This is a genomic window from Streptomyces sp. NPDC037083 (assembly GCF_055606485.1).
In genome coordinates this window covers 1-55779 of record NZ_JBVJSQ010000023.1, presented here as the reverse complement: position 1 = coordinate 55779, position 55779 = coordinate 1, and the positions used below count along the sequence as shown (strand labels likewise).

At 69.1% G+C, this 55779-nt stretch carries 43 protein-coding genes and 15 pseudogenes; 28 read left to right on the top strand and 30 right to left on the bottom strand.

All coding sequences use genetic code 11. The annotated features are described in order from the left end of the window. The coding region (locus tag ACZ7DE_RS38990) for a helix-turn-helix domain-containing protein (RefSeq protein ID WP_470769121.1) at positions 1–284 on the bottom strand (284 nt) is incomplete at its 3' end. A gap of 142 nt (positions 285–426) precedes the next feature. Beyond that, positions 427–2511 (bottom strand): hypothetical protein, encoded by a 2085-nt coding sequence (locus tag ACZ7DE_RS38985; protein ID WP_470769120.1) that lies wholly within the window; start codon positions 2509–2511, stop codon positions 427–429. 171 nt (positions 2512–2682) lie between these two features. On the opposite strand from ACZ7DE_RS38985, the pseudogene ACZ7DE_RS38980 reads away from it, so the two are divergent. Next, a pseudogene (locus tag ACZ7DE_RS38980) lies at positions 2683–3053 on the top strand (transposase family protein); the annotation flags it as partial. 33 nt (positions 3054–3086) lie between these two features. Here ACZ7DE_RS38980 and ACZ7DE_RS38975 read toward each other — a convergent pair. The 11 genes and pseudogenes from ACZ7DE_RS38975 to ACZ7DE_RS38925 form a co-directional block, all read right to left on the bottom strand. Next, positions 3087–3544: pseudogene (locus ACZ7DE_RS38975) on the bottom strand (transposase); the annotation flags it as partial. 8 nt (positions 3545–3552) lie between these two features. Beyond that, complete coding sequence (locus ACZ7DE_RS38970) at positions 3553–4302, bottom strand: transposase (RefSeq protein ID WP_470769119.1); 750 nt, start codon at positions 4300–4302, stop codon at positions 3553–3555. 105 nt (positions 4303–4407) lie between these two features. Continuing rightward, positions 4408–4635, bottom strand: a pseudogene (locus ACZ7DE_RS38965) (IS110 family transposase); the annotation flags it as partial. A gap of 788 nt (positions 4636–5423) precedes the next feature. Beyond that, positions 5424–5945, bottom strand: a pseudogene (locus ACZ7DE_RS38960) (transposase); the annotation flags it as partial. Positions 5946–6465: 520 nt separating this feature from the next. Then, positions 6466–6705, bottom strand: coding sequence for a hypothetical protein (locus ACZ7DE_RS38955; RefSeq protein ID WP_470769118.1), 240 nt, complete (start codon positions 6703–6705; stop codon positions 6466–6468). Between the two features lie 90 nt (positions 6706–6795). After that, positions 6796–7143: a hypothetical protein gene (locus ACZ7DE_RS38950; RefSeq protein ID WP_470769117.1), complete on the bottom strand. Its 348-nt coding sequence runs from the start codon at positions 7141–7143 to the stop codon at positions 6796–6798. A gap of 6 nt (positions 7144–7149) precedes the next feature. Further along, a complete protein-coding gene (locus tag ACZ7DE_RS38945; protein WP_470769116.1) occupies positions 7150–7377 on the bottom strand; it encodes a hypothetical protein in 228 nt (75 codons plus the stop codon). 8 nt (positions 7378–7385) lie between these two features. Then, positions 7386–7949, bottom strand: coding sequence for an ATP-binding protein (locus tag ACZ7DE_RS38940; RefSeq protein ID WP_470769115.1), 564 nt, complete (start codon positions 7947–7949; stop codon positions 7386–7388). Positions 7950–8135: 186 nt separating this feature from the next. Continuing rightward, complete coding sequence (locus ACZ7DE_RS38935; protein WP_470769114.1) at positions 8136–8540, bottom strand: DUF779 domain-containing protein; 405 nt, start codon at positions 8538–8540, stop codon at positions 8136–8138. Next, positions 8540–10057: an acetaldehyde dehydrogenase ExaC gene (gene exaC / locus ACZ7DE_RS38930; RefSeq protein ID WP_470769113.1), complete on the bottom strand. Its 1518-nt coding sequence runs from the start codon at positions 10055–10057 to the stop codon at positions 8540–8542. Before exaC ends, ACZ7DE_RS38935 begins: the two co-directional genes overlap by 1 nt. A 127-nt stretch (positions 10058–10184) precedes the next feature. Next, positions 10185–11420 carry a transcriptional regulator gene (locus ACZ7DE_RS38925; protein ID WP_470769112.1) on the bottom strand — a complete coding sequence of 412 codons (1236 nt, stop codon included), beginning with the start codon at positions 11418–11420 and terminating at the stop codon, positions 10185–10187. Between the two features lie 224 nt (positions 11421–11644). Here ACZ7DE_RS38925 and ACZ7DE_RS38920 point away from each other — a divergent pair, with 224 nt between their 5' ends. The 10 genes and pseudogenes from ACZ7DE_RS38920 to ACZ7DE_RS38875 all read left to right on the top strand — a co-directional run bounded on the left by ACZ7DE_RS38920 (position 11645) and on the right by ACZ7DE_RS38875 (position 19124). Continuing rightward, positions 11645–11968 carry an iron-containing alcohol dehydrogenase gene (locus ACZ7DE_RS38920; protein ID WP_470769111.1) on the top strand — a complete coding sequence of 108 codons (324 nt, stop codon included), beginning with the start codon at positions 11645–11647 and terminating at the stop codon, positions 11966–11968. A 43-nt stretch (positions 11969–12011) separates the two neighbouring features. Beyond that, on the top strand, positions 12012–12143 hold the full coding sequence (locus ACZ7DE_RS38915; protein WP_470769110.1) for an iron-containing alcohol dehydrogenase: 132 nt from the start codon (positions 12012–12014) through the stop codon (positions 12141–12143). Further along, positions 12143–12463: pseudogene (locus ACZ7DE_RS38910) on the top strand (iron-containing alcohol dehydrogenase); the annotation flags it as partial. The gene ACZ7DE_RS38915 and the pseudogene ACZ7DE_RS38910, both read left to right, overlap by 1 nt. Positions 12464–12533: 70 nt before the next feature. After that, a pseudogene (locus ACZ7DE_RS38905) lies at positions 12534–12695 on the top strand (iron-containing alcohol dehydrogenase); the annotation flags it as partial. A 252-nt stretch (positions 12696–12947) separates the two neighbouring features. After that, positions 12948–13136, top strand: coding sequence for a hypothetical protein (locus ACZ7DE_RS38900; protein WP_470769124.1), 189 nt, complete (start codon positions 12948–12950; stop codon positions 13134–13136). A 159-nt stretch (positions 13137–13295) separates the two neighbouring features. After that, positions 13296–15239: an acetate--CoA ligase gene (acs, locus tag ACZ7DE_RS38895; RefSeq protein ID WP_470769109.1), complete on the top strand. Its 1944-nt coding sequence runs from the start codon at positions 13296–13298 to the stop codon at positions 15237–15239. 548 nt (positions 15240–15787) lie between these two features. Then, the gene (locus ACZ7DE_RS38890; RefSeq protein WP_470769123.1) at positions 15788–16363 is read left to right on the top strand and encodes an adenylate kinase; all 576 of its coding nucleotides are present in this window, start codon (positions 15788–15790) and stop codon (positions 16361–16363) included. 613 nt (positions 16364–16976) lie between these two features. After that, entirely contained in the window at positions 16977–17774 is a 798-nt protein-coding gene (locus ACZ7DE_RS38885) for a hypothetical protein (RefSeq protein ID WP_470769108.1), read from the top strand. Positions 17775–17849: 75 nt separating this feature from the next. Further along, positions 17850–18383 (top strand): annotated as a pseudogene (locus ACZ7DE_RS38880) (FIST N-terminal domain-containing protein); the annotation flags it as partial. Next, positions 18384–19124, top strand: coding sequence for an FIST C-terminal domain-containing protein (locus ACZ7DE_RS38875; protein WP_470769122.1), 741 nt, complete (start codon positions 18384–18386; stop codon positions 19122–19124). A 329-nt stretch (positions 19125–19453) separates the two neighbouring features. On the opposite strand, the gene ACZ7DE_RS38870 is transcribed toward ACZ7DE_RS38875, so the two are convergent. Next, positions 19454–19924: a hypothetical protein gene (locus tag ACZ7DE_RS38870; protein ID WP_470769107.1), complete on the bottom strand. Its 471-nt coding sequence runs from the start codon at positions 19922–19924 to the stop codon at positions 19454–19456. Positions 19925–20024: 100 nt separating this feature from the next. Here ACZ7DE_RS38870 and ACZ7DE_RS38865 point away from each other — a divergent pair, with 100 nt between their 5' ends. From ACZ7DE_RS38865 to ACZ7DE_RS38850, 4 genes are all read left to right on the top strand, one after another. Next, positions 20025–20393 carry a hypothetical protein gene (locus ACZ7DE_RS38865; RefSeq protein ID WP_470769106.1) on the top strand — a complete coding sequence of 123 codons (369 nt, stop codon included), beginning with the start codon at positions 20025–20027 and terminating at the stop codon, positions 20391–20393. Between the two features lie 313 nt (positions 20394–20706). After that, a complete protein-coding gene (locus ACZ7DE_RS38860; RefSeq protein WP_470769105.1) occupies positions 20707–21153 on the top strand; it encodes a hypothetical protein in 447 nt (148 codons plus the stop codon). A gap of 196 nt (positions 21154–21349) precedes the next feature. Then, positions 21350–22105, top strand: coding sequence for a transposase family protein (locus tag ACZ7DE_RS38855; RefSeq protein ID WP_470769104.1), 756 nt, complete (start codon positions 21350–21352; stop codon positions 22103–22105). Between the two features lie 333 nt (positions 22106–22438). Continuing rightward, positions 22439–24367 (top strand): FAD/NAD(P)-binding protein, encoded by a 1929-nt coding sequence (locus tag ACZ7DE_RS38850; protein WP_470769103.1) that lies wholly within the window; start codon positions 22439–22441, stop codon positions 24365–24367. Positions 24368–24643: 276 nt separating this feature from the next. On the opposite strand, the gene ACZ7DE_RS38845 is transcribed toward ACZ7DE_RS38850, so the two are convergent. From ACZ7DE_RS38845 to ACZ7DE_RS38830, 4 genes are all read right to left on the bottom strand, one after another. Then, positions 24644–24880, bottom strand: coding sequence for a hypothetical protein (locus ACZ7DE_RS38845; protein ID WP_470769102.1), 237 nt, complete (start codon positions 24878–24880; stop codon positions 24644–24646). A gap of 311 nt (positions 24881–25191) precedes the next feature. Then, the gene (locus ACZ7DE_RS38840) at positions 25192–26253 is read right to left on the bottom strand and encodes a hypothetical protein (RefSeq protein WP_470769101.1); all 1062 of its coding nucleotides are present in this window, start codon (positions 26251–26253) and stop codon (positions 25192–25194) included. A 36-nt stretch (positions 26254–26289) separates the two neighbouring features. After that, the gene (locus ACZ7DE_RS38835) at positions 26290–26685 is read right to left on the bottom strand and encodes a hypothetical protein (protein WP_470769100.1); all 396 of its coding nucleotides are present in this window, start codon (positions 26683–26685) and stop codon (positions 26290–26292) included. Then, positions 26658–26930 (bottom strand): hypothetical protein, encoded by a 273-nt coding sequence (locus tag ACZ7DE_RS38830; RefSeq protein WP_470769099.1) that lies wholly within the window; start codon positions 26928–26930, stop codon positions 26658–26660. Before ACZ7DE_RS38830 ends, ACZ7DE_RS38835 begins: the two co-directional genes overlap by 28 nt. Positions 26931–27134: 204 nt before the next feature. On the opposite strand from ACZ7DE_RS38830, the gene ACZ7DE_RS38825 reads away from it, so the two are divergent. Then, a complete protein-coding gene (locus ACZ7DE_RS38825; protein ID WP_470769098.1) occupies positions 27135–27626 on the top strand; it encodes a hypothetical protein in 492 nt (163 codons plus the stop codon). A 24-nt stretch (positions 27627–27650) separates the two neighbouring features. On the opposite strand, the gene ACZ7DE_RS38820 is transcribed toward ACZ7DE_RS38825, so the two are convergent. From ACZ7DE_RS38820 to ACZ7DE_RS38805, 4 genes are all read right to left on the bottom strand, one after another. Continuing rightward, positions 27651–30119: a SpoIIE family protein phosphatase gene (locus tag ACZ7DE_RS38820; protein ID WP_470769097.1), complete on the bottom strand. Its 2469-nt coding sequence runs from the start codon at positions 30117–30119 to the stop codon at positions 27651–27653. A gap of 200 nt (positions 30120–30319) precedes the next feature. Further along, positions 30320–30985 carry a JmjC domain-containing protein gene (locus ACZ7DE_RS38815; protein WP_470769096.1) on the bottom strand — a complete coding sequence of 222 codons (666 nt, stop codon included), beginning with the start codon at positions 30983–30985 and terminating at the stop codon, positions 30320–30322. Positions 30986–31014: 29 nt separating this feature from the next. Beyond that, on the bottom strand, positions 31015–31275 hold the full coding sequence (locus tag ACZ7DE_RS38810; protein WP_470769095.1) for a hypothetical protein: 261 nt from the start codon (positions 31273–31275) through the stop codon (positions 31015–31017). A 486-nt stretch (positions 31276–31761) separates the two neighbouring features. Further along, a protein-coding gene (locus tag ACZ7DE_RS38805) for an IS630 family transposase (protein ID WP_470769094.1) occupies positions 31762–32846 on the bottom strand; the annotation gives its coding sequence in 2 pieces (ribosomal slippage) (positions 31762–32385 and positions 32388–32846; 1083 coding nt in all). 60 nt (positions 32847–32906) lie between these two features. Here ACZ7DE_RS38805 and ACZ7DE_RS38800 point away from each other — a divergent pair. Then, a pseudogene (locus ACZ7DE_RS38800) lies at positions 32907–33187 on the top strand (transposase); the annotation flags it as partial. A gap of 8 nt (positions 33188–33195) precedes the next feature. Here the strand turns inward: ACZ7DE_RS38800 and ACZ7DE_RS38795 are convergent. Next, positions 33196–33470, bottom strand: a pseudogene (locus ACZ7DE_RS38795) (transposase); the annotation flags it as partial. On the opposite strand from ACZ7DE_RS38795, the pseudogene ACZ7DE_RS38790 reads away from it, so the two are divergent. Further along, positions 33469–33756: pseudogene (locus ACZ7DE_RS38790) on the top strand (transposase); the annotation flags it as partial. The pseudogenes ACZ7DE_RS38795 and ACZ7DE_RS38790 sit on opposite strands and share 2 nt — an antisense overlap. A gap of 31 nt (positions 33757–33787) precedes the next feature. On the opposite strand, the pseudogene ACZ7DE_RS38785 reads toward ACZ7DE_RS38790, so the two are convergent. Then, positions 33788–34365, bottom strand: a pseudogene (locus tag ACZ7DE_RS38785) (ISAzo13-like element transposase-related protein); the annotation flags it as partial. Positions 34366–34595: 230 nt separating this feature from the next. Here ACZ7DE_RS38785 and ACZ7DE_RS38780 point away from each other — a divergent pair. From ACZ7DE_RS38780 to ACZ7DE_RS38755, 6 genes and pseudogenes are all read left to right on the top strand, one after another. Next, positions 34596–38003, top strand: a complete 3408-nt coding sequence (locus ACZ7DE_RS38780; protein WP_470769093.1) for a hypothetical protein — start codon at positions 34596–34598, stop codon at positions 38001–38003. 2 nt (positions 38004–38005) lie between these two features. Beyond that, positions 38006–41992, top strand: coding sequence for a hypothetical protein (locus ACZ7DE_RS38775; RefSeq protein WP_470769092.1), 3987 nt, complete (start codon positions 38006–38008; stop codon positions 41990–41992). Between the two features lie 90 nt (positions 41993–42082). Continuing rightward, a pseudogene (locus ACZ7DE_RS38770) lies at positions 42083–42589 on the top strand (transposase); the annotation flags it as partial. 214 nt (positions 42590–42803) lie between these two features. Further along, entirely contained in the window at positions 42804–43586 is a 783-nt protein-coding gene (locus tag ACZ7DE_RS38765; protein ID WP_470769091.1) for a transposase, read from the top strand. 105 nt (positions 43587–43691) lie between these two features. Then, positions 43692–43958: pseudogene (locus tag ACZ7DE_RS38760) on the top strand (helix-turn-helix domain-containing protein); the annotation flags it as partial. After that, entirely contained in the window at positions 43849–44625 is a 777-nt protein-coding gene (locus tag ACZ7DE_RS38755; RefSeq protein WP_470769090.1) for a transposase family protein, read from the top strand. The pseudogene ACZ7DE_RS38760 and the gene ACZ7DE_RS38755, both read left to right, overlap by 110 nt. 265 nt (positions 44626–44890) lie before the next feature. On the opposite strand, the gene ACZ7DE_RS38750 is transcribed toward ACZ7DE_RS38755, so the two are convergent. Together ACZ7DE_RS38750 and ACZ7DE_RS38745 are read right to left on the bottom strand one after the other, a co-directional pair. Continuing rightward, positions 44891–47374 carry an ABC transporter permease gene (locus tag ACZ7DE_RS38750; RefSeq protein ID WP_470769089.1) on the bottom strand — a complete coding sequence of 828 codons (2484 nt, stop codon included), beginning with the start codon at positions 47372–47374 and terminating at the stop codon, positions 44891–44893. 75 nt (positions 47375–47449) lie between these two features. Next, a complete protein-coding gene (locus ACZ7DE_RS38745) occupies positions 47450–48223 on the bottom strand; it encodes an ABC transporter ATP-binding protein (RefSeq protein WP_470769088.1) in 774 nt (257 codons plus the stop codon). 319 nt (positions 48224–48542) lie between these two features. Here ACZ7DE_RS38745 and ACZ7DE_RS38740 point away from each other — a divergent pair, with 319 nt between their 5' ends. Together ACZ7DE_RS38740 and ACZ7DE_RS38735 are read left to right on the top strand one after the other, a co-directional pair. Continuing rightward, positions 48543–49733, top strand: coding sequence for a sensor histidine kinase (locus ACZ7DE_RS38740; protein WP_470769087.1), 1191 nt, complete (start codon positions 48543–48545; stop codon positions 49731–49733). Then, positions 49730–50413, top strand: a complete 684-nt coding sequence (locus ACZ7DE_RS38735) for a response regulator transcription factor (protein WP_470769086.1) — start codon at positions 49730–49732, stop codon at positions 50411–50413. Before ACZ7DE_RS38740 ends, ACZ7DE_RS38735 begins: the two co-directional genes overlap by 4 nt. A gap of 83 nt (positions 50414–50496) precedes the next feature. Here ACZ7DE_RS38735 and ACZ7DE_RS38730 read toward each other — a convergent pair whose 3' ends face one another. Both ACZ7DE_RS38730 and ACZ7DE_RS38725 read right to left on the bottom strand, forming a co-directional pair. Further along, a complete protein-coding gene (locus tag ACZ7DE_RS38730; protein ID WP_470769085.1) occupies positions 50497–50871 on the bottom strand; it encodes a hypothetical protein in 375 nt (124 codons plus the stop codon). A gap of 824 nt (positions 50872–51695) precedes the next feature. Beyond that, positions 51696–51884, bottom strand: a pseudogene (locus tag ACZ7DE_RS38725) (IS3-like element ISMyma3 family transposase); the annotation flags it as partial. 24 nt (positions 51885–51908) lie between these two features. On the opposite strand from ACZ7DE_RS38725, the pseudogene ACZ7DE_RS38720 reads away from it, so the two are divergent. Continuing rightward, positions 51909–52067: pseudogene (locus ACZ7DE_RS38720) on the top strand (transposase); the annotation flags it as partial. Positions 52068–52097: 30 nt separating this feature from the next. Here ACZ7DE_RS38720 and ACZ7DE_RS38715 read toward each other — a convergent pair. Beyond that, on the bottom strand, positions 52098–52760 hold the full coding sequence (locus tag ACZ7DE_RS38715) for a response regulator (protein WP_470769084.1): 663 nt from the start codon (positions 52758–52760) through the stop codon (positions 52098–52100). A gap of 92 nt (positions 52761–52852) precedes the next feature. Beyond that, positions 52853–54628, bottom strand: a complete 1776-nt coding sequence (locus ACZ7DE_RS38710) for a sensor histidine kinase (protein ID WP_470769083.1) — start codon at positions 54626–54628, stop codon at positions 52853–52855. Between the two features lie 218 nt (positions 54629–54846). On the opposite strand from ACZ7DE_RS38710, the gene ACZ7DE_RS38705 reads away from it, so the two are divergent. Continuing rightward, positions 54847–55440 (top strand): LURP-one-related family protein, encoded by a 594-nt coding sequence (locus ACZ7DE_RS38705; protein ID WP_470769082.1) that lies wholly within the window; start codon positions 54847–54849, stop codon positions 55438–55440. Positions 55441–55779: the final 339 nt, after the last annotated feature.

Here is a 55779-nt window from a genome sequence, read left to right as displayed (position 1 = left end):
GCCAGCACCTCCAGGGCCTCGTCCACGTAGCGCCAGGCGGTGGCCTGCGATATCGCGAACCCGGCGCCGAGCTGGGCGAACGTCTCGTTCTTGCGTAGGTGGACCAGCGTGAGCAGTGCCTGGTCGAAGCAGCGGAGCTTCCGCCAGCGGGTGTTGCGTGCGCGGCGGTGCTCGTACAGCAGCCAGGCAACATGCTCAACGAGCTCATGCGGGACGTCGAGCGTGGCAGGATACGGAACCAACAGGGCCCCTTCGGTCGCCGGTGTGCTGAGTGGAATCACCACGCCAACGACGAGGGGCCCTGCCTCGTCACCACACCCACCGACCGCCCCATTTCACCCGCCAGCACAGGATGAAAGAGGCTCAGTAATCTCAACTACCGCAGTCATACCGCTCGTTTGACAGTCCCAAGCCCTGATAGATCGCCTACTCGAGTGCGGGGTGCCAGAGTCGGTCGGACTGGCGGATGAGCCGGATGCTGGAAGTGGTGTTGGCGGGGATGGTGTTGAGGGTGTTGGGTGCGTACTGGGTTCCTCCGTTGGCGTTCCAGTTGACTTTGATTGGGCTGGCTGTGGTGTTCTGCATTCTGTACGTGAGGGTCTCGCCGACGGCCTGGTTAGCGTTGTAGCCGATGTTGATGTGGCCAGTGGCGTTGATGTCGACGGTGGTCACTGATGCGGCGTCGAACACGTTGACGTACGAGGTGGAAGTCGCGGTGTACGTCTTGGTGAACGCGGCTGGGTAGACTCGCACGCCGGGGTCGGCTATGACACTGGCATTCGGCTCGTCGATTTGCACGCGGATTTTCGCTGAAGCGGCCGGGTTGGAGGTAAGAGTGATCCTGTTGGGGTTATAGGTGAAGCTGGAGTTGCGAATGTTCGGCGAGATATAGATTCCCTGGTTGACACCGCTGAGAGTGACACCGTCCAGAGTGTGGTTGCCGCCACTCCAGAATATGATTGCATTGGGAGACCCGACAACATCGGCATTGGTGATTGTGATGTTGCGCAGGGTATGCCGCTCGCCGTCGATCCAAATGCCCGCGGAGCTTCCCACGGCGGTGTTTCTAACGGTGAGATTGAGATTCTCGATTGTAATGTTGCTGCCCACCGAGTAGATCGGCCGCTGGTCCGGGTTGACCATATCGATGGTGAAGTCCGTGAAGGACAGGTTGCTTGCCGGGTCGCCTGCTACGCCAATACCCAGCGAGCCTTCTCCGTGGTGCGATACATCACGGGTGGACGTAAGCTGGGTGAAGGCCACGTCATGGGTGGATCCGACGGCCAGGAGGCCCACGCAGTCGGTGGCATTGCAATTGGTGACAGTTCCGCCGTGCACGGCGAAGAACTTGTATGCGGAGCCGTTGGACGTCCCCGGACTGAAATCCGTCGCTGAAGTGCCCGGGGGATCCACGCGAAATGCAGAGCAGTTCCGAACGCTGATGTCGTAGCTGAGGGTGTTCGGAACGGAATCGGTGCCCGACCAGTAGATTAGATGCGGCGGCGCACCGTAGTAGGAATTACTGTAACTGCCACGCAGGTTGTCGATGACAGGGCGGCGCTGTCCGATGGCCAGCAGACCGAAATCGACGTCGCGGACCTGCACGTCGGTCAGGGTGCAGTCTTCGCGGGGTGCGAGGTCGAAGTAAGGGGCCCCATTGTGGAGAAACACCCCGGAGATGAACCCGGTGATCACCAGGCGGCTCACCGTGGTCCGGTGGCCGTTGGAAATCACCCCGGCGTTGTAGGTGGGGAAACGCTGCTGCGCCCTGACCAGTGCTGTCGGTGCTTGCGATCGGTCGGCATTGACGCGCAGGCCCAGCTGGGTGATCGTGACGTCGTCGGCCTGCACGTCGAACACTGGGAGACCCCAGGTGGTGAGATTCAAGGTTGTGCGTGGGACGCCGCGCGTGTCCGACGAGCCCGTCACCGTCACGCTATCGGTGATGGTCACAGGCCTGGCCAAGAGGTATTCGCGATCGTCCCAGTCTTCCCCCTTGCTGCTCCACTGGGCGGGAAAGGTCACTGTGCAGCTAACGGGCTGCGCCCTCGCGGCCGCGAAGGCTGCCGCGACGGCGTCGTCGTCGGCAGTGACACCGTCCCCGCGAGCGCCGAAGTAAAGCACTGACATTTGGCTGACGGCAAAGTCGTCCTGCCGTATCCAGCGGCCCGCTAGCCGACTGGCGCGCAACGCATCGGGGACGATGATGATGCCGCCGTCGTCATCAGCGCGGGAGGTGAAGCTGTATGTGAAGTAGCCGCCACCCTGGTCACCTTCATTCCAGTAACCGGCCACGGCGGCTGTGATTTCCTGTCCGCGGATAGGAGTGGGGACGGGAAGGGCCCGCAGGCCAGCCATGGTTTTGACCGAGAGGAGGGCGGGTGCAGCCGAGGCGGTGGCGGCGGGCAGAGTGCCGGCCGCCAGCGCGCCGAGCATTACGGCGGTGAAACGGCGGCGGGGTACCGCCCCGGCAGCCGTCGGCCCGTCCGGATTCTTGGATGGAAGCACCATAATGGGGCATCCTTTCGAAGCTGGTAATGGTGTGGAATTACCGAAGCATTTGAAGGGCGGGCGGGCCGCCGATGTATTCGGCGGCCCGCCTCATGGTCTCTCATTACTGATGTGGCATGTTGTCCTAAGGGTGGTCCCGTAACTGCTGGTCACGGGTGAGATGATCTTGATGTGTCTGGTGTGATCACGGCGTCGGAGCCGTCCTGGATAGCCCCGTTCACCGGGCTGAGCCCGCGTCAGTTCGGGCAGATGATCACCGCGTTGCGGCGTGAGGGGGTGGATCCGGTCCGCAAGGGCCGACCCTGGAGCTTGCGGCTGGAGGACCGGGTCCTGCTGATCGCCGCGTACTGGCGCACCAACCTCACCCTGCGCCAGCTCGCCCCGTCGTTCGGGTGTCGAAGTCGGCAGCCGACCGCATCATCGACCACCTCGGCCCCGCGCTGGCCCTCCAGCAGCGCAAGCAGTTCGCGAAGGACACCGTGCTGATTGTGGACGGAACCCTCGTTCCCACCCGGGACCACGGCATCGCCGGGCAATCGAAGACATCTCATGGCGTTCAGAGGTCAAGTCCGTGCTCAGGCGGCGAGGGTCAAAGGGGCTGGGAAGGCTCGCTCGGGGGCGTATGTCGTTCGGTGCTGCAGGCAGTAGTAGAGGCAGAACAGGAGCTTGTTGAACAGGTTCCGCGGTGCGGCGGTGTGGCGTTCTCCGCTGGCTCGTCGTCTGTCGTAATGGGCGCGCGGAGCCTCAGTGCGGAGTGTGGCAAGGCCCACATGTAACCAACATTGGCGAGTCGTTGGTTCTTGACGGTCCGGGCCACGACGACGTGGCTGCGGCCCGAAGCGCGTGTCACGGGTGCCGCGCCGGCGTATGCCTTGACGGCCCTCGCGTCCGCGAACCGGGAGCGGTCGTCACCGATCTCGGCCAGCACTCGGGCCCCGGACAGCACGGAGAGCCCCGGGAAGCTGATGATGATGTCGGCGTCCGGGTGCGCGAGGAAGGCTTCCCCTGTCGCCCCCGCGAGGTCGGTGACACTGAGCGTTTTCAGCGTTGCCTCTCTAGGGTGAGGACGGCTTTGGTGATGACGCTCATGCGGTTGGGGCTGATTCGGGATCTGCGGAGGATCTGCCAGGACTTCAACCGTGCTATGCCGCGTTCGACCGGTGCCCTCGCCGCGGCCAGGGCCCGGTTGACGGTGCGTGGGGTGAGAGTGAGTTCACCGCCCGGTGGCCTTTTGAGTCCGGTGGTGACCCAGGGGCCGGCGCCCTGGTAGGCGCGGTCGGCGAGGATCGGGACGCCCTGACGCTCGCAGATCCGGATGATGCGGTAGGTGCGGGCCGCGGTCAGGTCGTGGGTGCGGCCCGGCAGCGCCGGCGAGATCCATAGAACCTCACCGGCGGGGTTGGTGACGACCTGAACGTTCACGCCGTGTCGACGGTGTTTGGCCGAGTAGTCGGCTCGGCTGTCGCCGACGCGGTCGCACTCGGCGAGCGTCCCGTCCAGGAGGACGAACTCCGGATCGTGCTCGCGCAGAGTCTTGAGCAGGCCCGGGGCCCGTTCGGCGAGCAGGCCGGTCACGGCGGTGATGTACGCGTGGGCGGTGCCGACGGATATCCCGAAGCCGGACGCGATCCGGGTGAGGGTGTGCTGGCGGCGTAGGTACACCAGAGCGACGAGCGCCCGCTGGTGCGGCGGGAGTTTGCACCGTCGGTCCCCCTCTCGGGTGACGATGAGCATCGTGACCCACTCGACCAGCCCGTGCGGGAGGTCAAGTGCGGCAGGATAGAGAACCAACAAGGCTCCTGTGCCGGTGGGTTGAGACTTCGAACACCTCCCCCAACGGCACGGGGGCCTTGTGCGTTGCGGCCCTCACCTCGACCTCGCCGCCGTCACCCGATCAGTGGCCACGCTGAAAACGCTCACTGCTGCACGCAGCAACATGGCGCGTTTGAGCTGCCGGTTTCCGCCTCGGGGGGCGTGCTCGCCATGGATCGAGGTCCCCGACGACTTCGTGGTCGGGGCGAGTCCGGCGTAGGAGGCCAGGTGGGCGGCGCTCGGGAAGCCGGTGCCGTCGCCGACGGTGACCAGCAGGACGGCGGCGCACAGCGGTTGAAAGGTGGGGACCGCCCGCGATTACATTGGGATCTCGACGATGTCGATGTCCCGGACACCACCCCAGCACCAGCCGGCAGTGGTAGAGGACCACGCCCCGGCCGGACCGTTGACGACGCTGCTCCAGGCGATGCTGCCGTCGGCGCAAGTCACCTTCGCCTGCCACTTGCTCCATGCCGCGTTGGCGGCAGGAGTCCAGCAGGACGGAGCACCTCGCGTGAATCCGACCGACGTTGTCGTCCACAGGTCACAAGTGATCCCGTAGTACGGCTTGTAGACGCGAGTTCCTGGAGCCGCTGCGGAAGCCGCCGGTGCGGTCGCGACCACAGCCCCGAGGGCAATGGCTGCCGTGGTTGCCGCGACGGCTGTTCTCTGAACAAACTTACGCATTCTTTCTCCTGTCGGTGACGGCCTTCGGCGAGCACCTGCTGCTCCCGCCGGCGAGCGCTGCTCCTTTGCCAGAGCCGAAACAAGCCTGCTTACCGCAGAACAGCGTCAACAGAGCAGCCGATACTCAGGATTGGAGCTGACAGATCGACGGTTACTCAAGCTGTGGTGAGGGCTCTTGCCGACGTTTGTCCGCCGGAGGTATGGCGGCGGACCCAAGAGTGCAGCAGGCGCCCACCCCCGTCGGCCAAGAACCGAATACGGGAGATCGCGTTCATGCCCCCGTCGGCGCACTGACTCAGCCTGAGAGACCCGAGCGGACGAGGATCGTGCCTCTTGCCGTGGTGTAGCCGATCAACGTGTGGGAGTGCGCGGACGTTCGCCCGGGGCGCACCCCTGATGGGGGTGGCCGCTTCCTACTGACGTTGTAGTCGTGGTGTCGTCGGTGTGAGCCCTGTTCCGGTGAGGCATCCGTCGATGATGTCGCTGCGATATTGGATCTGGCGGAGGCCGTGGCGGAGCCGGCGTATGAGGTGGCTCGGGTCGGTGAAGGCCGCGTTGGCCTGGGTGGTTCGGCGCAGGACCGACCAGATCCCTTCCACGGGGTTGAGGTCGGGTGCGTAAGACGGCAGGTGGTAGGCGGTGAGCCAGTCCTGCGCGTCGATGAAGGCCCGCATGCGGCGGTCTTTGTGGACGTTCAAGTTGTCCCAGATGAGGACGATGGGTGCGTCGAGCTGCTGGTGGGCGGCGACGAGGAGGTCGCGGTACTCGGTCCACGCGAAGCTCTTGCGGCCTCCGCTCTTGTGATCTGCATGTTGTCTGGGCCGGTAGACGAGGCGGGAGCGCTCGCCGGGTTTGTAGCAGCACAGGGCGGCGATGGAGAAGCGACGCTGGGAACGGCCGCGGACCCGGATGACCGGTGTGGTGCCGCGTCGGCTCGGCCCAATCACGCGCCCGTGCAAGGCCCGCAGCCCCGACCATGACAGGTCACACCCGGCTACCCGTCGCCGGCTGGTCCGGGCGGGACGGGAGCGGGCCGGGCGGGCCTTCCGGGTGGCGAGGGAGCGGTGGGCGCGATGAGGTCCGGCAGCGCGAGCTACGAAGGTCGACGCCGGCGCTCTGGGCGAGCTCGGCCTCGGCCTGCGCACCATCCATCCCCCGATCACACTGACCACCCGCCAGGCAGCGGATCTGAACTCACAAAACTGAGACAGCGTCGCACCTCAAGAGATAACACCGCCAGGACAGCGCCCCTCAACCCATCTCTCACGCCCAAGACAGTGACCCAGAGGCCACAAACACCCCCTGACCAGCATCAACATGTCAACAACCCACTGTCTCTCGCACCACTGTCACCAAAACGAGAGATCGCACAAGGCGCAGCAGGCCTTCCAGCGCGGCCTGACGGGTCTGTCGGGTTGCTGAGGCGTGGCGTGTCCTGAGGGGAGCCTGGATTCCTCAGCGGTTTGTGTTCTCCTCTCGGATCATCCGTCGGAGGCTGGTGCGTGCTGCGGCCAGGTCTGTTTCCAGGGTGCCCACGCGGGCGTGGAGCCGGTGGTTTGAATCGCTCCGGGTCTGATGGAGGCTGTCTTCGAGTCGTTGGTTGGTCCGGGTGAGTTCGTCGACGCGTTCGGTCAGGTGCCTGGTGTCGAGGGTGTCGAGTTGCTGTCCGAGCTGGTGCTGGATGGCCTGCCGCATCCGGTCTCTGTCTTCCCTCAGGGTCCGGATTCGCCCACCACCACAACAACCACGACGACAGCCAGCTCGTCGAGCGGACCTTCGGCACCATCAACGCCCGAGGCCGCGGCCGAAGCGTTCGGAGATGTCCGGCATCAGGCTCTCGCCGTCGGCTGGGCGGTCCAGGCCGAAGACGTAGCCGGGGAAATCCAGGTTCTTCTGCACCGCCCAGATCCTGTCGTGCTCCTCCGGCGGAAGGATGCGTACCGGGTCGCCGACGGCGACCCAGCCGATCGGCACCATCGAGTCGGCGGGTAGCACGGTGCGCAGATGCAGGATGCCGTTGATCCGCACCTCGGAGCGGGTCCCGATCCGTGCTCCGTTGAAGACGCGGCTGCCGGTGGCGAGGAAGACCTCGTCCTCGACCCGGCAGCCGGTCAGGTAGGAGGTGGGGCCCACCAGGACCTACCGTCCCAGAATCAGCGGATCCCGTCGGGTACCACGCAGGACCGCGTTCTCCATCACGATGCCGCCCTCGCCCAGCTCCACTGGCCCGCCCTCGGCGGTGAGCACTGCACCGAACAGCACCCGGCACCCTGCCCCCACGCGCACGTCCCTGCACAGCGTGGCGGTCGGAGCAACATAGGCCGTGGGGTGGACCGTCGGCGAACAACCCTCATGAGCGATCAGCATGGCCGCCATCATGCCGCGCCCTGGAGCGCTGGAGCACAAGGGGCAAGGGCCGTAGGAATGAGCACGCTGACCCGGCGGCCGAAGGGGCTCTGGCGGACGCGGACCTCACTGGTCAAGAGTTTGACGATGGTGAGACCCCGGCCGTGCTCATCGGGATCGTCGTCATGCGGGCGTCGTGACCGGGCCGGGCTGCCGGCGTCCGTCACGGAGATCCACAGGGCCCCGGCACCGAGAGACAGATGAATCGTCATGTCGCGGTGACCGTGCTCGGCGGCGTTGGCGGCGAGTTCACCGACGACGAGTTCGGCGGCTGCCAGGTCGGAGGGCGGCAGATGCCAGTGAGCCAGGGCCGCTGTGACGCTGCGACGTGCCACCGGGACCCAGCGGACCTCGGCGGGAAGCGCCAGGACCGCACGGCGGGCGGGGGCGGTCCGTGCGCCGCGGGGAGGGGCCGCCCCTGTCCGAGCGGAACTGATATCGGAGCAGGGGCCGGGACGTCCCGCCCCGGTCGGGGTGGGGTTGGCTCCTACGGTGCTTGGGTGTGTGGTGTCGGGAAGAGCTCTGGTGCTCATTGTCGGTCCCCGTGGCTGGCTTGTAGTGGACGCGGTGCTCGACGGCCCTCTCGTATGCCCTTCCGTCACGGGGTGCAGGGGCACCCCGTGACGGAAGGGCGGCCGGACACCCGCTGTCCGGCCCATCCTCGCCACCGCCTGCGTGGATGCGGTGGCGAGGATGGCCTGGCGCGTCGACGCGTCAGGTCATCCCGTCGTCTCCGCCCCGGTCGGCAGGGGCGGTTCCGCCTCCGCGCGCTCCCACTCCTCGTCGGTGAGCAACCGGGAGCGGAGCAGGAACCGCACGCCCTCGGGGGCCTCGAGGGAGAAGCCGCTGCCCCTGCCCGGGACCACGTCGACGGTGAGGTGGGTGTGGCGCCAGTACGCGTACTGGTCGGCGCTCATCCAGAACGGTGTGTCGCCGGTGACGCGGCCGAGCAGGACGTCCGCGGCGCCGACGCGGAACTCGCCGCGCGGATAGCACATCGGAGCGCTGCCGTCGCAGCATCCGCCGGACTGGTGCAACATCAGCGGTCCGTGACGTTCCGCCAGCTGCCGCACCAGCTCGGCTGCCGCGTCGGTCAGTTCGACACGCTGCACCCGGGTTCCCATCAGAAGAGGCCGAGCTTCTGCTCCGAGTAGCTGACCAGGAGGTTCTTCGTCTGCTGGTAGTGGTCGAGCATCATCTTGTGGGTCTCGCGGCCGATGCCGGACCCCTTGTAGCCTCCGAAGGCGGCGTGGGCCGGGTAGGCGTGGTAGCAGTTGGTCCACACCCGTCCGGCCTTGATCTCGCGGCCGAGCCGGTAGGCGTGGTTGCCGTTGCGGGACCAGACGCCTGCGCCCAGACCGTAAAGGGTGTCATTGGCGATCTTCAGGGCCTCTTCGGGGGAGTCGAAGGTGGTGACCGAGAGGACCGGGCCGAAGATCTCCTCCTGGAAGATCCGCATGTCGTTGGTGCCCTTGAAGACGGTCGGCTCGATGTAGTAGCCGCCCTCCAGGCCGAGGACCGTGCGGGGCCCGCCGCCGGTGAGCAGCTCGGCGCCTTCCTGCCGGCCGACGTCGATGTAGGACAGGATCTTCTCGAACTGGTCGTTGCTCGCCTGGGCACCGATCATGGTCTGCGGGTCGAGCGGGTTGCCGCCCTTGATGGCCTTGGTGCGCTCCAGGGCGCGGGCCATGAACTCGTCGTAGATCGAGGAGGCGATCAGGGCCCGGGACGGGCAGGTGCACACCTCGCCCTGGTTGACCGCGAACATCACGAAGCCCTCGATGGCCTTGTCCAGGTAGGCGTCATCGGCGTCCATGACGTCGGCCAGGAAGATGTTCGGGCTCTTGCCTCCCAGCTCCAGGGTGACCGGGATGATGTTCTCGCTGGCGTACTGCATGATCAGCCGGCCGGTCGTGGTCTCGCCGGTGAAGGCGATCTTGGCGATGCGGGGGCTGGAGGCGAGGGGCTTGCCGGCCTCGACGCCGAAGCCGTTGACGACGTTGAGCACGCCGGGCGGGAGCAGGTCGGCGATCAGGTCGATCACGTACAGCAGGCTGACCGGGGTCTGCTCGGCGGGCTTGATGATCACGCAGTTGCCCGCCGCCAGGGCCGGGGCGAGCTTCCACGCGGCCATCAGGATGGGGAAGTTCCACGGGATGATCTGGCCAACCACGCCCAGCGGCTCGTGGAAGTGGTAGGCGACGGTGTCCCCGTCGATCTCGCCCACCGTGCCTTCCTGGCTGCGCACCACGCCCGCGAAGTACCGGAAGTGGTCGACGGCGAGCGGGATGTCGACGTTCAGGGTCTCCCGGACCGGCTTGCCGTTCTCCCAGGTCTCGGCCACGGCGATCTTCTCGAGGTTTTCCTCGAGCCGGTCCGCGATCCGGTTCAGGAGGTTGGCCCGCTCGGTCACGGAGGCGCGGCCCCACCGGTCGGCCGCGGCGTGGGCGGCGTCCAGCGCCAGCTCGACGTCGGCGGCGGAGGAGCGGGCGACCTCGCAGAAGACCTTTCCGTTCAGCGGCGACAGGTTTTCGAAGTAGCGGCCCTCCACGGGGGCGACCCAGTCACCGCCGATGAAATTGTCGTATCGCGGGGCGAAGTTGACGATGCTGCCGTCCGTTCCCGGCTGCGCGTACACCATGGCGGCTCTCCTCGGTGGGCGATGGTGGATGCTGCGGTACGACGGCCCTCGCCGTCGTGGTGTGCATCACTGTGGGCCCGCGAGGTTGGCGCAAGGTTGGTGACGCCGGTACGCCGGTGCCGCCGGGTCAGCGCAGGGCGGTGGTGAGCCGGCCGGCCGCGATCGCCCGGCGGGCGTCGCCCGGACCTATCAGGCGCAGTGCGTGCTTGTGCACCTCCGCGTCGTACGGCGCCCGCTCGCCGTACCGCAGGGCATGCTCCGGGCGGACGCTCGCCAGGACCGCCTCCCGTACGGCCACCTCCAGCCGGGTGCGCCACTCCTCGATGCCGGGAGCCTCGGAGCGGGGGAGCAGCGGACCGCGGTACAGGTGCAGGGCGGTGTCCGTGTCACCGCGCTCCAGCGCCCGCAGCACGTCGACGGCGTCGCAGGAGACGGGTGCGGTGAGTGCGTAGCGGCGGGCCGCGATGCCGCCGCCCAGAGCCCGGCGCAGGTGGGAGACCTCCGCCTTGAACGTGGAGGCCGTCACGGGCCGTTCGCCGTACAGGGCGTCGCGCAGCCGCTCCGAGGAGAAGCTGTCCGGTTCCAGTGCGAGGAGGGTGAGGATCTCCAGTTGCCGGGGGCGCAGAGCGAGCAGCGCGCCCTCGCGTGTGGCTTTCTCCTCGCCCATGCAGGTCAGCCGCACCTGGGGCACGTCGTCCCGGGGCCCGGTCGGGGGCTCGGCGCGGAGCCCGGCCTCGATGGCGGATGCCAGACCGCGCACTGTAGACATGGCCAGAGGGTGTGAGCGGTCCCAGGTGGTGGACAGGTCCAGGACGCCGAGGATGCGCCCGTCGGGTCCGTGGATCGGCGCGCCGTAACAGACCCAGCCGTGCAGCGCGGCCACCAGGTGTTCGGCCGAGAAGACAGTGCTGGGGCGGCCGGTGCGCAGCGCCAGGGACAGGGCGTTGGTGCCCATGGCCTGCTCGTTCCAGCGGCCCCCCGGAGCAAAATTGACCCGCTCGGCTCGCCGGCGCATGTCCTGGCCGGCGCAGGTCCACATGATCGTTCCCGACTCGTCGGTGACCGCGGCGATGAAGCCGGCGTCGTCGGCGATGCTGAGCAGTTCGTCGGAGAGGGCGTCGACCGGCCGGCGCAGCAGCGAGTCGGTCCAGCGGTGCCGGACCGTGCCGTCGTCGGCGACCGGCGCGCTGTCCCGGGCCGGGTCCACGCTGCCCAGGGAGCGCACCCAGGAGTCGGCCACCTCATGGCGCAGCGCATCGTGGCCGCTGGGCGCCGAGCCCGTGGATTTCACCAGCGACACCGTCCGGGACCACTCGCCTTCGAGTGCGGCCCTGCGCTGCCGAAGGTTACTGCGCTGTGACATGTGCTTCCCTGTCATAAAAAAAGGGGGCGAATCACAATTGTTCGCCTCAATTATATAGAGCACACCTGCCCGATCAGGCAGGTTCCCTGTCCGGACGGGCGAGTGCCGCGTCCGGTTGCACGCCCCTAGCTTGGTCTGCGTCTGACGACAGTGTTATCGGCGAATGAAGCCGTGAAATCAAGGTTTCGCACAGGTTGCGGACTGCACGCCCTTGGAGCGGTCGCATGTCGCTCCCCTCCGGCGCCATGGTGACCAGCGGTATTGACCCGAGTGCCGACTGGAGCCGTGACGAGCACCACGGCGAACTCCGGGGGCCGCAGGGGACGGGCACCGAGGCTCTCCGGCAGTCCTCCAGGATGGCCAGGTTCCATGTGCCCGGGGTCCTCTTCGGGCCCGGCTCGCTGACCGAGCTCGGTCACTGCGCGCTCAGGCTCGGCGGCCGTCGGCCGTTCCTCGTCACCGACCCGGGGCTGATCGAGGCGGGCTGGGTGGACGAGGCGGTGGGCCATCTGCGTCGGGTCGGCCTGCGGCCCGTCCGAGGACCATGAGGTCGAGGCCGGCTTCCAGCGGTACGCGGCGAGCGGATGCGACGTGATCGTGGGGGTCGGTGGGGGTTCCGTCATCGACGCGGCCAAGGGCGTGGCGATCCTGTCCAGCAACGGCGGGCGCGTCCTCGACTATGAGGGCGTGGACGGGTCGGCCGGCCGATTCCGCCCACCGTGATGGTGCCCTCCACCTCGGGTACCGGGGCGGACGTGTCGCAGTTCGCCGTCATCACGGACACCGCCGAACACATCAAGATCACCATCGTGAGCCGCACTCTGGTGCCGGAGATCTCGGTCATCGACCCGCGTCTGCTGACCACCATGCCGGGCTGGCTCAACGCGGCGACCGGCCTGGACGCCCTCACCCACGCCATCGAGGCGTTCGTGTCCCGGGCGCACAACCCGCTGACGGACATCCGCGCACTCCACGCGGTGGAACTGATCACCCGGAATCTGGTGCGCACCCAGGTGCGGCCGAAGGATTTCGCGGCCCGGCTGGCCATGGCGCAGGCCGCGCTGGAGGCGGGAATGGCCTTCACGAACGCGATCCTCGGGGCGACGCCACGCGATGAGCCACCAGGTCGGCGGCCTGCTGGACGCCCCGCACGGCGTGGTCAACGGCGTGCTGCTGCCGCACGTCATCCGGTTCGACGCCGAGGCGCGGCGGCAGCGGTTCGTCGCGCTCGGGGCGGCGGCGGGCATCGCGACCGAGGGCGTACCGCCCCGCGAGGTGGCCGCGCGGCTCGCGGACCTCGTGCGTGCGCTGGCGGACGACGTCGGGGTCCCCAAGGGGGCCGGCTGGCCTCGGGGTCGCGGAGTCCGACGTGCCCGTGCTGGCCCGCACCACGCTGAAGGACGCCTGTATGGCGACCAACCCCAGGGATGTCGATGTGCGGGACGTCGAGGCACTTGCTGCGCTGCGCCACCCGGCACCACTGGCCCCTCGCGACGGCCGCCGCCGTGGCGAGCCGGCGCGCGGTACATGCTGATCGCCGCGGCCGTCGCCGAGGGGCTGGTGGGCCACCGCCGCTCCGGCACCTCGCTCGGCCACCTCCCGCACCTGGCGATCCGTCGCCTGGACGACCCCGCCTACGGCTGGGGGTCTGGCAGGGAGCCCTACGGCGCGGGACCACCGCACCCCTGCGGCCGCGCTTCGCCCTGCACCTGGTGAGCCGTTGGACCGCCGGAGGGCGGCCATAGCCGCGGCCCCGACCCGCCGCCAACCTCCCGCCAACCCTCACCCGCCACCGTGTCCACCTGGCGACGGCCGGCCGCGCCTTCGGACCGGCACCTGTGCCGTCAGCACCCGCACCCCACTGGAGGATCTTGAATGTCGCGCTCCATCCACCCCGACGTTCCCGAGAACCCGCGCACCACCCGGGGCGCCGACGTGTCCGGACTGCTGGAGCAAGCCACCGCCGACCACCTGGCCTTCTGGGGACGGCAGGCCGGACAGCTCCTTTGGGACACCGGATGGGAGCAGGTGCTGGACTGGACGGACGCGCCCTTCGCCCGCTGGTTCACCGGCGGAAAGCTGAACGTGGCGTACAACTGCGTCGACCGGCACGTCGAAGCCGGCCATGGTGACCAGGTCGCCGTCCACTGGGAGGGCGAGCCGGGCGACACCCGCACCATCACCTACGCGGAGCTGAGGCGCGAGGTCTGCCGGACGGCGAACGCCCTGCTCTGCCTCGGCCTGAGGCCGGGCGACCGGGTCGCCATCCAGCTGCCGATGATCCCCGAGGCGGTGTTCGCCATGCTGGCCTGCGCCCGCCTCGGCCTGCCGCACAGCGTCGTCTTCGGCGGCTTCTCCCCGGCCGCCCTGCAGTCGCGCATCGAGGACGCCGAGGCCAGGCTGCTGATCACCGCGGACGGACAGTACCGGCGGGGCAAAGCCGAGCCCATGAAGGCGAACACCGACGAGGCGATCAAGGACAGCGCGAACATCGAGCACGTCCTGGTGGTCCGACGCACCGGCACCGACGTGCCATGGACCGAGGGCCGAGACCTGTGGTGGCACGACCTGGTCGACGCCCAGCCCGACGAGCACGCACCCCAGTCCTTCGACGCCGAGCACCCGCTGTTCATCCTCTACACCTCCGGGACGACGGGCAGGCCGAAAGGCATCCTGCACACCTCCGGCGGCTACCTGACCCAGGCCGCCTACACCCACCGCACCGTCTTCGACCTCGACACCGAGACCGACGTCTACTGGTGCACCGCCGACATCGGTTGGATCACCGGGCACTCCTACATCGTGTACGGGCCGCTCGCCAACCGGGCGACATCGGTCATGTACGAGGGCACACCCAACACCCCGCACGAAGGGCGGCACTTCGAGATCATCGAGAAGTACGGCGTCACGGTCTACTACACTGCGCCCACCCTCATCCGCACCTTCATGAAGTGGGGCGAGCAGATCCCCGCCCGTTACGACCTCTCCTCGATCCGCGTGCTCGGCAGCGTCGGCGAACCGATCAACCCCGAGGCGTGGCGCTGGTTTCGCACGCACATCGGGGCCGGCAAGGCACCGGTCGTGGACACCTGGTGGCAGACCGAGACCGGCGCCGTCATGATCTCGCCGCTGCCTGACGAGTCCGGCGCGAAGCCCGGCTCGGCCCAGGCCCCACTGCCGGGTCTGTCCGCCAAAGTGGTCGACGACCAGGGCCGTCAGGTCGGCAAGGGTGAGAGCGGCTACCTGGTCCTCGACCAGCCCTGGCCATCCATGCTGCGCGGGATCTGGGGCGACGCCGAGCGGTACCGCGAGACGTACTGGTCCCGTTTCGCCGACCAGGGCTACTACTTCGCCGGCGACGGCGCGCGCTATGACGAGGACGGTGACATCTGGCTGCTGGGCCGTGTGGACGACGTCATGAACGTCTCCGGGCACCGGATCTCCACAGAGGAAGTCGAGTCGGCGCTCGTCTCGCACCCCGCGGTGGCCGAGGCCGCCGTGGTGGGCGCGTCGGACGCGACGACCGGGCAGGCCATCGTCGCATTCGTCATCCTGCGTGCCGGCGCCGACCCGGACCTCACGGCGACGCTGCGCGAGCATGTCGCGCACGAGATCGGTCCTATCGCCAAGCCCCGCCAGATCATGGTGGTCCCCGAACTGCCCAAGACCCGGTCCGGGAAGATCATGCGCAGGCTGCTTCGTGACATCACCGAGCACCGGGAGGTCGGAGACGTCACGACGCTCGCCGACGCCTCCGTGATGGACCTGATCAACGCCAGTCTCAGCGGCGGGCAGCAGGACAAGGCGGGCCCGGCATAAGCGGTGGCGGCCTGTCGCCCGGCCGGGTCGTGCGCCTCACCGGAGAGCGCCCCCGACACCGACGACCGGGTCGTCGACACGGTCGCCGACCGTTTCGGGCGCCTCGATCACCTCGCCCTGTGCGAGGTTCGGCCCAGGGACCCGGGGATCCCGCCGGCTGCGTGCGGCGAGCCGGCCGACGCCCGACGGCCGCGCACGGCGGACTGGTAGGCGACGTGATCACGGATGCGGTCCGGGAGCGGTCGCAGGACACCACCCTGGCAGGACTGCCCGCGCTCTCCGGGTGGCCGGCGGCCGAACCGACGCCCCACACCGGCGTCCACACCGTCATGACCGGTCCGCCGGTCAGCGCGGACGCGTACCGCAGGGCGAACGCCGACGCGCTGTGCGGCCTCCCCGGGCCGCCGCGCGCAACGGGCACCCGAGCCGGTACCGGTCCCGGCCGAGGGGCCTCTCCGCCCGTCACGGGCCGCCTGACCGGATCACGCCGACAACGGCGAAGACCAGGAACGAAGACCAGGCACGACCACTGGAAGGCGCGCGCGCTGATGCGAATCGTCCTCATCGGCCCTCCCGGAGCGGGCAAGGGCACCCAAGCAGCAGTACTCAGCGAGAGACTCGGCATCCCGCATATCTCCACCGGGGACCTGTTCCGCGAGCACGTCACCCGCCGGACGCCACTCGGGCAGGATGCCAAGCGGTATCTCGACACCGGCGAACTCGTACCCGATCACGTCACCGGCGGCATGGTCCGCCAGCGGCTGGAACAGTCCGACACCCGGCGCGGCTTCCTTCTCGATGGCTTCCCGCGCACCCTGGCACAGGCGCGGGAACTCGCCGCGACACTGGATTCCACCGGAGCCCGACTGGACGCCGTGGTGGAGTTCACCGCTCCCGAGGACATCGTGGTGAAGCGGCTGCTGAACCGCGGCCGGCCGGATGACACCGAGGATGTCATCCGCCATCGGCAGCGGGTCTACGAACGCCAGACCGCCCCTCTGCTCGACCACTACGCGGACATCCTGCTGACCGTTCAGGCCGTCGGACCTATCGACGAGATCGCCGGGCGGGCACTCAGCGGACTGTCGGGAGAGCCGGCCCAGCGCCCTCGCCGCGCACCGTGATCACCTCGTCCTTCACGGGAGGCAACCGGCCTCGCGGGACGCGGGGCCGGACAGTGGGGGACGTTCACGGTGCGGGCGCTCGGGAGCGCCGGCATCGGACGTCCATCGTGTCGCGACGACACGCGGGAGGGCACGCCGCCGGGGCGTGGTCACCGTCCTCATCGTCTCCGGCGGGTTTCTCGCGGCCACATGCTCCGTTCGAAGCGGTCCAGGCCTCCGCCGAGGAAATCCGTGAGGGTGCCGGCCCGCGGTCTCCGCTCGGCCGAGACCCGGACAGGCCATTGAAGTGAAGCGCGTCGCCACGCCGTCGGGCGTGGAGGGTGCACGAGCACGCGCTGCGTCTGCTCGGCCCGAACGACGTGTGCTCACCATGCTCCGAGGAGAGTCGCCATGGTGTTCGGTCAAGCAGGTACCGGCACGGAGCGTCTGGCGTACGCGGGCGCCAGGCCTCCGGCCGAGAGCCTGCGAAGCGTCCAGTTCTCCTGTCAGTTGCTCTCCCGCAACCAGGCGCGGTTTGTGGACAGCTTCTACAAGAGCATGGTCGTTCTCGTGCCCCAGGTGCGGGAGTTGCCGCCACGGGCAGGACGGCCGCTGTGCAACAGGCTGGCTGTCGGTGCTGTGGGCCGCACTGGCCCAGGACGCACCTGAGTCGGTCGAGGCGACCCTGCGCCAGGTCGGCGGGGGAATCCAGCAGCAGGGATTCTTCGACGGCTGGTACTGGTCGTTCGGTGCGGCCCTGCTCGACACGGTGCGCCAGATACACAAGAGCGAGTGGGGCTCCCGGCTCAGTTCCGACTGGATAGCGTTCTACACATGGCTCAGCGGGAACCTCCGGCTGGGCGCGGATGCCGCCCCGCCGAGAACGGATCGCGCCCAGCCGCGGCCGGATCCCGGTCAGTGGCAGCCGCGTCGCGGTACACCGCGGGACGACGGCTCCACTCCGGCCCACGTCGGCCCCGCGAACGACCGGCCGCGGGAGCAGACACTCAATGGGATCCTCGCCGTGCTGCGCTCCCGCCACTTCCCCAACGACGACCGCGGTCTCGCGGCGATCTGCACCCGAGTCGCCCTGCGCACCGGCGTCGACCTGCGCTCTCCCCGCCCGGACCAGCAGACCGACGCGGCGGTGGTCTCCAGAGTCCTGAGCGTCCTGCCGGTGCTGGGCTTCTCGTTGTCGCCCTCGCCGCATGACCTGCTCTTCCACCCCCCGGACCGGAAGGACAGCGGCTCGTGGCAGGCCGGCGGCGAGCCCGTCGCCACGGGGCGGGCCTTCGGCATCGCTTTCGGCGACTTCTGGACAAGGCAGACAGATGACGTTCTTCCCTCCCCTCGTACCCGGCGCGGGCGTCGTACGCGCCCACGTCGCCGGACCGGCTCCGCAGGCGGTCGACCGGCTGCTGGCACAGCTTGACCGTGATCTGACGGGACGCCGGGCGGTGGCGGTGATGTACTTCGCCTCCAGTGTGTACGACCCGCCGATGTCGCACCCGTCATCAGCTCGCACTTTCCCGAGGCGGTGGTCATCGGCTGTTCCACCGCCGGGGAGTTCACCGACCTGCACAATGGGACCGGCGGCATCTCGGCCGTGGTGCTTCTGGACGGTCTGATCACCCAAGCGGTGGCGGTACTCGGCGAGTTGGACGGCGACACGGGCGACGGCACCGTGGCCGCCGTCCGGTCGCTCGAGGAAGCCCTCCAGATTCAGCTCCGCCACCTCGACCCGGCTCACCACGTGGGTGTCGTGCTGATCGACGGCCTGCACGGATCCGAGGAGCAGGTCAACGAGATGCTGGGGAACGCGGCACCACTGCTGGACTTCGTCGGCGGTTCCGCCGGAGACGACTTCGCCTTCCAGGGCACCTGGACCGCCGTGGGCCACGAGGTGAGCTACCACGGGGCGGCGCTCATGGTGTGCCGGACCGGCGTCCCGTTCCGGGTGGTCACGTCATGCTCCTTCACCCCGACCGGCAGGTTCCTGCGGAACACCCGTGCGGACGCTGCCTCCCGGACCGTCCTCGAGATCGACGGGCGGCCGGCCGCGGAAGCGTACGCGGATGCCCTGGGAGTGAGCGTCGACGCGCTCGACGCCGCCTGGACGGAGTACCCGGTGGGCCTGATGATCGACGGCCAGCCGTGGGTCCGCAGCCCTCAGGCGATTACGCCGGACGGTGGCCTCCGGTTCTACGCCGAGATCATGCCGGGGATGGAGGTCGAGGTCATGCAGGCGGGTGACCTCATCACGGAGACCACTGCCGCCTGCGCCGAACCCGTGCCGAACTCGGAGGGCCCGGCCGGCGGCGCGGTTCTCTTCAACTGCTGTCGGCACGCCGGTGCGCGCTCACCGAGTCCTGTATCCGGCTGCGCGGGCGCCGCTACGACGATGCGTGCCTGGACGAACACCGCGGCCGCGGGGACCGGTTCGAGGTCCACCACCACCCATGAACCGCGGCAGGTCTTCGTCCGGCTGCCCGACGGCCAGCTCCACACGGTGCCGTGGGTGCAGGGTGGGCATGGCTTGCGGCCTTTCGACGAGCTGCTGCGGCGCCGCACCGGTGACGTCCTCGTACACCGCGGCGCCGGTGCACAGCCGGGCAGCGACAGGACCGCCCCCGGCCCCGGGGCGGTGCAGACCCAGGAGGCGGCAGTGACAGACGGGACCGACAACGGCACGGTGCCCGGCACCGCCGGCGCCCGTGACATAGCTCCCGGACCCGGCAGGTTCGGGGTGTACGACGCCGAGGCGGAGGCCGGGCAGTGGTGAGCACACCCAGCTTCACCTGCCTGCCGCCCCGCAGCCGCTGCGAGCGGCAGGCAGGTGAAGCTGGGTGCGTCTCAACGCGTGCACGGCTCCTGCCTGCGGTTTCCCGGCGATGTGCAGGTAGTCGGCAGACCTCTGGGTGCTGGCCCTGCGGGTGCGGAGGTTCGCCTGCATGACTACAGAGTGTCCGCGGCGGACGTTCGTGGAATAGCTCGCGGGCTGACGCGTCGGCACGGCCGCTGGAGCGAACGGCTGCGCTCGCTTCACAGTTTACTGGCTGGCCCTCGTGGGGGGAGCGGGTGGGCGGCTGGCGGAGCTGCTCGGGATCCGGGTCAGCCACAGCACCTTGCTGCGGCACGCTCGCAAAGCGGGGAGGGCAGGGCCACGCTATCCCGGCACCTTGTACAACTGAGTGGCGCGAGCACGCCGCTCACGTCGGGTACGCCGACCACTTCGTCCAACCGGTGGCTGCGCCCCGCGAGCACGCGGATGCACCGCCCCTTCTCGCTGTAGATACCCAGACGTTCACTGGCATCACCGAACTCCACGCCGGGCCGGGTCCCCGACGCCGGGCACTGGAAGAACCGCGAGGCACCGCCCTTGGCTGCCAGCGGCAGTGGTCCCACGGAAAACGCCTCCAAGAACCGGATCGGAGAATGTGCGCCCTCTCCTGTCCGCTCCCCGACGAGCCGGCGTTCTTCTCCGTGTACCGGTCCCGGCTCGGTCACGCCGACAACCTCGAAACTCAAGCTGGCGATCCAGCCACACGCCTCGATCAGGTGCAGGTGGCTGACCGCCGACATCTGAAGGCGCACCGTCTGACAGCATGCTGGGGAGAGAAAGGGCTGAACGTGAGCAGTTGGTACTCAATCCACCTCACCGGAGTACTTCTAGCCTGGAGCCATGAAAACAAAGGTTCTGATCGTCGCCGCCGCGGTTACGGGCGGATTGGCGTTCGTTTCCCTGGGCGCAACTGGCAGTCAGGCTGCGGCAGGGACGGTAACCACACCGATAATCGTGGACAGTTCGACCGTTCTCCATTCCGGTGAGGTCTCCGCCACTGCGAACTGTCCTACGGGGCGCCGCGTCACAGGCGGGGGTTTCAGGGTCCTCTCACTCAACGAGGCCGACGACACCTGGTTCAACGATTCGGCCACCCACGTGCACTACTCCGCACCCACGTCCACAGGAAGTGGATGGACTGTCAAGGTCGACAATGGGGCGGCGAACCAGCAGTGGAAGCTCCGCGTCCTGGCCATCTGCGAGAGCTGAGGGCGAGTACTGCAGGTCGTCACCCGATAGGACGCAAAGGACACCCATGTGACGACTGTTGGGGACCCTCAGGTATGCGAGGGCAGCCCCGAGCGGCGAATCGAGTGTGACCTGCCCGCTTAATTGGAGGTAGGTCGGCCTGCGGCGGAGACGTTCGCCCAGCGGTTGGACCGACGTCGTGAGCACGGTCGTGGCGGTTCGTCGATCAACTGGCTATAGGCCCGGAACGAGTACCCGGAATTTACAGCACCGGTTGCGGCCGGGCTGCAACCATCAGTCCTTTTAGTGTCACAGACGTCGAAATGGAGTCTTCATGAAACGTCGAAAAAAAGTCGTCTCGTCGCTGATCGCGGGAGCCGGCCTGGCAGTGCTCACCATGACGTCGGCGGCGCCGGCTCAAGCGGCAGAAAGTACCTACACCTGCTCGGCATGGAAGCAGATGCGGTCGAGCGGCGGGTTGTGGGCATACACTTGCCTGGAACGCAATGGTTCGTGGGTTCGCAGCCAGAGCGTGTTGCTCAACAACACCATCGGGCCGATGAAGGTGGGAGACTTCGCCTCCGACACTTCACTAGGTGGTCGGCACACCTGCGTATCGTTCCCGACAGCGGTCGACATCGCTGCGGGTGCTCGGCTGTCTTGCGTGAGCACATGGGTCTTCGACGCTGAGCCTTCCCTTCCGGACGCGGCTCAAGGTTCTGCCACGTACTGGGGCGGCGGTAGTTGGGTAGCCGATCTGGTCACCTCTCCAGCTGGGTGATAAACAGCAACCGAAAGGCCCCGACGAAGTGACGGGGTGTTCGGCCTCGAATCGTGACGACCGGGTTGGATAGCCTCTCACTGAGTGATTTCCAGGCTGGCGATTCTGACCGCGAGTTGGACAGTCCTGCGCAACGGCGAAGCTCCTGGTAGACGGGTTCTCGACCAAGATCACCCGTGTCCGCCAGGAGCTTCGCGTGCTTGTCTACCCGTCCTCGATCGATCTTTCCACCTGCACCCTGCGGTTCCTGACCAGACAACTCACTGCCAGACGACAGGAGATCGGAACCCGGTGGCGGCGCCTTTCCGCCGCACGACAGGCTCTCCTCGCCCTGGCCCACCTGCGGTGCGGTGACACCTACGCCCAGCTGGCAGCCGGGTTCGGCATCGGGATCGCGACCGTCTTCCGCTATATACGCGAGGTCGTCGACGTCCTGGCCGCCCTCGCACCGTCTCTGGCCGAAGCGATGAAGACGATCCAGGAGAAGGCATTCGTCATCCTCGACGGCACCCTGCTACCCATCGACCGCATCGCCGCCGACACCCCGTACTACTCAGGGAAACATAAACGCCACGGCATGAACGTCCAGGTCCTCACCGACCCGTTCGGACGGCTGCTCTGGGCCTCGCCCGCGCTGCCCGGCTCGACCCACGACCTGACCGCCGCACGACACCACGGCATCATTGAAGCCCTCGCCGACGCGAACCTCAAATGCTGGGCGGACAAGGCATACCAAGGCGCCGGCGGACCCGTTCGGGTTCCGTTCCGGGGCCGCCGCCTCAAGAGATCGAAGCGCCGCCACAACACCACCCACGCCAAGATCCGCTGCCTCGGCAAGCAGGCCATGGCCACCCTCAAGGGCTGGCGCCTCCTACGAAAGCTCCGCTGCAGCACCAACCGCATCACCGACATCGTGAAGGCAGTCCTCGTCCTTCACCACGCACCAGCATGAGGTTGGAAAGGGCTCACTGGCTACTCATGTAGACACGTGAGCAGCCGTCCTAACTTGACGGCGGGTTTGCGTGACACCGGTCTCCCAGGTCTTCGCCGGACCCGGGTTCTGACCCGGGTTCTGCGAACCTGGCGGCGCATCAGTGACATTCCGGGAGATGGCGCAGCGCGAGGGAGACCGCGACGCGCATGGCCCAGCTCGTGATGTAGCCGCACCAACGCCACAGCCGCAGCGCGCGCTGGGGCTACCCGTCATTGCCCGCCCAGGAAAGAAGCACTCTTGCTTCCACACGCCCGGGAGTCACCTGTTTTGTCCGTCGAGAATCTGCAATCCGTGTCCATCTCCGTTGCTCTCGTCGGCGCGGGTCCGCGGGGCACGAGCGTCCTGGAACGCCTCTGTGCCTCCGCTCCGGAACTCCTCCCGCGCGAAACTCGGTTGACCGTGCATGTCGTCGATCCGGCACCGCCGGGTCCGGGCCAGGTCTGGCGCACCACCCAGTCCCCGGAGCTCCTGATGAATACGGTGGCCTCTCAGGTAACGCTGTTCACCGACGAGAGCGTGGAGTGCGCCGGGCCGCTCCGGCCGGGGCCGAGTTTGTACGAGTGGGTTCTTGGCAGCAGCTCGGGCGGATATGGGGAGTCGGGGCCGCAAGGTGGTAAACAGGGACGGGGCGCGGTGGGCCCCGACGACTATCCCACCCGTGCCCAGTACGGGCGTTACCTGGAATGGGTGTTCGCGCAGGTGGTCAGCTGTGCCCCGGAGGCTGTACATGTCGAGGTGCACACCGCCCGCGCGATGCGCCTGGAGGATGCCCCGGACGGTCGTCAGACGCTCACCCTCTCCACCGGCCGCACCCTGACCGGACTGTCTGCGGTGCTCCTCGCCCAGGGCCACCTCCCCTCGGTCGCGGACCCGGCACAGCAGGAGCTCGCGGCGCACGCCGCCCGCCACGGTCTGCGCCACATCCCGCCCGCCAACCCCGCGGACGTCGACCTCTGCCTGCTCGCGCCGGGCGAGCCGGTCCTGCTGCGCGGCCTGGGTCTCAACTTCTTTGACCATATGGCCTTGCTGACGACCGGCCGTGGCGGCCGCTTCGTCCGCACCGCCGGTGGGGGACTTCACTACCGGCCCTCGGGCCGCGAACCCCGCCTGTACGCGGGCTCGCGTCGTGGCGTCCCCTACCAGGCGCGCGGCGACAACGCGAAGGGTCCCTACGGCCGCCATACGCCGCTGCTGCTGACGGACGAGGTGATAGCCCGCTTCCGCAAGCGCGCAGACTCCGGCGAGGCCCCGGACTTCCTGGCCGAGGTATGGCCGTTGGTGGCGAAGGAGGTCGAGACGGTCTACTACGAAGCACTGCTGGCCGCCCGGAAGGCGACGGACCGGCGTGAGTTCCGGGACCGTTTCCTCGCCATCGCCCACCATAGGCTTGACGAGAGCACACTCCTTGAGGAGTTCGGCATATCTCCTGCCGACCGCTGGTGCTGGGACCGCATCTCCCGCCCGCACAGCGGGATCACCTTCAGCTCGCCTGCAGATTGGCGTAGCTGGCTTCTCGAGCACCTTCGGGAAGACGCCGCCCAGGCCGCGCTCGGCAATGTCGAGGGCCCCCTCAAAGCCGCCCTGGACGTGCTGCGTGACCTGCGCAACGAACTGCGGCTGATCGTCGACCACGGCGGCCTGTCCGGCGTCTCTCGCCAGGGCCACTTGGACCGCTGGTATACCCCGCTGAACGCCTTCTTGTCCATCGGTCCGCCCAGGCGGCGCATCGAGGAGATGAACGCGCTGATCGAGGCGGGCGTCCTGGACGTGCTGGGCCCCCGGCTGGAGGTGCGGGCCGAGGCGCGGGGCTGGATCGCGCACTCCCCCGACGTGCCGGGCTCCACCGTATGCGTGCGCACACTCGTCGAGGCGCGGCTGCCGGACCCGGATCTGAGGCGCACCGCCGACGAACTCCTCGCCGGCCTGTTCCAGGCAGGCGCATGCCGCCCGCACGTCGTGGACGGTTACGAAACCGGTGGCTTGGACGTAACGCCGCGCCCATACCGCCTGATTAACCGTCAGAATAGCGCGCACCCGCGACGGTTCGCATTTGGGGTGCCCACAGAGGGTGTGCACTGGGTGACCGCCGCTGGCGCCCGGCCCGGCGTGGATTCGGTCACGCTTTCGGACGCCGATGCGGTGGCCAGAGCCACCCTGTGTGCGGCAGCAGCCGACACCCGGCTCCGGCACCCGGCAGGCGCTGTCCGCGGCGGCGGATAAGCCGGCCTGCGCGCTGTCCTGGCTGCTGTCGATGATCACAAACTCCACATAACGCCATACCTGTCCTGTCACGCAGGCCAACCGGTCGGTAACCTCAACTGCAGTGCCCGACAACCCCGTTGGGTCGCGCGCCGAGGGTCAGGATGCCCCCGGGGCGTGCCAGCGTCAGTGCGAACCCCTGCACTTTCTGGATGCCGGGGCGCCTGCTTTCGGCATGCTCTTCGGACGCAGAGTCGGCCCGCGATGCCAGGGCCGTTGGCTCGGCAGCCATCGGCGTCACTCTTCGCTACGGCCTGCGGCGAGTATCTGCGACAGTTCCCCGGCGGGCAGGCGGGACCACTGGGCCACCTCCTCAAGCGCCAGCCCAGCCGCGGCGGCGGTATGCAGCACGGCCCGGTCGATCAGCTCGGCACTCTGGCTGAGGTGCTCCAGCAGCGTGCGGGCCACCTCGGCGGTGGTACCGCTCTGCACGCCGCGCAGCTGCGCCGGCTCCTCGCGGGCCTCCTCGAGCAACTGCGTTATGTGGAAGCGGTGTTCGGCAGAAACGGTGGCACGCCACCGGGTACCCGAACCGCCCGCCGCGGGGGTGGGGCGGCCGCATGGGGCAAGTGGGATGCGCCTGGTGGCACGTACTGGGCGGCCGAAGGCCGGGTTGATCTGTCGGATGCGGAACGGGCTGCGCTGGAGGGATGGGCCCCGCACAGCGTTGCGGCGCGCGGAGACACTTGAGCGCTCCCCAGTCGGGCCGGTTGCGACCAGTGTCCTTGGCACCACTGACAACAGGACCCCCGTCAGCGGCGGCGGATCAGGGAGCTTCACACGCTTCATCTCTCGTCTTGCCCAGAAGACAGACGACCGCGTTGGAGGATCTCGTCCGCGGTCCGACCACGCCCCGGACCTGACCGTGGCCACCTCAAGGCCCTCACCGCCGGGCGGTGCGAGCCATGACCCTGCCCGCCGCCCCGTTCGCGGAGGAGCGGCCTTGGCCGTCGTACCTGCCGACGGCCGACTGGGCGGGTGCTGTGGTGGGCGCAGGTGCCACCCCGTGTGCCGTCGGCCAGGGTGAGCGCGGCGGCGAGCTGGTGGCCGACCGTCGTCATCGCCCACCTGGACGGCCCCCACCCCGACTTCTCCCCAGCCTCCGCCCCAGCAGCACCCGGTCCAGGTCGAACAGTGCCGCCACCTGCGTGCAGTGTCCTGCAGCCGTTTGTTCTTGCCGCGACGATGGAGGCCGCCGCACGCGGCGCCGCACCCCACCGGATGCCGGTCACCGCGATCACGCTGGCCGTGTACTGCTGGCCCCTGGCCAGGCGCTTGCGGAGCATTGCGTGCAGCACCATCGCCTGGACCAGCAGCTGGCCGCAGTCCGCCGACGCCTGTGCGGACCGGGCGAGTTCCTGCGCCGTGCGCTGCTGGGTGTCGGCGTCGCCGGTGTCGTCGGCGCCGGGGCCCTGCCACAGCAGGCGGGGGCCGATCCTGCGGCGCAGCGCCCCCACGGCGTTGGTCGGGCACAGGTACAGATCCAGTTGCAGCAGGTGGCCGTCGTGCGGCAGCAGGTAGACGAACCCGGCGCCGCCCAGATTGCCGACGATGGTGTCCCGCCAGCCAGGCAACAAGGTGCCGAAGGTGGTGGACATCAGCGCGTCGAGGCTGTCCATCAGGGCGGCCAGCGTCTCGTCGCGGACGGCGACGACCAGGTCAACGTCGGATAACCGGTCCCCGGTGCCGGTGGCGAGCGAGCCGCGCACCAGCAGGTGCGTCACGGCCGTGGTGGCCGACAGGGCCTGGACCAGGTCGCCCAGGACGGCGAGCTGCGCAGGCCGGTGAGCGTGGGCCAGCTCCTCCAGCGGTGTCAGCCCGTTGGGCGGAAGAACGGCGGTGGGCATGCGGAGTCCTCTCGGGTGAAGGGATCGGGGCCGGGGTCAGGGGCGAGCGAGCAGGTGCGCTTTCGCCGCCCGCCACCGGCTCACGTCGGCGTCCGCGCGGCGGCCCACGTGGAGTTCGGCGATCAGGTCGTACGCGCCGCCCTCCGGCAGGGCGTAGGTGTAGAAGGCGCGCAGCAGCGTCTGTTCCGCCGCGCCGGTGAAGCCGAGCTCCGCGAGCTGTTCGGCCTTCTCCAGCAGCCCGGCCCGCTTCGCCGCCGTCATCTCCGGTAGGTCCGTCGCGTCCCCGTCGCGCAGGTGCGGGCGGGCCGCGAGCGCCTCATAGGCGTCGTCCGCGTAGACGTCGGCGATCAGGTGGAGCCGGTCCGGGCCGGTGGTGTTGCACACCCTGTGGGCCTGCGAGGGCGTCAGCCGCCACAGCGCCCCGGCCGCCATGTGCACCCGGGCCCCCGCGGTGACCAGGACGGCCGAGGCGGGTCACCGGAGTGGTTCAGCAGCGACGTGGTCCACCAGCCGCCGGACTGGTACTCGCCGTACGCGGCGACGCCGCGCGTCGGCGCCCCCATCTGCTCGACCGTGGAGTCCTCCAGGTCGGCCAGCCGGGCGACCTGGCTGAGCAGCTCCGCCGGCCTGGGGCCGGTCCGTGCCGCTGTGACGGTTGCGGGGAGCGTGGTTGCCATCGGGTCCTCCTGACACGTCGTCGAACGCGGCCCTTGCCGGGCAGCCGTGCCAGGACACCGCAGACGCGAACTGCCTCACAGAGCAGTGGCGTTGCCGCCCGTTGCGGGTCGTTGCCGCCCGTTGCCGTTCACCCCAGGCGGCCTTCCCCCGCCCGCTGGTAGCCGGGAGACGGTAGCGCCCGCGCCCGCGAAAGGGATGGGTCCGTGACCACTGACACTGCCGGACGCCACCCGCTGGCCTACCTCCTGGCCTTGCGCGGCCAGAACGCGGAGGCGTACCTGCTCCGTGTTGCCGAGCAGCACCAGCGCATGGGGTACGGGCAGATGGCGTACCACAAGGAGAAGGCGTCGCGGTGGATCGCGGGCGTCTACGCGCCCAGCTACCACCCTCAGCTCGCCATGGCCGCCCTCGAAGGCATCCCGCCCGAGGCGATCCACGCCCACGGCTGGCCGGGCTGGCTGCTGTTAGCCCTGCTGGATCACACCCTCTTCACCCTTCCGTGGACGACCACGGGGGCGGTGCAGGCACTGGAGATCACAGGAGGTCTGGTGGGACCGCAGGAAGTTTCTGATCACCACATCCGTCACCCTGGGCGCCACCGTGGCGCAATGGTCCGCTGCTGCTCCAGCGGGAGCCGGCCCCACTGCGGGCAGCCGGATCGGCGCCGACGTCCCCGACCACCGTCAGCGGCGTGATCACTCCCGTCGACCCGGCCCTGGTCAGCCGCTCGCACTCGGGCGGCTGTCCCGCCCGGGCTCATCCGGTAGGGGCTGTTCTGCCCAGATCGTCTTTCCGACGGAGGTCTGACGACTGCCCCAGCGCTCGGCGACCTGGGCCACGAGCAGCAGTCCCCGTCCACCCTCGTCGAAGACGCGGGCCCGCCGCAGGTGCGGGGCGGTGCTGCTGCCGTCGGAGACTTCGCAGACAAGAGCGTCGGCACGGATGAGTCGCAGCTCGACGGGACCGTTGCCGTACCGGATGGCGTTGGTGACCAACTCGCTGACGATCAACTCGGTGGCGAACTCGAGCTCGGCCAGCCCCCAGGTGTCCAGTTGCTCGGCCGCCACTTTGCGGGCCCCGGCGACGGCCGCGGGATCCATGGGCAGCTGCCAGGTGCGGACCTGGTCGGCGCCGAGCGTGGAGGCGCGGGCCAGGAGCAGGACGATGTCGTCGGCAGGGGGGTCGGGCAGTAGCTTGCGCAGCACTTCGTCGCAGGTGTCCTCCAGATCGGCGGCCGGGCGGCGGAGCGCTCGACTCAGCATTTCCAGTCCGACGTCGATATCGCGGCCGCGGGCCTCGATCAGGCCGTCGGTGTAGAGGGCAAGCAGGCCGCCCTCGCCCACGTCGATCCGGGCGGTCTCGAAGGGTAGTCCACCCAGACCGAGCGGTGGCCCGGCGGGTAGGTCCAGCACGCGGACGGCACCGTCGGAAGCCACCAGGACGGGCGGCGGGTGCCCCGCCCGTGCCAGGTCGCAGCGACCGGTGACAGGATCGTAGACGGCGTAGAGGCAGGTGGCCCCGACCTCTCCCGAGGCCTCCTCCGCCTGCCCTCGCGTTTCCGGGCCTTCCTCCCGGTCGAGGCGGATGACCAGGTCGTCCAAGCGGGTGAGTAGCTCGTCGGGGGCGAATTCGGCGTCGGCGAGGGTGCGTACCGCGGTGCGCAGGCGGCCCATGGCGGCCGAGGCGTGCACGCCGTGGCCCACCACGTCGCCAACCACCAGCGCGACCCGTCCGCCCGACAGGGCGATCACGTCGAACCAGTCTCCACCGATCTCGTCGCCCGAACCGGCGGGGAGGTACCGGTAGGCGAGGTCCACTGCCTCCGTTCCCGGCAGCCGCTCGGGCAGGAGGCTGCGCTGGAGCGTGAGCGCGGTGCGGTGCTCGCGGGTGTAGCGACGGGCGTTATCGATGCTCAGGGCCGCCCTGGCGGCGATCTCCTCGGCAAGCGTCAGATCGTCCTGGACGAAGGGATCCGCAGTGCGGTGCCTCAGAAGCTGCATCACGCCGAGGGTGACTCCGCGCGCGCTCAGTGGCACCATCATCACCGAGTGGATCTTGAATCGCCTCATGCTCTCTGCACGGGCTGGGGAAGCCGTCGTCCATGCGCGCAGCAGCGGATCCCCCACGCTGTAGTGGCTGCCCCTACCGGTGATCAAGGCCTGCGCTGGTGGAGAGCCGGAGGGGTAGACGTCGGTGTCACCTGTCGGGACGACGGATTCCGGACATCCTTGGAGCACCGACCGTTTCGCGGTACGGCGGCAGACGACGGGCGTTCCGTGAGGTACCGGTTGCGGCTCGTGTCCTTGGACGACCGACTCCAGCAGGTCGACGGAGGCGAAGTCGGCGAACCCGGTCACCGCCACCTCGGCCAGTTCCTCGGCGGTCCGGGTCACATCGAGCGTGCTGCCGATGCGCAGGCTGGCGTCGTTCAGCACGGCGAGGCGGCGCCGGGCCCAGTACTGCTCGGTGATGTCGATCACCAGTGCCGACATCCCCACCACCGTGCCCGCCCTGTCCTTGAGCGGGGAGAGGAAGAGGGACCAGGCGTGATCGCGCACCTCGCCCGAGGCCCGGAACGGCTGATTCTCGCGGAAGATCATCTCACCGGTGCGCACGACGTGGTGCTGAAGGCGATCGATCTCGTCCATAGGCGGGGTGGGATAGATCTCCCACAACGTCAGGCCCCTCATCTCCTCCGGCGTCAGTCCCATGGCCTGGGTCATCACCTGGTTGCATGTGACGAACCGTGCCTCACTGTCATAGACGGCCACCGGCAACGGGAGCTGCGCGAGTGTCAGGTCCCACAGCTCCGCCGTCTCCGCATCGGGCAGTGCGGAGGCGTACGTCGCCGCAGCCCGGGTGACGATCCAGTGGGGGTTTCCGTACGCGTCCACCAGCGGCGTGCCCCAGAGCTGCACGGTGACACGGTCCCCGTGCCGGTCCCGCAGCACCACATCGCTCGTCCACGGTTCCCAAGTGGCCAGGTGGCGCCGCATTGAGACGGACAGCCTCGCAGCGAGCAGGCTGGCGGCCCGCCGACCCACCACTTCCTCGCGCTCGTAGCCGAGCAGTCGCCTGGCTCCGGCGCTCCACATCACGACGGTTCCGCGGGCGTCCGTGACGACCGCGAAATCTTCGGGTGCGGCTACTCCCCTTGCTCCTATGGTCGTGTCGGGCTCTTCGTCCATGGGATATCCCGACCTCGTTCCTGCCGCGCCCCGGCACGGCGCCGCGTCACCCGTCACGGGCGCTGCCTCCAGCATCCCGCCGTGGGACACCGCCATCAACCGGCCACAGCAGGCCGCGACGGCAGGCGAGCCCCGGGCAGAGCCGGGCCGACGGGGCTCCATCGACGACGGCGCGAAGGGCGCACCGTGTCCAGACGCGATCAGCGCCGGGCCGAGAGCCAGGATCCTCTCCATGTCCGCCCGGAGCTCATCGTGGTCAGGCGGGCCGTCGAAGGCGAGGCCGAGCGCGGCGGGTGATCGCCGCCGCCGGTCGGCAACATCCCGAAAGCAGTCGGCTGCGACGGGCGGGACTCATGGCCGGGTCTCACCGGCGCGCTGTTGTGCTGGGCTGGCACCGCCTGGTCCTCTTGCAGCGGCAGGTCGCGCCTCCAGTCCTCGTGCGTGAGCAGTTGCTCGGACACCCACGCCATCAGGTCGGTCGCGGTGTGGGTCTGCAGGCCGCAGGTGACGTTCAGGCTGCGGACGCCCTGGTCGGCGGAGACCGCGTGCCACACGCCGCGCGGCACAAAGAGCACGTCCCCGGGGCGCAGGACCAGATCAGCGATCGGTTCGGGGGGCTCGCCCGGGTCCTCGATGTCGCGGTACAGCGGGAACGGACGGGTGGTGCCGTAGATCCGCCACCGCTTCGCGTCGTCCAGCTGGACCACAATCGTGTCGTGGTCGTCCCAGTGGACCCCGAAGCCCTCGGTGCTGGTCCACGAGGCGTAGAGGTTCGCCTGCACACGGGTGCGCAGGTCACGCTCGATCGCTTCGGCGAGCCGGGCGATCGGCGGGTGGAGTTCGTCGACGCTGTCCAGGGGGAGCAAGGCGCCCTCCTGGAGGCGGGCGTGCAGTTCTACCGGGTGGAGCCGGTGCCACGCGGTGGGTCGGCGCGTGGCACCGGGGCGGTGTACCCGCCGACCAGCAGCGTCTCGCCGTCGCGGGCCAGCCGCATACGCGGCGGCTGAAGGTGGTGGCCAGCCAGGATCTGGTTGAGGTCGTCCCAGGTCATCAGTCCGGCGACACTGAGGGCGCCGGGTACGTGGCGGTGTTCGCGGTGCAGTGCCTGGGCGAGGAAGTCCTCGCCCAGGCATGCCGCGATGGACACATCCGTCATCGCGTCAGGGCTCCCGTCCGTCAGGTGACGCTCGACCACCGCTGACCGCCGGTTATCAGCCGGACGAGCGCCACACACCCCGCAAGGCCTCCCGCTTCTTCAGGCTGCGTGTCCTGTCGCTCCGTCGACCTGCTGTATCGCCATGGTTCTCGTCTGCGGCAGGCTGCGCACGCCGCTACCTGGCACCCGTTCCCCCGCACCGGTCATGCATCAGGCGAAGAACACCAGGACCCGCAGAGTTTTTGGGATGGTCCCGCACTTTCAGCATGTGGCCGCGCACCATCGACACTCGAGCGCGGCAAGAGCGCCCGAGCACAGGCCTGTGGCGGGACTGTAAGAAAATCGGTGTAACTCCGATCATGGAAGAGTTCACCTGTGACCAGCGAGAACATAGCCAAGCCGTCTGCGGCATGAGCCGCGTCAGCGTCGGTTGATGACCAGTTCCTGAACGAGCTTGTGGCTCGGGCTCAGGCCGATGGCCTGCAGCTACTGACGTTGTCGCCGTGATGTCGTCAAGGTGAGGCCGGTTTCGGCGAGACATCCGTTGATGAGGTTGCTGCGGTACTGGATCTGGCGGAGACCCTGTCGGAGCGTGCTGATGAGGTGGTCGGGGTCGGTGAAGGCGGTGTTGACCTGGCTGCTGCGCCGCAGCAGGGACCAGATGCCCTCGACGGGGTTGAGGTCCGGTGCGTAGGCCGGCAGGAAGTAGCAGGTGATCCAGTCGTGGGTGTCGATGAACTCCCGCAGTCGGCGGTCCTTGTGGACGTTGAGGTTGTCCCACACGAGCACTATGGGTGCGCCGAGCTGCTGGTGTGCGGCGATGAGCAGGTCGCGGTAGTCGGTCCAGGTGAAACTGCGTCTGCCGCCGCGCTTGTGATCGAGATGCCGCTTGGGCCGGTAGACCAGCCGTGAGCGTTCACCATGCTTGTAGCAGGCCAGAGCGGCGATGGAGAAGCGGCGCTGAGAGCGTCCCCGGACCCGGATGACGGGTGTGCGTCCGCGCGGGGCCCAGGTCCGTGCGGTGGGCGGCGTCATCGAGAAGCCGGCTTCGTCTTCGAAGCACAGCCAGGCGTCGAGCGCCGCCACGGACCTTCCACCTGCGGCCAGGTCTCCTTCACCCAGTCCTCCACGGCCTCCTGGTCACGCTCGACCGCTCGGCGGGCCGGGACCTGGTGGCTGAAGCCGTGCCGGTGCAGCATCCGCGCGATCGCCGACAGCGTCATGCTCTTGTGGAACCGGCGCCCGATCAGCGTCTTGATCCGCGCCAGCGTCCACGTCTGGTCCGGCCAGCCGTGCGCGACCGGCCCCTTGGCGAGCTCCTGCTCGAGCGCCGTGAACAGGGCCTCACTCAGCTTGGGCCGTGAGACGGGCCCGGCAGAGCGCAGGCCCTCGGTGCCGGCGTCGTGCCAGGCCCGGCGCCAGCGCTGCACCGAGCGCACACTCACCCGTAAGTCCTTGGCGACCTCGGCGTTGGAGGCGCCCGCAGCGAATCGCTCCGCGGCCTCCAGCCGGATCCGCTCGCGAAACGCCTGCCGTCCACGCGTCAGCCCACCACCCTGCGGATATCTCACACAACTGGCATACCGCGAGGATCACGCATCGTCAGCCCCCATGACATCACGCCGCAAAGGTCAGTAACCGGTGAGGGCGGTCTGCCTCAGCAGCTGACGAAGCGGCTGCTGGAGTCCGCCCTCGAGGGCGAGATGACGGACCATCTCGGCTATGACCGGCACGATGTGGCCGGGAAGAACGGCGGAAACTCCCGCAACGGCAAACGGTCCAAGACTGTCGTCACAGACGTCGGGCCGGTCGAGATCGAGGTCCCTCTGGACCGGAGGGCGCCTTCGAGCCGCAGATCGTCAAGAAGCGCCAGCGGCGGCTGGCCGGTGTCGACGAGATGGTTCTGTCCCTGTCTTCGCCGCCGGCCCACAGGCCGAGAATGTCGCGGTGGCCTTCGGCGGTGACTGCGAGAGCCATGTAGACCGGCCGGTTGGCGACCTGTCCCTCGCGGATCTTCACGTTGATGCAGTCGATGAAACGACCGGGTAGACGCGGTCGAGAGGACGGGCCTGCCATTGGGCCATGCCTTCCACGACCGAGTCGGTGATCGTCGAGATCGTCTGCTTTGACACGTCGGCGCCATAGACCTCGGCCGGGTGAGAGGAGATCTCCCCATGAGTGAGGCCCTTCGCGGAGAACGCCTGGGCGGAGTTCGTGCCGTTCCTGCAGTTCGACGCGGAGATCCGCCGGATCGTCTGCACTACCAACGCCATCGAGTCGGCGAACGCGCGGATCCGGCGAGCGGTCAAGGCTCGCGGACACTTCCCCTCCGAGAACGCGGTCTTGAAGTGCGTCTACCTGGCGGTGATGTCCCTCGACCCGACCGGTACTGGCAGAAAACGCTGGACCACCCGCTGGAAGCGGGCCTTGCAGGCCTTCGACATCGCCTTCGACGGCCGCCTCACCAACAACCACATCTGACCCAGCAACCAAGCTAAGGGCTTGCAGATCATTAACAGGTCGTCTTGATCATGCTGCTGGAATCGCTGCTCAGGACCGAACCCGAGCCTGGAGGGCTGTGAGGGCGGAGGGCGGAGTGACCGCCGACGGGATGACGATGCTGTGCGCCTTGAGTAGTGTCCTGATCTTCAGCAGGGTGCGGTGCATGGCGGTCCGGCTGCTGTCGAACAGCACGGCGAGGGGTTCCGCGGCCAGGGCGACCCGCAGGTGAAGGACGGCTGCCAGGACCTGGTCGGGGAAGGCGAGCCGGGGCGGGCGACCGCGCTTGACGTCGCCATCAAGGGCCAAAGTGTCGGTGAGATCGCTCAATTGCTGCCGGGACATGCCGGTCAGATCGGGGTCGGACAGGAGAGCGTGGTTCCACTCAGGGGCCGGCTTCTTGGGAGCCCCGGGTGCTGGGATGGCTGAGTAGGGCTGGGGGTGCAGGGCATAGTTCCAGTCGCCGTGGAAGGCGTGTCGGGTCAGTGGCAGGGATGCCATCTCCGCGTCGTCGATCTGGACTCCGGTGAAGTAGATATTGGTGTCGAGCTCGGCCATGACGTGCAGGCCGGTGCGGGTGGTGGTCGCGGACCTGGCTTCGCACTTTCGGATGCGAACGGTCGCCCCGGGGCGGTAGACCCGGCCGGTGCCCTGCCATCCGCGGTGGCCTTGGGCACGTGGCCTCGTATGAGTAGCCAATACTCTCGATCAACTCGCTGACTGGCCGCCAGCATGTCTTCTGGTGTGCGGAAGCGCGGCGAGACCCACGACGGGGCCCGCGCCCCGCATTGCCGGTCCGAGAACGTCGAAGAAGGTGACAGGTGCCTGCCAATCCACCCCCGCGCGAAACCGTCTCCCGGCGGCTCTTCCTGCGGATATCGGGCGCCGCCGGGATCGTCGTCGGCGCCGCCGTCGTCGCCGGGGCGGAGTTCTCCTCCGGCCCAGCCGCCCGAAGCGCGCCCCGTCTCGTTGAGCTGCCGGTGCAGACCGTGTTCCTGCGGCGTCGCGACGACATGCTCAATCTGCGTATCTACACTGTGAACCTGCAAGTCGCCGACCTGGCGCCCCAGCTGACCAAGGTGCTGGCCGACCAACCCGCCTACCTCGTGGTGGATGTGGGCCCGCAGGCCGCCCAGGAGCAGTCCTTCACCGCCCCGGGGCCGCTCGGCCAGGCGCCGGTCTCCCTGGAATGGGGCGGCGCGAGCCGGCTCGCCTTCGACGTCGGCGACCACCTGCCGCTGCCGTACACCACCGAGGCATTGCTGGGCTGGGCCGGGTTCAGCCCCCGGCTGGTGCCCAACGCGCAAGGGCGCGAGGTGCCCGACGACTTCCGCGGCACCCTGCGCGCGCCCACCAGCCAGGAGACCTCGCTGGAGGTGCCGTACGGGGTGATCGTCTCGCCGGATCCCTCCGGCGGGTGGTGCCATGTCGAGGCCGCCGAGGTTCCCGACTCTCCCAGCGGCTGGACGGAATTGTGGCACACCCGGCTGGGCACACGCGTCCACGACAAGGACTCGGGCGACTGGAGGGTACGGGAGGACCACGCCTCGCGGGTGCTGCGCGCCGTGTGGATGACGGACTCCCGCTTCCCCGGCTGGCTCACCTCCCCCGGCTCGGTACCGGACTCCGGCACGTACCAATCGTCGCTGTCCCCGCGCAATCGCTACGACCTGGTTCGGCTGTCGTCCGACTTCGGGCTCGCCGCGCCGGGTTCCTCCCTGCCCGCGCCGATCGAGGTCGACGCACTCTCGCTGTCCGCGCTCGGCGCGACGCTCGACGCCCACGGAGTCTGGGACGCCACGGGGAGCAGCTACAGCACCGGGCTGGCCGAGTGGTCGCACCTGATCACCCAGGGCCGCGATCAGAAGGTGCGCGTCGTCCAGCACGGCTACCTCCTGCCCTTCGGCCACCGCGCCGCCTTCGTGCAGGTGACCGAGCGGGAGATCGAGCGGGACGACGGCGGGGTCGTCGGCGGATATCTGCGCAAGCGCTCCTTCCTGGTGGTGATGCAGGCGGAGCGGGATTTCGCCGCGGACCCGAACACCCCGTCCGGGGGGCGCGCGCTGCCGTTCCGGCGGATCAGGGCGGTCACCCGGACGACCATCGGCCTGGACTCTCCCGAAGGCGACCCGTACATTCCGTCCTCCGCCTCACCGGCGGCGGGCTCCGACACGCAGTTCGCGTTCCTGGCGAAGGCCGGGGGCGCGCCGCTGCCGCTGCACTTCGTCGGGACGGACTGGGAGGGCCGGCGGGTCCCGTTCACCGCGCCGGTGGTCTTCGTCAGCGAGAAGGGCGCCGGGAGTGGCGCCTTCCGCTCCGCGCTCGCCCGTCAGTACAACACCACGACGGCGCCGACGGAGGCCTCCCGGCTCGGCCGGGTCGGCGGCCCCGTGCTCGCCCTGGCCGCCGCCGCGAAGCCGGGCGACACCAGCCTCGCGGTGCGCACGCTGACGTTCGCCGTCTCGACCGCCGACCCGGCTGCCACCGGTGTGCCGGTCTTCCCTTCCGTCGTCCGGATCACCGCCGCGCTGCCGAGCGAGGTCCGTGCCCTGGCCGACGACCCGGCGGAGGCGGTGCTGGCCTACTTCCCCGGCTACATCCGAGCCGGCTTCGACGCGGCGAACACCGCGGGTGTCTACCTGGCCAAGGCCGAGGGCGCCGTCGCCCAGGCCCTGGAGTTCGCCGCCGACAGGAGCGGCGGCATCGTCACCCCTGGGCTGGTCGTCGACGGGCTGTCCCGCGTGTTCGGCCCGGTCGCGGGGGACTTGGCGCAGGCAGCCAGGGAGCGGTTCGACCCGTCGCGGATGCTCGGGGAGCTCGACGCCAGGATCCTCGGCGGCATCCGGCTCCGCGACGTCCTCCAGGAACTGTCCGGGGATGCCGCCAATGCCGAGCAGGCGCTGAAAGTGGTCTCCGAGGAGTTCCACCGCGTCGAGGACGGAGTGCGCCGACTGGAGCGGGTCGAGGCGCGACTGACGTGGCGCCCTGAGCTGAAACCGGGGCCCGGGACGCTCAACATGTTCGTTCCCGGCCCGCAGGGCGCGCTCGACATCGAGGCCGTGTCCACGGCCCGGCTGCTGCCGCCGCTGGACGCCTCGCACTCCGTACGCGGCGAGCTCCGCGATGTGTCGATCAACATCTGGGGGGACTCGGGGGCAGGCCACTTCGTCACCGTCGGCATCAGGTCCCTTCGGTTCACCTCGGCCAAGGGCCAGAAGCCCGACGTGGACTGCGAGTTGGGCGAGGTCTCCTTCCACGGGCCGCTGCGGTACCTGGAGGAGGTCGCCCGGCTGTGTCGGCTGTCGGTGCCGGGCGTGCCCGGCGGCACGCCGTCCTCCACGACCGGCGCGTCCTCCTCGCGCGCGTCGCGGACGGCCGCCCGGACCGTCCTCCCGGACCGCGCCGCGGCGGCAGAGGCTGCTCCGGCGGGCGGCGGGGGCTCGCCGCTGTCGGTGACCGTCGTCGGCCAGCAGATCCAGGCGGAGCTGACCCTCGCCCTGCCCTCGCTGGCCTTCGGGGTGTTCGCCCTCGACTCGATGACGCTGTTCGCGGGCCTGTACCTGCCGTTCGACGGATCCCCGGTACGGCTCCGCTTCGCCCTCAACAGCCGGGAGCGGCCGTTCTCCCTCACCATCGCCTTCCTGGGCGGCGGGGGGTTCTTCGCCCTGGAAGCGGGCGTCGACGGGGTGGAGAGCCTGGAGGCCGCCCTGGAGGCGGGCGCCGGCACCTCCTTCGACGTGGCCGGGGTGGTCTCGGGCCACGTCGAGGCCAAGATCGGCATCTACTTCGGCGTCCGCACCGTCGCCGACGGGGACGACACGGCCCAGGAGGTCGAACTCTCGGCGTACGTCCGGCTGGGCGGCCGGGTCGACGTACTCGGCCTGGTGTCCGCCTCACTCGACTGCTACCTCGCGCTGACCTACTACTCGCATCCCGACCGCCTGGTCGGCGAGGCACGGGTGACCATCTCCATCGACCTGTGCCTTTTCGAGACGTCCGTCACCTTCGGAGTGCGGCGCGAACTCGCAGGCGGCAGCTCCTCCGACGAGCGCGCCTCCCGCTCCGGGGCACGGGCCGCGCGTCCGTCGCTCACCGCCCGGTCGGCGCGCGCCGCCGCGGCTCCGACCGCCACCGCCGCCGCCGCCGGCAGCGTCAAGGGATTCGCCGACGTCTACGACCGCCCGGACTGGACCTCTTACTGCACCGCCTTCGCACCCGTGGGAGCCTGACCATGCCCAAGCAGAGCATCATGTGGACCGTGCTGCCGCGCGGCGGCGGCTCCGGCGGCGCCACCTTCGCCGTCCATGTCGCCCCACGGCTGCGCACCGACGGGAAGGACCTGGCCCTCGACGACTTCCCCGACTGGAAGGACTGGCCCGCAACCCTCGCCGGTGCCGCGTTCCGCCTGCACCTGCCAGAGACCGGCGCCACCCCCGTCCGCCTGGTGTCCGCCCCGGACAGCGCCCGTTGGAAGGCACTGTTCGCCGCGGACACCACCGTCCGCGGGCACGCCTTCGCCGACCACACCAAGCGGCTCGTCCGCTCCTACCCGGTCGGCCACGTGCTGTCCTTCCTGGCCGACCGCTGGGGCCGCTTCGGCGCCCTCTCCCCTGACCAGCCACCCTCCTACGGCGACCTTGTCGCGAGCACCGGCTTCGGGCCGATCGGCTTCGAGGAGGTCACCGTCGGCAGCGCGAAGAAGAGCGGCTACGGACGGCGCGACACCCTCGCCAAGGGACTGGAGGGCGACCTCGCCCGAAGCCGCGCCCTCGCCTTCGACCCGGCCGCCGCGAGCACCGCCGACGGCCTGGCCCAGGCGTTCCTCCAAGTGGACCGCTTCCACCGGCGGGGCAGGAAGCCCGGCTCGGGAGCCCTGCCCGCCCAGCCCCGGCAGCGGTTGGACTTCCACGAGGCCGTGGCGGCGACCCGCGAGTACCGACGGCTGCAGCGACTGCTGGGCCTGGTCCTGGAGTTCGAAGCCGCAGACCCGGCGGTGCGCTCCCTGCTGGCCGGCGCGTCCCGGGAGACCTGGGCGACCCTGGAGGTCACCTGGACGCCGAAGCTGCCGCCCGGCGGGAGCCCGGTCGACGTGCTGCCGCGCACCCGCTGCCTCATCGGCCAGAACCGCTTCGAGGCGACGCCGCGCGATGCCGCCGCGGCCGACACCGCCCGCGGCATGCTGCGGGTGGGCCGCACGGACCGCTTCCTCGTGGTCCCGGTGGACCCCGACGGCGGCGCCCTCCTGGCCCGCCAGTTCGCCGACACCGTCACCCGGTCCCGGATCCTCCGGGGCGGCCCGCGGGACAAGCGCAGCTATGCCGGCGCCGACCGATTCGCCCTGCCCGCCCTGCGGTCGGCCGGGCTGTCGGTCGCCCGGCTGGGCCGGGCCACCGCACTGGTGGACCGGCTCGACCGGGCCGCCGGCGCAAACTCCGCCGCGTACGGCACGGACGGCGCCCCGCACGGTGCGGCACCCGACTTCTACGCGGAGGACCTCGTACGTGGCGAGCGCTGGGACGTCCTCGACACTTCCGGCACCGCATGGCGGTCGTTGATGACCCGGACCGGCAGCTACGCCTTCCACCGGGACGGCCAGACGGTCAACGTGACGGAGGAGGGCCAGGTCACCGTGGCCCCCACCACCTCGGGCGAGGAGGGGGACACCGACCTGTACCTGGGCGAACCGCTCATGCGGTGGAACGGCTGGAGCCTGGCCGCCGCCCGGATCGGCCGCTCCCTCCAGGCCGACGGCACGTTCGCCGCGCCGGAGCCCGCCGAAGACCCCGACTTCCCCGTCACTCCGGACTTCACGGTGCCACCGCGCAGCCTGCCGCGGCTGCGGTTCGGGCGGACGTACCGCTTCCGAGCCCGCAGCGTGGACCTCGCCGGGGACAGCACCGCCTTCACCAAGGACGAGCTGTACCCCAACGAGCCCGAACTGCGCACGGCCGACGTGGTGTATCGGCGCTTCGAGCCCGTCCCCGGGCCGCAGGTTCTGCTGCGGGCACCGCACACCGCCGGGGAGTCCGTACTGCGGATGGTGATCCGCAGCGACAACGGCGACGACACCACGGCGAAGCCGACCGAGCGCCACGTCCTGCCGCCACGTGCCAGCCAGGCCCTGGCCGAGCAGCACGGCCAGCTCGACGCGGACGCCGCCGGGCACCCGCTCCGCCCCGAACTGTACGAGGTGCTCGCGACACGCGACGCGGCGCGCCTGGAAGACTTGCCGTCCGCGCACCGGGAAAAGGCACCCGACGACGACTCCTGGTACTTCGACACCGACAGCCTGGACGTGCCGTACCTGCCAGACCCCTTGGCCCGCCGGTTCCTCGTCCAGGGCCTGCCCGGCAGCACCACCACGCACACCGCGGACGCGCTGGGCAGCTGGCCCGAGGCACAGTCCTTCCGGCTGCGGGTGGTACGCGCCACCACCTCGAGCTGGTCCTGGAGCGGCCGCGAACTGGAGATCCGGCTCGCCCCCGGAGACGAGTACCCGCTGCGGCTGACCTCGCAGTTCGCCGACGCGGACCTCGACGTCCTCGGCGTGTGGCAGTGGATCCGGGACTGGGCGGCCGCGTGGAACGCCTCCCACTCCGCCGGCCAAGCGATCCCGCTGGACGCGCTGCGCCGGACCGCCGCGGACGGACGCCACCCCATGCTCTCCCCTTCCACGCCGGTCGCGGCGGTGCACGCCGTGCGCACGCCGCTTCAGGAGCCGAACGCCAAGAACCTGACCGCCGCCGACCGGCCCGCCGGGGGCACCGCCGTCCCGCTGAGCGGCGCCATCCTGCTGGACCGCCGCACGACCGGGACGCTGGACCTGCTCGCCTCCTGGGAGCACCCGGTGGACGACGGGCCGGGCACCGCCGACCCGGTGACGCCCCGCGGCTTCAAAGCCACCCCGGTGTCCCTGCGGGTCACCCGGCAGCCCGACCCGGACCCGGGGCCGGACGAGGTCTCCATCGACGGCACGCACGAACTCGACGACACCCGGCACCGCGTCATCACCTACACGGCCCTGGCCACCAGCCGCTACGTCGAGCACTTCCGGGAAGAGAGCACAGTCACCCTCGACGGCGGCAAGGCGACCCTGGCACCCTGCGAGGAGTCCACCCTGAAGATCCACGACGCGGCCACCGGGCGGCTGCTCACGCCCGCCCCGGCTGGCAGCGCCGACCCGGCCGCCGCGACCGGCGACTACCTCTACGCCCCGGGCACCCGGGTGCTGACCCGGACGACCTCCGGCGGCCTCGCCGACGACGCCCGGCTCACTGTGAGCGCGGTCGCACCCGGCATCCACCGCGAGTCCGCCGAAGAGGTTCGGCGGATCCCGAGCTCCGCCCGCCCGGCACCGCCGGTGGTGCGGCAGGTCGTCCCGCTGTTCCACTGGGACCAGCCCGCCAAGGGGCAGAGTCGCCGCCGGGGCAACGCGGTCCGCGTCTACCTGGAGCGGCCCTGGTGGTCCTCCGGAGCCGGGGAACGGCTCGGTGTGGTGGCCTTCGCGGGCGCCTCGGAACCCGTGGCGTCGCTGCTGCCGTACCTCACCACCTTGGGCACCGACCCGTCGGCGGTCTCCACCACCGTCACCCCCTGGCCCAAGGTGGACGCCTTCCCCCGGGCCACCGCGACAAGGACCGTGGCACTAGCCGAGGTCCCCAGCCAGACCGTGTCGATCGCCGGGCACGACGTCTCCTTCGACGCCGAACGCGACCTGTGGTACTCCGACATCGAGCTGCGCACCGCGTCGGGAACGCCGCCCGCCTCCTGGTTCCCGTTCCTACGGCTGGCCCTGGTGCGGTTCCAGCCGGAGTCGCTGGAGGACCTGTGGGTGTCCAAGGTCGTCCAGGCTCCGACCACGCAACTCACCCCGGAGCGGACAGCCACCGTGGTGCGGTCCGGCTCCTCGCTGAACGTGACGGTCACCGGCCCCGCCTACAGCGCCACCTCGCAGGGCACGGCGCGACCCACGATCCGGGCCCTTGTGGAACAGGCAGCACCGACGGTGCCGGATCCTCATCTGCGCTGGTCGGAGATCAGCACGGCCTACACGACCCTCACCGCCACAGGGACAGCCGCGAGAACCACGTGGAGCGGGACCGTGCCGCTGCCGGACGGCCGCTTCGGAGACGCACCGCGGCGGCTGCGACTGACGGAGACCGAGAAGCACCTCGACGGCCACGAGCGGCTGGTCTACCTGGACTTCCTGCCGCTGTGACCCCGAAGGCCGGTCGGCGCGCGTCACACCTCCGCGCCGACCGGGACTGTAAGACGTTCGGTGCAACTCCCGATCATGGAAGATGCATCGATGACCAATGAGTACGTGTCCGAGTCCGAGGGCGCCGAGTCCACATACGTGGTGTCGGCGAAGGCCGTGGACGACCAGTTGATCAACAAGCTGGTGAGCCGGGCCCAGGCCGAGGGCCTGCAGCTGACCGGCGAGGGCGGGCTGCAGCAGCAGCTGACCAAGCGGCTGCTGAAGTCCGCTCGTGAAGGCGAGATCACCGACCATCTCGGCTATGACAAGCACGATCCGGCGGGCAAGGACGGCGGCAACTCCCGCAACGGCAAACGCTCCAAGACCGTGCTGACCGATGTCGGCCCGGTGGAGATAACCGTGCCGCGCGACCGGGACGGCTCCTTCGAACCGAAGATCGTCAAGAAGCGGCAGAAGCGCCTGACCGGCGTCGACGAGATGGTCATGTCGCTGGCCGCGAAGGGCCTGACCACTGGCGAGGTGCAAGCCCACCTGGCCGAGGTCTATGGCGCCGAAGTCTCCCGCCAGACCATTTCGACCATCACCGACCAGATCCTCTATCGAGCTCGTGCACGATAGGCGGTGAGACGTCGAGCCCTTGATGGTTGATCATGGTCGGGTGGTGGGGAACACGACTCGCGCAGTGATCATCAGTAACCGCCGGATCACGGGCCTGTCAGCAGATGTGATCGCCGAACTCGTGGCCGAGGTAGGCCCGTTGTGGCATGAGCGTCACCAGGCCAGACTTGCCCGTCGACCGCGGAAGCGGGCCATGGGTGCCGGCGCGAAGCACCGGCTGGTGTTCGTCGACCGACTCCTGGCCACCCTCGTCCACCTCCGTCACGGGGCTACTCACGATGTGCTGGCCTGCTGGTTCGGCGTGGACCGCTCCACCATCACCCGCGCCATCGGAGAGGTGCGGCCCCTGCTCGCCGAGCGGGGGTGCACCGTCAGCCCCGACGTGCGGTTGCGGACCCTGGCCGAGGTCGTCGACCATCTCGGCGCCAGTGGGGAATTCGGCATCGTTGACGGCACTGAGATCCGGGTCCGGCGGCCCGCCGCCGGACGCAAGGACCGGGACAGGTTCATCTCCGGCAAGAACAAGCAGAACGCCGTCAAAGCCATGGTCGTCACGGACGGCGAGGGCCGCATGCTGTGGTGCAGCCCGACCCGTCCCGCAAGCTGCGCGGATATCACCCACGCCCGCCAGTTAGGGCTGGTCAAGCTCCTGGCCGACGGGCCCGCGGTCGAGATCCTCGCCGATGCCGGATACCAGGGCCTGGGCGCGCAGACTGGCGGACGCGTGGTGACACCACCGCATCGCAAGTTCAAGAAGAACGCCCCCGACTGGTACGAGGAGATGCACGAGCGCCAGCGCAAGGCGCACTCCTCACGACGCATCCGGGTCGAGCACGGCATCGCCCATCTGAAGAACTGGCGATCCCTGGCCCGCCACCTCGGCCGCCGTGAGCACATGAGCGACATCGTCCAGGCCATCGCCGGCCTGCTGTCCCATCAGCAGACCGCGGATCTGATCCCGGCACAGCAGATGTGAACACCGAGCCCTGCCGGAGTCCTCGACGTCTCACCGCCTACCGTGCACGAGCTCGTGCACGGTAGGCGGTGAGACGTCGAGCTCCGGATCGTCGATCATGGTCGTGTGGTGGGGAACGCGTCTCGTGCAGCGATCATCAGCGACCGGAGGATCACGGGCCTGTCGGCCGGCGTGATCGCTGAACTCGTGGCTGAGCTGGGCCCGTTGTGGCATGAACGGCACCAGGCCAGGCTTGCCTCCAGGCAGCGGAAGCGGGCTATCGGTGCCGGTGCGAAGCACCGGCTGGTCTTCGCCGACCGGCTCCTGGCCACCCTCGTGCACCTCCGCCACGGAGTCACGCACGACGTGCTCGCCTGCTGGTTCGGCGCGGACCGCTCCACCATCACCCGCGCCATCGGAGAGGTGCGGCCCCTGCTGGCCGAGCGAGGGTGCACCGTCAGCTCGGGGGTGCGGCTGCGGACCCTGGCCGAGGTCATCGACCACCTCGGCGCCGGGGAAGACCGGCATCATCGACGGCACCGAGATCCGAGTCCGGCGGCCCGCCGCCGGACGCAAGGACCGGGACAGGTTCATCTCCGGCAAGAACAAGCAGAACGCGGTCAAGACCATGGTCGTCACGGACGGCGACGGGCGAGTGCTCTTCTGCAGCCCGACCAGGCCCGGAAGCTGCGCGGACATTACCCACGCCCGCCAGTTAGGGCTGGTCAAGCTCCTGGCCGACGGGCCCGCGGTGGAGATCCTGGCCGATGCCGGCTACCAGGGCCTGGGCGCGCAGACAGGCGGACGGGTGATCACGCCCCCGCACCGCAAGTTCAAGAAGAACGCCCCGGACTGGTACGAGGACATGCACGAGCGACAGCGCAAGGCGCACTCCTCGAGGCGTATCTATGTCGAGCACGGCATCGCCCACCTGAAGAACTGGCGAGCTCTGACCCGCCACCTCGGCCGCCGCGAGCACATGAGCGACACCGTCCAGGCCATCGCCGGCCTGCTGTCCCACCAGCAGACCGCGGACCTGACGTCGGCACGGCAGATGTGAACACCGAGCCCCGCCGCCATCCTCGACGCCTCACCGCCTACCGTGCACGAGCTCGTTAGCCTGGGGCCCGCAAAGAGTCCTGGACGCACGTCGAATTCACGGCGGGCTTTCGCTCAAGACTTTTCGTTTGGTGTGATCATGCTAGATGCCGCTCCCATGACGAGTGAGGTTGTCGAGCGGTGGTGCCAGACGGTCTGTGGGAGCTCGGCCCGCGGGTGGTGCCTGCTTGTCCTCGCCGACCGGCCCGGTGACGTTTTCCTCAGGTCTACTGGGCCTTTATGGCCTGGAGGGTGTTGAGTGCTGCGGCACGATGGGCCGGCCAGAGAGCTGCCAGTACGCCGACGGCCGCTGAGGCCGCCAAAAAGAGGAGGATGCGCTCCCAGGGAATCTGCATTGTGTAGCCGCTGAGCAGTTTGGAGTGGGAGAAGAGGCTACCTATCGCCCATGCGGTGAAGATGCCCACGATGATGCCGAGCACCGAGCCGAAGAGCGAGATCACGATGGACTCGAGCCGGATCATCCGCCTGATGCCCTCTCGGCGCATACCGATCGCCCGCAGCATTCCGATCTCTTGGGAACGTGCGAAGACGGACAAGGCCATGGTGTTGACTACGCTGAGCACCGAGATGATCAGCGCCATACCGAGCAGCCCGTAGACCATGTTCAGCAGGAGGGTGACGCTTCCGGTGACCTCCTGCTGCAATGCCTGGTGGCCCTGCAGTTTGACCAGAGGGTTGTGCAGGGCCGTCTTGACGCGTTCCTGCACGTCGTTGGCATGGTTGGCTGTGGCCTTGACGAGGATGATGTCGTCCCGCTGCGCCGCCATGTGCGGGGCGAGGGTCTTTAGCGACATCAGATAGTTGGACAGCAGCGGATTGGCCCTGATGATGCCGCTGACGGTGAGGGGCTCCCTCTTGCCGTCGGCGAAGGTGACGGTGACGGTGTCGTTTACGTGGAGGTGGCCTCGTTCGGCGGCGGACTCGGTGACCACCAGGCCGGAGTCCAGGTGGGCGGCGCTTCCGGCTGTGTAGCGCAGTGTCAGGAGCCGGGTGATCACGGCGGGGTCGACCGCGGTCACCTTGTAGCCGGTGACCGTCCCGACGGATTCGACGGCGCCGGTACGGATCGGGGAGGCGTCGGTGACGCCAGGGACGGAGGCGATCGTCGCGCCGACCGAGGGGTCGAGCGGCTGGTCGTTGATCGTGCTGACTGTGAAGTCCGCCGGGAGACTGCCGGTGGTCTGCTTGGCAAGGACGGATCCGATCGAGGTGCCGATCACGGTGACCGCAGTGACCAGGGTCAAGCCCAGCATGAGAGAGGCCGTGGTGGAGGCGGTGCGCCGGGGGTTACGGCGGGCGTTCTCGGTAGCGAGCTTGCCATCGATGCCGAACCACTTGGTGAACGGCTTGTTGAGCAGTCCGAGCAGCGGCCTGGACAAGAACGGGGTGAGGATGACAAGCGCGATGTTCAGCAGTGCGGCGCTGGCACCGATGTAGTAACCGCCCGAGGTATTGCCAACGGCCATGCCTCGAGCACCCAGACCCACGCTGACTGCGGCGATCAGGAAACCCACGGCGTTGCGCAGACGCAGGCTGGCCTGCGTGGGCGTGGTGTGCACGCTGCTCATGGCGGCGATCGGGGGGATCTTGGACGCCCGGCGGCCGGGCAGCCAGGCAGCCAGTACGGTGACGGCGGTTCCCACCAGCAGAGAACCGGCGATGGTGCCGGGTGAGACCACGGTGTCGGTGCCGGGCAGGCCGGCGTTCATGAGGGCGTTGAGCACGGTGTGCAGTCCGCCGGCGATGAGGACGCCGAGGACCAGACCGATGGCGGAGGAGATCAGGCCGACGATGAGTGCTTCGAGCTGGACGGCCCGGGTGACTTGGCGGCGGGAGGCGCCGATGGCGCGGACGAGGGCGAGTTCGCGGGTGCGCTGGGCGACCAGCATGGTGAAGGTGTTGGCGATCAGGAAGATGCCGACGAACAGGGAGACCATGGCGAAGGCCAGGAAGACGTTGCTGAGGGTTTTCATGCTGGAGGCGTTGGCCGCTTTGTCGTCGCTGATGAGCTTGGCGGCAGTGATCGCTTCGCTGTTCCTGCCCAGCAGAGGTGTGATCTCCTTCAGCAGCTGCTGGTCGCTTGCCTCAGCTGCCGCAGTGACGACGATCCGGGCGTACTGACCGGGGGACCCGAACAGCCGCTGGGCGGTGGCGGTGTCGAAGAGGGTGTAGGTCGCTCCCGTGGTAGCCGCCGGACCGGTAGGAGTGAAGACGCCGACGAGTGTTTCCGCCATGACCGGTCCGTCGACGACCACGCGTACAGTGTCACCTACACGGAAGCCGGCCTTGGCGGCGGTGTGGGTGTCCAGTGCGATTTCTCCGGACTGCTGCGGAGCCCGCCCGTCGGTGAAGGAGTGATCGGGATCCTTGCCGTCTACGTCGGGGGCGAAGTTGGCGCCATGGGAAGCGTTGCCGACGACGTCGCCTGACCTGTTGACGACGTAGGTGTCACCAGAGACCTGACCTCGGGCGGAGGCGACGCCCGAAAGCGTGCGGACCCTCTCGAGCACGGTGCCGGTCAGGCCCGAGGCCTGCCCGTGCTCTTGGGCCTGCACGGTGGCTCTGACGGCGACGTCGACACCGGCGTTGTCTCTGGTGGCCTGGTCCTGATAGCCCTTGCTGATCGTGGCGCTGAAGATCAGGGTCGCGGCCACGAAGGCGACACCGAGGACCACGGTGAGCATGGTCATCAGCAGCCGGAGTCGGTGGGTGATGATGTTGCGTACGGCAAGACGGAACATAACGTCCTCCCTCCTCCTGTCAGGTCAGTTGGTGCGGGTGCGGGCGTCGAAGCGCTTCATGCGGTCCAGGACCACGTCCGCCGTGGGCTGTGCGAGTTCGTCGACGATCCGGCCGTCAGCCAGGAAAAGCACGCGGTCCGCGTAGGAGGCAGCCACCGGATCATGGGTGACCATGACGATCGTCTGTTCCAGGTCGCGCACCGAATTGCGCAGGAAAGACAGGATCTCCGCCCCTGCCCTCGAGTCGAGGTTGCCCGTGGGCTCGTCGCCGAAGATGATCGCGGGCCGGGATGCCAAGGCGCGGGCGGCGGCGACGCGCTGCTGCTGACCGCCGGAGAGTTCGGCGGGGCGGTGTCCGAGGCGGTCGGTCAGGCCGACGGTGGCCACGATCCGGTCCAGCCATGCCTGATCCGGCTTGCGGCCCGCGATGGCGAGCGGCAGCGTGATGTTCTCCATTGCGGTGAGCGTGGGGAGCAGGTTGAACGCCTGGAAGATGAAACCGACCCGGTCGCGCCGCAGCCGGGTCAGCTGGCGGTCCTTGAGGGTGCCCAGCTCGACACCGTCGATCTGCACGGATCCGTCGGTGAGCGAGTCCAAGCCGGCCAGGCAGTGCAGGAACGTGGACTTACCCGACCCCGAGGGGCCCATGATGGCGGTGAATTCGCCGCGCCGGAACTCTGCGGAGACCTGATCCAGGGCCACCACCCGGGTGTCCCCGCTGCCATACACCTTGGAGAGCCGGGTGGCACGAGCAACGACGTCTCGGGCCGGCCCGGGGACCGCGGCAGGGGTGGGCATGGGATACACGGTGGACATCAGAGCACTCCGTCATCGGTGGCCGAGGGAACACCGCAAAGCTAGGCGGGGAGGGTGGAGCGGCGGATCACGCTGCGGAGCCAACCCGGTCCCGTACTGGGGTAGGTCCCGCACCCTGCGGCACCCCGCCGGACTCATACCGGGGTATGAGTTCGAACTGGCTCTGCGGGGTGAAGAGGTCGTCCGATCAGCCGCATACGCTGGCCCTGCCATGAACCCTCGTCACTGGCCACGCGCCCTGTTCGTCTCCGAACAACCAGCCCCCATGTCTGCCGCCGCCTCCCGCCACGGCCGTCAGCCCATGCTGCAGTACACCGTTGCAGCGACATTGACAGCTCTGATCGGCGCACTGGGATGCTGGACCATGTTCCACGGATACGGCGTCGGCGTAGCGTCCGCCGTGGTCCTGGCCGCCGTCCAGTCCGCCCCACTGTTCCTGGCAGTCACCCGCCCGTTGCAAGCGTGGTGGATCATGATGGCCGCAGACGTAGCAACTTCCACAGTGCTGTTCCATGCTCCGAGGCTGGAGGGAAATAGCTGGCCTTGGCCGCCGGCCGTGATCCTCGGACAGCTTGTGCTGCTGGTGGCCGTGGCCCGCCGGGAACGGCGTCCCGCCCTGGTGGCTGTCTGGGTGGTCCTCACCGTCTCGGGTCTGGCCATCGCGGCCGCCTCACCGCACAACCGCGACAAAGGCGACGTGCTGCTGGCCGTCCTCGGCGGCGGGATCCTGCTGGTGGGTGGGGTTTTGCGCGAGCGCCGCGAGGCGCTTCAGCGACTGGGTGAACAGCAGTTGATCGCCCAGTCGGAACGGGCCAGGCACACCCTTCTGGAGGAGCGGGCCCGGATCGCCCGGGAGCTGCACGACGTGGTCGCCCACCACATGTCGGTTATCACCGTCCAGGCCGACAGCGCGCCCTACCGGATTCCCGGGACGCCGACGGCTGCGCAGGAGGAGTTCGCTGCGATCGCGGTCGCCGCCCGCCAATCGCTGTCCGAGATGCGCATGCTCCTCGGCGTGCTGCGCAGCGAGGACTCAGACGACGAGCGTCGCCCGCAGCCGGGACTGGACGGTATGCCGCACCTGGTCGAGGCCGTCGCCCGGGCCGGTGTCCCAGTGGACCTGGTTCTCGACGATGGGGTCGGAGATCTCAAGGGTCTGATCTCGTCGACGGTGGAGCTGTCGGCCTACCGGATCGTGCAGGAGGCGCTTGCGAACGTCGTGCGGCACGCGCCGGGAGCGCGGACCCGCATCGAGGTGAGGCTGCTGCCCGATCGCAGCAGCCTGACGGTCCTGGTCGCCAATGCCACTCCGCAGCAGTCCTCGGGCGCCCTGGAAACCAGCAGTACCGGGCACGGCCTCGTAGGGATGCGCGAGCGAGTTCGCCTGCTCGGGGGCACCCTGAAGACCGGGCCGACCCCCGGCGGTGGCTTCCAGGTCGCCGCCCGACTCCCCCTTCCAGCCCTTCCCCGCAAGGAAACCCCCATCACATGACGATCCGGGTAGTCGTCATCGACGACCAAGCCATGGTCCGCGCGGGCTTCACCGCCGTGCTAACCGGGCAGAGCGACATCGACGTGGTCGGCGAGGCCGCCAACGGACGCGAAGGGATACAAGTCTGCCGCGACCTCCAGCCCGACGTGGTCCTCATGGACGTGCGCATGCCGGAAATGGACGGCCTGGAGGCCGTCCGCCAGCTGCTGAACCCACCACCCGGGGTCACCTACTGCCCCAAGGTGCTGATGCTCACCACCTACGACATCGACACCTACATCTATGAGGCGCTCAAGGCCGGCGCCAGCGGCTTCCTGCTCAAGGACGCGCCCATCACCGACCTGACCCGAGCGGTCCGTGTCGTCGCGGAGGGCGACGCACTGCTGTCGCCCTCGGTCACCCGCCGCCTCATCGCCGACTTCGCGGGCAGATGGCCCGCGGCACGCCCGGACGCGGGCGACAACGCCCGGCTGGGGAGCCTGACTCCACGGGAGACCGAAATCCTCCTTCTCCTCGCCCGCGGCCAGAGCAACACGCAGATCGCCCAGAACCTCGTCGTCGCCGAGCAGACCGTGAAGACCCACATCGGCAACATCTTCGCCAAGCTCAATCTGCGCGACCGCGCCCAAGCGGTGATCTTCGCCTACGAGTCGGGACTGATAACCCCCGGCAACCGGTAACGCGGGGACCGTATGGTGGTCAACGCCCTCTGGCCATTCGGGGGGTGGGGACTTGTCATGGGCGCCGTCACTGCACCTTGGCCTCATCTCAATGTGACGGTGCGAACAGCGCCCAGGGTGAGCAACACTGCGATGACTGCGATTCCAAGCGATGTACTCACTATGGGGAATACGTCGCTGAGAGTGAGGCCGCCGGAGCCTGCGAGCGCGGTCGAGCCCAGGTTGATGGCGCGGGTGTTGATGGCTTGCGGCAGGATGTAGCTCAGGGGCCGAAGCACGACGGATGTGACCGTGGCGACTCCGATGGCGCAGCCGAGCAGGCAGATCGCGACCGGCGCGGCGAAGGACTTCATCAGCATGGACAGCAGCGACTGGATCGCGATGAGTGGCGGCGCGGCGACCACGGAGACGATGCCGACCAGGACGAACTGCCAGGGGACCGGCGCGTGCGAACGCATCCTTCGACTTGCACCGGGCGGCACCGGCCGTCTCGCCGATGACGACGGCCGCGCCAATCACTCCGCATCCGGGGATATCCAGCAGCGAGAGCGCCGGCGTCTCCACCAGTCTGCGCAGGCGTGCCTCCAGAGCGTTGATCTGCTCGGTCAGCCTGCGGCACTCACCCACAAGGTCGCGGGCGATCTCCACGACGACTCCTGCGCGGCGTGTCGAGCTCCGCAGCCAGCATGTCGAACACGCACAGGCGGCGTAATCCCCGGGAAGGAACCGGGAGCTTCGGATCGATCTCGTGCAGGAACCAGCGCAGCTCGTTCGCCGCCGCGGTCCGGCTCCGCACCAGGCGCTGGCGATGGACGACCAGCAGCTTGATGTCGCGCGCGGGTCCGGCAAGGCTGGCGCGCGGGGCAGCTCGGGTTCTCGCTGGGCCACCCGTGCGACCGCCTCGGCGTCGATCGGCTCAGACTTGCCCCGCTCCCGACCGAGCGTCGGGCCCCGGCCATGAGCCGCGGCAGTCCCGATAGCCAGCAGGACCTACCCGAGCTGGGCAATCCATTTGAGCGCCTGGACATGACCGGACGGAGTGGCCTTGACGGTGATCCCGTCCGCCCTGCGTCCCAGCTGGTCGACCGCAACCAGCGTATGCGTCTTCTTGTGACCGTCGATGCCGACAACGTGCAAGGGAACCTCCGCAGTCCGGCGGAGAGTTGACTGACGCCTCCACCGCGGGGGCGCGCCTCAATCGGGCTCGCGCGGCACGCTATCAGGCAACTCCGGGCAGAGGCCCGGGCTGGCGGGGCGGCACATCGCCGACAAGCCACCACCGGTTCTCGGCCCGCAGCCGCTTGATCTCCGCGGCCTCCTCGGACGTCGTGCTGGGCCGCTGGCCCGCCTCCACCTCGACCTTGCGGACCCACGTCCGCACCGTCTCCGCCGCACCGATGCCCAGCTTCGCCGCGACCGCCTTCATCGCGGCCCACTCGGTTGGGTAGTTCGGACGGATCTCCGCGACCATGCGCACTGCACGTTCACGAAGCTCGGGCCGGTCACCTCGCCGGTGGACCTGACGATGGTGCCCGAGCACCGGCGTGGGCACGGCGCGTTGTACGGAGCTCTCAACCGGGGCCGGTTCGACGTCGAGAAGCAACGGACCTTGCTCGCCGGGCTGCCGTTGCCCCGGTTCGAGGGCGGGCGCCTGGGTCCCAGGCCACTGACCTGGGGTTTTGGATCAGGACGGGCTCGACTCCAGGTTCGCGTCCCGGGCCAGGAGTGCCGCCTGCACTCGGTTGTCGCAGTCGAGCTTGATGAGGATGCGGCTGACGTACGCCTTCACTGTGGCCTCGCTCATGTGCAGGCGGGCGCCCGCGGCCGCGTTGGACAGGCCCTCGCCCAGGAGGGCCAGGACGTCGCGCTCCCGTTCGGTCAGGCCGGCCAGGCGGCGGCGTGCCTCCTCGCCCCGCGTGGTGGCGGCGGGGGAGGCGAGGGTGTCCGCGACGTGCTTGGTGGCGGCTGGGGAGAGAAAGGCGTTGCCGACCGCCGCCGCGCGCACTGCCTGGATCAGCTCCTGCGGCGCGGAGTCCTTCAGCAGGAAGCCCGCGCCGCCGTGGCCGAGCGCCCGCAGGACGTTCTCGCGTTCGCCGAACGTGGTCAGGATCAACACGCGCACATGTGGCGCGGCCCTGCGCATCTCGGCCAGCCCGGTCAGCCCGTCCATCACCGGCATCCGGATGTCCAGCAGGGCCACGTCCACCGCGGTGCTCCGCGCGGTCTCCACCGCCTCCCGGCCGTTCCCGGCCTCGGCCACGACGTCGATGTCGTCGGCCGAGGTGAGGATCATCCTGATGCCGGCCCTGATGAGCGGCTCGTCGTCGGCGACGAGGACCCGGATCACGCGGCCTCCTGCGGGGCGTGGGTGTGATGAACGGATGGTAGAGCCCCGCCATCATGCCCGATCCCGTCACCTGTGCGGCCGCTCGCCGCCGGTCATCCTGGAAGCTTTCCAGGCGTTTCTTCGTTCGTGCCGGTCATTTCTTCGTTCTTGTAGGAGTCCTTCGCGACCAGCTTCCCGTCGCGGAAGCAGAACCGGTAGACGTTTTCGCCGTTTTTGCCCAGGTAGTGACTGCACTTCGCGCCCTCGGGCAGCGGCGGGCCGTGCTTGTCCTGGCCCTCGGTGAGCACGGAACTGCCGTCCGGCAGTTCGGCCTTGACATCCGCCTCGGCGTCGCCGACCTGCGCAGACTTGTACACGCTTGCCGATATCGTGCCGCTCTTATACTCCTCAACCAAGGCCTTTAGCCCCCAAGCCGTGCAGGCGGCGGGGCCCACGAACAGGACGACGGCGGTGACGGCACAGCCGAGTGCGATCTTCTTCTTGCTGCTCATGACGGCGGCGAACTCCCCTTGCGGATCGGAACGATCAATGACCGCTCCAGCGTCACCCGCCGCACCCCCGTGGAGCAGTCCCCGAAAGTCGTTGTTCGAGGCGACGGAGGTCGCATCGTCCGGGCTGTGGAACGTCGCGCTGCCGCTGTAGGGCAGTACACAGGCGAGGCGGAAACCGCCTTCGGCAGTGGGGCCTGCATGTACCATGCCACCGAGCAGCAAGGCCCGCTCCCGCAGCCCCGTGAGGCCTTGTCCGCCACTGACCGCGGGCGGTGCCGCCTGCGGTCCGGCCGGCACGGGCCCATTGGCCACCTCGACCACCAGACTGTCCGGCTCGTAGCGCAGCGCCACGGTGATCGGGGCGCCCGGCGCGTGCTTGTGCGCGTTGGTCAGACCCTCCTGCGCTATGCGGTACGCCGCGTGGTCGGCGGCGGGCGCAAGGGGCCGTACGGTACCGGAGCGGTGGAGTTCCACAGCCGCGCCCACCGCCCGGGACGACTCGACCAGGCCATCGACGGTGGCCGCCACACGGGCCGTCGGATGCTCTGCGCTGACCGGGTCCGGCCCCTGTCCGGCAGGCGCCGCGGTGCCGTCCTGGAGGATGCCCACCACCTCACGCAGCTCCTGCATCGCGGCCCGGGACGCCTCACGCAGGATGCCCACTCCTTCCCGTTGACGGCCGATCAGATCTGGGTCCACTTCCAGCGCCCCGAGGTGCACGGTGATCAGCGCGAGCTGGTGGCCGAGACTGTCGTGCATGTCATGGGCAATGCGCTGCCGTTCCAGGAGCTGGGCCTGCCGCGCCACCATCGCCTGCTCGCGGACAAGTTGGGCATTGTGCCTCCGCAAGGCATCCAGTAGGGCATGGCGCTGGGAACGGTACCGGGAGGCGAGGCCCGGTACGACCGCCAGCGTGAGGAACGCGCCCGCGGACAGTACGGCCGTCGTGAGCAGCAGCCACAGCTCGACCTCCTGGTCGACCTCGTTGCCGGTGGCGAGCGCGACGTGGAGCACGAATGCGGCGGCGTACACGGCCAGCGCACGACCGCGGCGCATGATGCGGCTGCCCGCCGACCAGCTCGCGTAGATCAGCAGTGGTGCCGCGCCGGCCAGGGGCCCGGCCAACGCCGACGAGACCAGCAGCACGGTCGCGGGCAGCGAACGGCGGGCCAGTGACAGTACGGCGACCGCCAGGGCCACGACGCCGACCCGCACAGCCGATTCGTCCTCCAGGCCGTCGAGAAGCCCGGCCAGCCCGGCGAGCACAACGGTGAGCGCGGCTTCCCCGACGATCCGCCTACGGGGCCACGGGGAGGCGGCGACGAGCCGGGACAGGAGTGGTCGGTCGGTGCAAGGTGACTGCGCTGCATCATTCACACGCAGACGATAGACAGCCGCCCCGGGACACCCGCATCCGCCCTTCGACGCGGACCAGAACGACGAAAGTTGGCAACCCGTCTCTGCCGACACCGTCAACTTTGGTCGCGATGGCTGTCGCCTTCCGGATGCTGCCTCGGGCGACGGCATGCCGCCACGATGACTCCGCCGGACAGAAGCGAAGGCGTTCGAAGATCACCAGTTTGGGGAGCGGAACAGTGGACAGCGCGCGACAGCAAGCGAACGAGCGTTTCACCATCCGGCAGAAGATCACCTTCATGATCAATCGGTACGTCGTGACCGAAATGCTGCCGGACGGCTCCGACGGCAGGGTCGTCGCCTTCGCCGAGCAGAAGCGCATGGCGCTCAAGGAGCAGATGACCTTCTACACCGACGAGTCCAAGGATTACGTCCTGTTCACCGCCAAGGCCCGCCAGGTCCTTGACGTCGGTGCCGTCTACGACGTGCGGGACGCGAGGGACAACCTCATCGGCACCTTCCGCAAGAAGGCCGCCGCCTCCTTGCTGCGCTCGACATGGGAGCTGGACCAGCCGGGCTCGGTCGCGGCCGTCGGGCGGGAGCGCAACCTGTTCGTGGCCGTGCTGCGCCGGGGCTGGCCGCTGCTGCCGCTCGAGGTGCCGTTCATGTGGCCGTACCACTTCGACTTCACCTCAGGCGACAAGCAAGTGATGAGAGTCGACAAGAAGATAGGGCTGCGTGACCGCTATCTGGTCGACGTGGCCTCGCCTGACCTCGACCTGCGTCTCGCGTTCGCGCAGGCCGTGGCCCTGGACGCGCTCCAGTCCCGCTGACCGGACCACCTCTTGGCCGCACCCCTCCTCGGTTCCGGACGACGCCTGGAAGAAGGAGGAAGCACTCCGCGCACCGTGGTCCCATCAGCCATCTGCCGCGTGGGACACCGGCCGCCCGGTCGGCAGTCAGGCCTCCATAATCGCCGCTGTCAGCGACCGTAAGCGCGCCGCCCGGCTACTCGCCGAAGTGTGCGCGAGAGATGCGGGACAGCGCAGGAGGGGGACACGGACGCTTGCGTCACAACGGAGCACAGGCTGCGGTCTTGACGGTGACGATCTGGAAGTGCAGGCCGCGCTGCTTGGTGTAGCCGAACGAGGCGCCCTGCTTGGCCGGCCCGT

Excerpts from the sequence above, each read along its gene's own strand:
- ACZ7DE_RS38985 (WP_470769120.1), bottom strand. The coding sequence starts at position 2,511 with ATGGTGCTTCCATCCAAGAATCCGGACGGGCCGACGGCTGCCGGGGCG.
- ACZ7DE_RS38955 (WP_470769118.1), bottom strand. The coding sequence starts at position 6,705 with ATGCGGCAGGCCATCCAGCACCAGCTCGGACAGCAACTCGACACCCTC.
- ACZ7DE_RS38945 (WP_470769116.1), bottom strand. The coding sequence starts at position 7,377 with ATGCTGATCGCTCATGAGGGTTGTTCGCCGACGGTCCACCCCACGGCC.
- ACZ7DE_RS38940 (WP_470769115.1), bottom strand. The coding sequence starts at position 7,949 with ATGAGCACCAGAGCTCTTCCCGACACCACACACCCAAGCACCGTAGGA.
- ACZ7DE_RS38935 (WP_470769114.1), bottom strand. The coding sequence starts at position 8,540 with ATGGGAACCCGGGTGCAGCGTGTCGAACTGACCGACGCGGCAGCCGAG.
- exaC (WP_470769113.1), bottom strand. The coding sequence starts at position 10,057 with ATGGTGTACGCGCAGCCGGGAACGGACGGCAGCATCGTCAACTTCGCC.
- ACZ7DE_RS38925 (WP_470769112.1), bottom strand. The coding sequence starts at position 11,420 with ATGTCACAGCGCAGTAACCTTCGGCAGCGCAGGGCCGCACTCGAAGGC.
- ACZ7DE_RS38920 (WP_470769111.1), top strand. The coding sequence starts at position 11,645 with ATGTCGCTCCCCTCCGGCGCCATGGTGACCAGCGGTATTGACCCGAGT.
- ACZ7DE_RS38900 (WP_470769124.1), top strand. The coding sequence starts at position 12,948 with ATGCTGATCGCCGCGGCCGTCGCCGAGGGGCTGGTGGGCCACCGCCGC.
- acs (WP_470769109.1), top strand. The coding sequence starts at position 13,296 with ATGTCGCGCTCCATCCACCCCGACGTTCCCGAGAACCCGCGCACCACC.
- ACZ7DE_RS38890 (WP_470769123.1), top strand. The coding sequence starts at position 15,788 with ATGCGAATCGTCCTCATCGGCCCTCCCGGAGCGGGCAAGGGCACCCAA.
- ACZ7DE_RS38870 (WP_470769107.1), bottom strand. The coding sequence starts at position 19,924 with ATGTCGGCGGTCAGCCACCTGCACCTGATCGAGGCGTGTGGCTGGATC.
- ACZ7DE_RS38865 (WP_470769106.1), top strand. The coding sequence starts at position 20,025 with ATGAAAACAAAGGTTCTGATCGTCGCCGCCGCGGTTACGGGCGGATTG.
- ACZ7DE_RS38860 (WP_470769105.1), top strand. The coding sequence starts at position 20,707 with ATGAAACGTCGAAAAAAAGTCGTCTCGTCGCTGATCGCGGGAGCCGGC.
- ACZ7DE_RS38840 (WP_470769101.1), bottom strand. The coding sequence starts at position 26,253 with ATGCCCACCGCCGTTCTTCCGCCCAACGGGCTGACACCGCTGGAGGAG.
- ACZ7DE_RS38835 (WP_470769100.1), bottom strand. The coding sequence starts at position 26,685 with ATGGCGGCCGGGGCGCTGTGGCGGCTGACGCCCTCGCAGGCCCACAGG.
- ACZ7DE_RS38830 (WP_470769099.1), bottom strand. The coding sequence starts at position 26,930 with ATGGCAACCACGCTCCCCGCAACCGTCACAGCGGCACGGACCGGCCCC.
- ACZ7DE_RS38820 (WP_470769097.1), bottom strand. The coding sequence starts at position 30,119 with ATGGACGAAGAGCCCGACACGACCATAGGAGCAAGGGGAGTAGCCGCA.
- ACZ7DE_RS38810 (WP_470769095.1), bottom strand. The coding sequence starts at position 31,275 with ATGACGGATGTGTCCATCGCGGCATGCCTGGGCGAGGACTTCCTCGCC.
- ACZ7DE_RS38775 (WP_470769092.1), top strand. The coding sequence starts at position 38,006 with ATGCCCAAGCAGAGCATCATGTGGACCGTGCTGCCGCGCGGCGGCGGC.
- ACZ7DE_RS38765 (WP_470769091.1), top strand. The coding sequence starts at position 42,804 with ATGGGTGCCGGCGCGAAGCACCGGCTGGTGTTCGTCGACCGACTCCTG.
- ACZ7DE_RS38750 (WP_470769089.1), bottom strand. The coding sequence starts at position 47,374 with ATGACCATGCTCACCGTGGTCCTCGGTGTCGCCTTCGTGGCCGCGACC.
- ACZ7DE_RS38745 (WP_470769088.1), bottom strand. The coding sequence starts at position 48,223 with ATGCCCACCCCTGCCGCGGTCCCCGGGCCGGCCCGAGACGTCGTTGCT.
- ACZ7DE_RS38740 (WP_470769087.1), top strand. The coding sequence starts at position 48,543 with ATGCTGCAGTACACCGTTGCAGCGACATTGACAGCTCTGATCGGCGCA.
- ACZ7DE_RS38735 (WP_470769086.1), top strand. The coding sequence starts at position 49,730 with ATGACGATCCGGGTAGTCGTCATCGACGACCAAGCCATGGTCCGCGCG.
- ACZ7DE_RS38730 (WP_470769085.1), bottom strand. The coding sequence starts at position 50,871 with ATGCGTTCGCACGCGCCGGTCCCCTGGCAGTTCGTCCTGGTCGGCATC.